Source organism: Mycobacterium sp., from assembly GCF_032162105.1.
Lineage (GTDB): Bacteria > Actinomycetota > Actinomycetes > Mycobacteriales > Mycobacteriaceae > Mycobacterium.
Genome location: NZ_JAVRPS010000098.1, coordinates 1 through 51366, shown reverse-complemented (window position 1 = coordinate 51366; position 51366 = coordinate 1). Strand labels below are relative to the sequence as shown.

Genomic DNA, 51366 nt, shown 5'->3' with positions numbered 1-51366 from the left:
TGAGCATTCCTCGGGTGGCGGCGGAGGCGGAGCGCCCGCGCCCGTCCAGACCGAGACGGTAGCGCCGGGCACGGTCACCAACACCGAGACGGACATTCAGACGACGGTTGCGACCTCGGTCGAAACCACCGTTGCGACGTCAGTCGAGACCTCGACGGTGACCGTCATGCCGACGCATCAGCAGAATCGGGATTTCGGCCCTGGTACGACCGGGCAACACGGGTGACGAACTGGTAGACGCCGTCCTCGTCGGGTGCCAGCGGGCCTGGCCTGGCGTGCGGTGAGCTCAGTCCGCGCTGCACGGACTCGCACGCCGCCCAGTCCTGCTTGTTCGTCAGATCCCAGAAGTCCACGGCGTAGGAGGGATCGAAATCTGGTTGGGCGGCAACGTCTTTCGGGAATGCCCAGCCGCATTCCACGTGTGTCCGGTCGACCGCCAGCGGCGTCATGAGATGGGTCATCACGTAGTCGGGGTGCAGGCTGACGAGCAGGTTGGGATAGCCGACCAGGTACATCACGCTGCGCAGCTCGTGCTCGGAGAGGCCCTTGATGGCCACGCCGCCGCTCTTGCCCGTCAGTGACATGGTCTCGGCGCTGTCGATGATCGACATCCAGCCGCCCATCCAGGAACCGGCGAGCTCGAGGTTCTCCCCGCTGGTCGGCGGGCTGATCCGGGACAGTTCGGGGTGAATCGTCGAGCAGTGATAGCACTCCTGGTAGTTCTCGGCGATCACCTTCCAGTTGGTGGCGAGCTCGTAGGAGTGCCTGGCGACGATCGTCAGGTCCTCGGGACGGTAGGGGCCCACCACCTCTTCGAGTCCGGCGACGTGGTCGGTGAAGTCGGCGTCCTCTCCGCTCGGGTCGGCGAACAGCCAGCCGTGCCAGTTGACCAGCCGCAGTTCGGCCAGCCCGAACTCATCCGGCTCGAACCCGTCGACGTCGGAGAAGCCGGGGGCGTTGCGCACCCGACCGTCGAGGCGGTACGACCAGGAGTGGTAGGGGCAGACGATGGTGCGGCGCTTGGCCGTGGCGCCACACCCCAGCAGCTCGTGGCCGCGGTGTCGGCAGGTGTTCGCGAATGCCCGGATCACGCCGTCGTCGCCGTGCACCAACAGCACCCCGTCGGCGCCGTTGCCCACAGCGCGCTGCATGCCGACGCCGTCGAGATCGCCCGCGTGTCCGACGCAGATCCAGCCCGAGAAGATGTTGCGCCGTTCCCATTCGAACACCGCGGGGTCGACGTAGGCTGCCCGCGGCAGCATGCGTGACCGGCCGAACGGCGCGAGCGCAGCGGCGAGGTCGTCGGCGGGAACCGGCGCCGGACCGTGCTGTTTGAACATACAGTCAGGCTACTGCGCCGAGTCGGATTGGTCTACAGGGGGAGCGTGACGACATGACCACCTTCTTGCTGGTACCCGGTGGGGGTTCCGATCCGTCGTACTGGCGGTTCCTGGTGGCCGAGTTGGCCGACCGCGGACACCGGGGTATCGCTGTTGACCTGCCCTGCGACGACGATTCGGCCGACCTGGATGCCTACGCCGATGCCGTCGCCACGCAGCATCGCGACGACGGCGAGCGGCCGATCGTGGTTGCCCATTCCTTCGGTGGTTTCACCGGACCGCTCGCCTGCACGCGGGTCGATGCGTCCGCACTGATCTACGTCTCGGCGATGATCCCCCGCCCGGGCGAACGGCCGGGCGACTGGTGGAGTGCCACCGGGTGCGGTGCTGCACAGCGCACCGCGGCAGCGGCGGGCGGATACGACCCCGACGACATGGACGCACTGTTCTACAACGGAGTCGACGCGGCGGTGATCGGTGAGGAAGTCGAACGCGCTCAGTCGGATACGCCGTCGGAGAAGCCGTGGCCCGCGGCCGCCCTCCCCGTGCTCCCTACCCGATTCGTGCTCTTCCGTGACGACCGCTTCTTCCCTGAGGAGTTCATGCGCGGGGTCGTCGCCGACCGACTCGGGATCGAACCCGAGGTCACCCCCGGCGGGCACATGGCCATGCTGTCGCATCCGGCCGAGCTTGCCGACCGACTCGTCGCCGCGGCCGCACCTGGCTGAGGCCCCATCGCTAGGAAGGTTGTTCATGGACAGGCAAGCGATTCGACACGTTCTCGACCGGTACTACGCGGCGTTGAACGGCCACGACCGAGACCGTCTAGCGGGAGTCGTCGCCGGGGATGTGGTGTTCGACGACGACATGGTGCCGGACATCGTCTTTCACGGTGCCGACGAGTTTCTCGGTGTGTTCGACGGGATGTGGTACGCGTTCCCCGATCTGCGACTCGAGGTCCTGCGTGGTCCGTTCTTCGTCGTCGTCGTCGACGACGACGACGACGACGGCGCCGCGCAATGCGCCGTCCATGGGCGACTGACGGGCACGCTCGCCAACGCGGTGCCCGACTGGGGCTTCACCCGCGTCGGCGCAACGCTGAACCAGGAGTACATGGCCGTGTATGAGGTTGCCGGCGACCGCATGTCGTACATCCGGGCCTGTCTGAACCCCGCGATCCTGGCAAGCCAGGTCGGGTCAGCGAACTAGGCCTCCCCGGCGAAGGCGGCGATGCCGCGGCTGGTCGCTTCGTCGTTTCGGGTCATCCGGCGGAACACGAGATAGCCGATGACCACTGCGGCGAACGCGGCCAGCAGCAGCAGGGTGGCCAGTGCGTTGAGTGCCGGGGTGGGTGCGGCGCGCGCGGTGTTGTAGATCTTCACCGATACCGGTTCCGTCGCGGACCCGTTGGAGAGATAGCGGACCAACACGAAGTCATCGATCACGTCGGCGAAGACCAGCACGGTGCTGGCGAAGATCGCTGGCATCAGCATCGGGAGCGTGATCCGCCGCAGCGCGCCAAGCTGTGAGGCGCCGAGATCCATTGCCGCCTCTTCGTATTGCGGTCCGATGGTGGCCAGCCGCGCGCGCACCAGCACCGCCGGGTAGGCCACCTGATACGTCACCAGACCGACTACCTGTGCGGAGGTGCCCAGCCCGAAGGGCAGCGCCAGCGATGTCACGACGAACAGCAACGCGACGGCGAGCAGCACCTCCGGGATGACGAACGAGATCAGCATCAGCACGTTCGCACCCGAGGGCAGGCGACCCCGCCACCGGTCGATCCCGATCGCGAACAACACTCCGAGGGGGACGGCGATCAGGGTGGCGATCAGTCCGAGCTTGAGCGTCTGCAGGAGCGCGGTGTGCAGCGAGGCGTCGTGCCAGACCGACTTCGTCTGATCGCCCCAGTACCAGCGAAACGAGAAGCCCTGCCAATTGGTTCGGGAGCGGCCGTCGTTGAAGGAGAACATGATTGCGATGAGCACCGGCAGCAGTGACCACACCAGGTAGGCGATCGTGATGCCGGCCAGCACTCGGGGTCGTCGCCATGGATCGCGGTACCAACCGATCGGGCCGCGCACGGCAGCCATTCCGGAGGGCAGGAGCGTAGCGACCCGGGGATTGGTTTCGGCCGTCATGTTCGAACCTCGTCGCCGCGCAGCGTGACCCGGACGTAGTAGACCATCGGCAGCACCGTGGCGATCAGCACCAACATGACGAACGCCCCCGCCTGCCCGGTCTGGCCGGGGGCCTGCACGCTGTCGTTGATGAGGTTTCCGACCATCGCCGTCTTGGGCGATGCGGACAGCAGATCGTTGGTGAAGTAGTCGCCGAGCATCGGCAGGCAGGTAAGCAGGACGGCGGCGAGAATGGTCGGCCTGCACATCGGCAGCGTCACCCGAAGGAACGACGACACCCGGTTGGCGCCGAGGTCTCTGGAGGCCTCCAGCATCGATTGGGAGAGCCGGTCCAGCCCTGCGTACAACGGCAGGATCATGTAAGGGACGTAGCCGTAAGCCAGACCCAGGACCACGACGACCGGCTGACCGGTCAGCCAGTCCACGTTGACGTCGAACAGGCCGCCGAATCGCAGGATCCGGTTGAGCAGGCCGTCGTTCTGAAGAAGGTTGACCCAGGCCAGCATTCGCATCATGTAGCTGATCCAGAACGGTGCGATCAACAGCGCGATGAGCAGGCCCTTGTGCCTACCGGCCAGCCGGGATACGTAGTAGGCCACCGGGAACGCGATGCACAGGCACAGAATGCTCGCCGCCGCGACGTAGACGACCGTGCGTACCAGCGCCGGGAAGTAGACGCCATCGGGGCCGATGCGCGTGAGCACGTAGGTGAACTGGGTGGGGTCCCACTGCAACGGATTCCACACCGGAACCGCGGTACGGAACACCGGGTCCCGCTGACCGAACACGATCGCCAGCACCACGTAGAGCGGCGCGAGGAAGAACAGCGCCAGCCAGCCGATACCCGGTGCGGCCAGTACGGTCCACAGTCGGTTGGTGGGTTGGCGCGACCGCAACACCGTGGTCAGGACCCGCCGGCGTTGAACGCGTTCCAGACGTTGTGCCAGGCGGCGTCGTTGTCCGCGTCGAGTTCCAGTGTCCGGTAGCCTGCGTCGAAGTACTCCGGTTTGACGATCGCGGACCGCAGGTTCTCGGGGATGAACTCCTCGGCCACCAGCGAATCCGCGGTGATGGAGTTCTGCGGCGGCTGGTATCCGATCGCCGAGAAGTTCTCCTTGGCGACCGCGGGGTCGAGCATGTGGTTGAGGAACAGGTGGGCCAGCACCGGGTTCTTCCCGCCCTTGAGCGTGACCAGCATGTCGTTGTCCACCAGGCCCTTGCCGTCCTCGGGGAACCAGTACCGCAGGATCTCGGTCCCGACACCCTCGGGAAGGTAGTTCTGCGCGTTGATGATGTCGCCCGACCACATCTGGGACAGCCCGATCTGCCCGGCGGGCATGTCGCTGTACATCGTGATGGTGACCTTGGGCGACGTTGCCTTCACCAGAGCGGAGAGCTGGTCGCCGACCATCTTCAGGTCGGCCTCCGACGACGTATTGACATCGGTGATGCCCTGCTTCAGCAGCACCATCGCCATCGCGGTGTGGAAGTCGTCGATGATCGCGGTCTTGTCCTTGTAGGCCGGATCCCACAGCGTGGCATAGGGATTGCTCAGTTTACCGATGTCGGCCGGCACTTGGTCGGTGCGCCAACCCATTCCCGTGGTGTAGATGGTGTACGGCACGGTGTACTGCCAGCCCTGGTCGTACCAGGGGTCGGTGAAGGTCGGCCACACGTTGGAGATGTTGGGGATGTAGCTGTGGTTGAGCGGGCGCACCAGGTCACCGGTCACCAGCCGGCTGATCTCGGTGTAGTTGGCGTTGTAGATGTCGAAGTCGACCCCGCTGCGCAGCTTGGTGATCGCCTCGTCGCCGTCGTTGAACGTCGACACCTCGACCTTGATGCCGTGCTTGTCCTCGAAGGCCTTGATGGCCTGCGGGCTGAGGTAGTCGGCGTAGTTGTAGATCTTGAGCGTCGCGCCCTTCTCGGGCGGGAGGTTGTCGCCGATGGGTTTGTTGTCGTCCGCGATCGGCCACTTGACCGGACTGTCCGGCTTCGCGATCGTCAGGCTGGGACCCGACGATGTCGGTCCGGGCTTCGAGCAAGCCGCCAGGAAGGCCCCGAGCGTGGGTGCGGCGGCGGCGAGAATCGCGGCGCGCTGAAGGAACTCTCGACGGTTCGGGCCGGGTCTGTTGGGCACTGGCATCTGGGCCTCCCCGGAAGGTTCGCGTCTTGTCGGTGTTAGGACTATCACATAGACTGAATGCTCAGTCAACCGCTGACGAACGCTTGCGCGAGGAAAATTCAACCGCTGGAGAGTGGAGGTTTCACCGTGTCCTCAACGGTGATCGAGAGTCCCGTGTCCGACGCGGTCGGCCAGTTGATCGCCGACGAGGAGCAGGTGTTCCTTCGGCGTCAGCCCCGCAGTACCGAACTGATCGCGCTTGCCCGCGAGCACCTCGCAGGAGGCGCGACCTCCAACTGGCAGATCGCCGAGCCGCAGGCCGTCTGGATGAGTCACGGCGCAGGCTCCAAGGTGTACGACGTCGACGGTACGGAGTACGTCGACATGCACGGCGGCTACGGCGCTTCCATTGCGGGACATGCCCATCCGGCGATCGTGGCCGCCGTCAGCGACCGGGTCCGGCGTGGCACCCACTTCGCCCAGCCCACGGAGGACGCCATCTGGATCGCCGCTGAGCTGTCCCGCCGGTTCGACCTGCCGCTGTGGCGGTTCGCCAACTCCGGCACCGAGGCCACCATGGACGCCGTCCATCTGGCCCGCGCGCTGACCGGGCGCGACCTCATCATCAAGGTCGAGGGCTGCTACCACGGACACCACGACTCGGTGCAGGTGTCGGTACTGCCGGACGTCGACGAGATCGGGCCCCGCGACCATCCCATCGGCGTGCCGGGTAACTCTGGCATTCCCGCCGCGATCCGCGACCTGGTGGTCGTCGTGCCGTTCAACGACGTCGACGCCGTGGCCCGTGCGCTCGCCGAACACCGCGGTCAGGTGGCCGCGATGATCCTCGAGCCCGTGATGATGAACGCCGGCATCATCCTGCCCGACGGCGGCTATCTGGCCGCCATCCGCGACCTCGTCCACCGGGTCGGCGCCCTGCTGATCTTCGACGAAGTGAAGACGGGCTTCACCACCGGGCCCGGTGGTGTCACCGCATCGTCGGGCGTGGCGCCCGACATGGTATGTCTGGCAAAGGCTTTGGGTGGCGGCATCTCGGTCGCCGCGATCGGCGGCACGACGGACGTGATGTCGGCGATCTCCGACGGCCGCTACGAGCAGGTCGGCACGTTCAACGGCAACCCGCTGGCGATGGCGGCCACCCGAGCCACCCTGGCCGAGGTGCTCACCCCCGAGTCCTACCGTCGACTCGACGCCAACGGCGCCCGCCTTCGCTCCGCGCTGGAGGGCGTCATCGCCGAACACGGGTACGAGTGGCACGTCGTCTCGATCGGCGCCAAGGGCTGCGTGACGTTCAGGCGGGACAGGGTGCGTGAGTTCCGCGACTTCCTTCAGATCGACGCCAGGTTGGGCCACCTGCACTGGCTCGTGCAGCACAACGGTGGGGTATTCCTCCCGCCATGGGGGAAGGTGGAGCAATGGCTGTTGTCCGTACAGCACGACCGCGACGACGTCGACCGGTTCGCGGCCAACTTCGCCCGCTTCGCGGCCGCGGTGGCGAACTGAACGGCCGCCCGTGACCGGCGGGGAGATCCGGCTGGTCGAGCTGGTCAAGTCCTTCGACGGGGTGCCCGCGGTGACGGGCATCGACCTCGACATCCCCGCTGGGCAGTTCTACTCGCTGCTTGGCGCATCGGGATGCGGGAAGACGACCACGCTGCGCATGATTGCCGGGTTCGAGAAGCCGGACTCCGGACGCATCGAACTCGACGGCCGTGACGTCGCGGGCGATCCGCCGCACCGCCGCCCGGTGAACACCGTCTTCCAGACCTATGCGCTGTTTCCGTTCATGACGGTCTGGGACAACGTCGCGTTCGGACTGAGGTATCAGAAGACGTCGCGGGACGAGACCAAGCGCCGGGTTGGTGAGGCACTCGACCTGATGCAGATGGGCAAGTTCGCCAAGCGCCGCCCGGCTCAGCTGTCGGGCGGCCAGCAGCAGCGAGTCGCGCTGGCCAGGGCCCTGGTATTGCGGCCGCGCGTGTTGCTGCTCGACGAACCGCTCGGTGCGTTGGATGCCAAGCTGCGCAAGCAGTTACAGCTCGAACTGCGCGCCGTCCAACGCGAGGTGGGCATCACGTTCGTCTACGTGACCCACGATCAAGAGGAAGCGCTCACCATGAGCGACCGGATCGCCGTGCTCGCCGAGGGCCGCGTCGAACAGGTCGGCCCTCCGCAGGAGATATACTCGGCGCCTGCCACCACGTTCGTGGCCGGTTTCCTGGGGGCGGCCAACATCTTCGACGCCGACGTGCTCGAACTGTCCGGATCGTCGGCGGTGTGTTCGGCGATGGACACCCGCCTCGGCGCGGCGGTCGACGAGTCAGCGCGCACGGGTCCCGCGGCCATCGTGATCAGGCCGGAGCGGATCACGTTGCAGGACGCGGGTACACCGGTGAGCAACGGGCACAACGCGATCGGTGGCACGGTGTCCGCAGTGGTCTACCTCGGCTCATACACCCAGGTACACGTCGACGTCGGCGCTCCGTCCGCGTTGATCGTCGAGGTGCCCAACACGTGGGGGCCGGGCTCGGTGGCCCATCAGCCGGGTGCGGCCGTCACTTGTGTCTGCACACACGACGCGGTGCGAGTGCTGCACCGCAGCAGTGCGCAGCCGGTCACCGACCCCGTGGTCGAGAACGCGCTCGTCGTTTCGTCGTCGACGGAAGGTTGAGTTCGCGTTCGGCGAACCGCATCGCGATCTTGTAGGCCACGTCGGAGTCGACTTCGGGATCGGCCAGCGCCACCTGTATCGACAGGCCGTCGAGCAGCGCGCTGAACTCCAGCGCGAACAACCGGGCGTCGACCTCGACGTCGAGTTCGTCCGACGCCTCCGCCGACTTGATGGCGTCCACGATCATGCGGCGCCAGCGGGCGTCCAGTTCGACCCTGCCCGCCTTCACCTCGTCATGCCGGAAGGCTTGGGCCCACAGGTCGAACCATAATCCCCACGCGCCGGGAATCTCGTTGTCCGTCTGGGGAACACACGTCCACTTGATCAGCAGCGACAGTCGCTCGCGCAGCGAGGTGACCTCGGCGAGCATCTTCTCGGCGGCCTCGTAGAACGACTCCTCCGAGTGGCGCAGCGCGTCGACCAGCAGCCGGTCCCTGGTGCCGAAGTAGTAGATGACCAGAGCCGAGCTCACTCCCGCACGCTTCGCCACGTCGGCGATGCGCGTCTCGCCGAAGCCGCGCTCGCAGATCAGCTCGGCTGCGGCGCGCAGCATCTCGGTACGGCGGGCCTCGTTGTTCTCGGTCGCGGGCGCGGGGTCGGCCATGTCGTCTGCGTTTCTCCCTCGTGCTGGCAGCGGTGCTACTTGTCTATAGCCTAACACTTGATTAGATTGAACAGTCAGTCAGGATGGGCGAGAAGCCCGGGTGAGAGAGGTCCCTCCATGTCGAATTCGTATGACGCGATCGTGATCGGCGGCGGCCACAATGGATTGGTCTCGGCGGCGTATCTGGCCCGGTCGGGCGCCAAGACCCTGGTGCTGGAGTCGCGGGGCAGCCTCGGCGGCGCGGCCACCACCGAGTCCCCGTGGGAGGACGCGCCCCATCTTCGCGTGACCCGGCTGTCCTATGTGATGAGCCTGATGCCGGCCACCATCGTCCGCGAGCTCGGCCTGGAGCGACACGGCTACAAGGTGCACCCGATGGGCCCGTCCTACCAGGCCTTTCCGGAGGGCGGCTCGCTGATCATCTACGAGGACGACCCGGCGCGCACCCACGAGCAGCTCGCCAAGTTCTCGAAGAAGGACGCGGACGCGTTGCCCGAGTACTACGCCTGGATCGAGGGAATCGCCGAGGTGATGGGCCCGCTGCTCACCCAGGTGCCTCCGAACATCGGCTCGAAGCGGCCGTCGGACCTGCTCGACCTTGCCAAGCTGGCCTGGCCGCTGCGCAGCAGCATCACTCCACGCCTGACCGCGGACATCACGCGGCTGCTGACCATGAGCATCGCCGATCTGCTCGACGACTGGTTCGAATCACCGCAAGTCAAAGGTCTGATGGCGGTCAACGGCATCATCGGCACCTGGGCCGGACCGTGCGAACCCGGCACTGCATACGTGATGGCCCACCACTCGATCGGTGACGTCGGAGACGGCCAGCTCGGCAGCTGGGGGTATCCGGAGGGTGGCATGGGTGGCGTGTCGGAGGCCATCGCGAAGTCCGCGCGCAGCTTCGGCGCCGAGATCCGCACCAACGCCAAGGTTTCCCGTGTGCTGACGCGTGGTGGTCAGGTCCGCGGGGTCGTCCTCGAGAATGGCGAAGAGATCACGGCCCCATCGGTGGTCACCACGTTGCACCCGAAGATCGCGTTCCTCGACCACCTTTCGCATGATGAACTCCCCGAGGATTTCGTTGGCGACATCGAGCACTGGAAGACGCGCAGCGGTGTGGTGAAAATCAACGTCGCACTGTCCGAGCTGCCCAGTTTCACCGCCAACCCGAGTTCCGGAATGGCCGAACACCTCACCGGCTCGATTGAGATGGCGCCGACGATGGAGTACCTCGAGGCAGCCTTCCAGGAGGCCCGAGTCGGCAAGCCCGCTACGCTGCCGTTCAGCGACGGGGTCATCCCAACGACCTTGGACAAGACGCTGAATCCCGATGGCACGCACATCATGTCGCTGTTCACCCAGTGGTGCCCCGCAGATTGGGCGAACGCGCCGCACACCGAGGAGCTCGACGCCTACGCCGACCGGGTCATCGACACCTACGACCAGGTGGCGCCCGGCTTCAAGGCGTCGATCACGCACCGCGACGTCGTCGGACCGCAAAAGATGGAGCAGGAGTACGGGCTGATCGGCGGCAACATCTTCCACGGGGAGCTCTCGCTGGAGCAGCTCTTCCACATGCGGCCTGCGCCGGGCTTCGCCGACTACCGCACCCCGATCGCCGGCCTCTACAACGGCAGCTCGGCCACCCACGCAGGCGGCGGCGTGTGCGGCATCCCCGGCTGGCAGGCCGCCAAGGCGGCACTGGCCGACAAGAAGAAGGCCGGTCGCCGCGGCCTCCGCGCGCTGGGCCGTCGGTCCTAGCCGATGGACGCCGCACGCCGGGCGGCGGTCGCCGCCATGCTCGGCGCACGTTCGGTGGCGGTGGTCGGCGCCAGCGCGAAGTCGAACAGCTTCGGTGAGCGGATGGTCATCGAAGCGCAACGCAGCTCGGCGCGAATGCATCTGGTGAATCCGCGTTACGACCGGATCGGCGAACTGCCCTGCGCGCCATCCCTGGCCGATCTGGACGAACCCATCGACCTGGTGCTGCTCGGCGTGCCCGACAGCGCGCTGATCGGCCAGCTGGAGGCGGCCGCCGACGCCGGGGTGCGGTCCGCCGTGCTCTTCGGTGCGGCGCACGGACTTCGCGACAAGGTCGCCGCCGTCGCGTCGGCAGGCGGTATGGCGGTGTGCGGCGCGGGCTGCATGGGGTTCGTCAACAACGTTCTCGGCGTGCGTGCATTGGGCTACCTGGAACCCGATCCGCTGCCGTCCGGCGGAGTCAGCCTCGTCACCCATTCCGGATCGGCCTTCTCGACGCTGCTGCGCTCCCGGCGCGGGTTCGGGTACCGGCTCGCGGTGTCGTCGGGCCAGGAACTCGTCACCGACACTGCCGATTACGTCGACTACGCGCTCGACGACCCGGGTACCAGGCTGGTGGCGCTCTTGATGGAGACTCCACGGGCAGCGCCCCGGCTGCGACGGGTGCTGCTTCGTGCCACCGAACGCAATGTGCCCGTGGTGATCCTGCCCGTCGGCGGGTCACCGACCGGTCGCGCCATGGTCGAAGCGCACTCCGGTGCGCTGGCCGGTGCGGACGCCGGCTGGCATGCGTTCTGCGACGCGGTCGGCGCCATCCGGGTGCGCGACCTTGCCGAGTTCGCCGACACGATCGAGCTGTTCTCGACCGGACGGCGCGCGAAGCGCGGGACGAAGGGTATCGCGACGGTTCACGACTCGGGTGCCGAACGCGCGCTCACCGCCGACCTGGCCCATGCGCTTGGCGTGGACTTCGCGGCACTGTCCGACCCCACGGTGCAGGCCGTCGAGGGATTGCTCGACGATGGCCTGTTCGCCACCAACCCGCTGGATGTCTGGGGTACCGGCGCTGATCCCCGTGGGCTGTTCCGAGCCTGCTTGCGGGTGATCGCCGACGACCCCTCGGTGGCCGTCACCGCGCTGGCGGTCGACCTGGTCACCGAGTTCGACGGTGACACCGCCTACGCGGATGCGGCACTGGACGTCGCGACCGATACGAACGCTCCGCTCGCCGTGCTGACCTCGATCCCGTCAGCCATCGACCGGGCCACCGCGGAGCGGTTGCGCGACAACGGCATTGCGGTGCTCGAGGGCGTGAGCAGTGGGCTGGCGGCGCTCGGCCACCTGGCCGCGTGGCCGCTGCCCACCGACCATTCCGACCCCGCTGCCGATCAGGCTCGACGCGACCGCTGGCTGCGCCGACTGGCCGATGGGGATCCGAGCGCGGCCTTCGATCTGCTGGCCGACTACGGCGTCCCGGTGGCGCGGTCGCGTGCCGCGGGGTCGCTGGAGGAGGCGGTGGCGGCCGGTCGCGAGATCGGCTATCCCGTCGCGATGAAGACGCTGGGCGCCGAGCACAAGAGCGACGTGGGGGGCGTCGCGCTCGGGATCGCCGATGAAGATTCGCTGCGCGCGGAGTACACGGAGATGACGCAGCGGCTGGGACCCGCCGTCACCGTGCAACCGATGATCGCCGAAGGGGTCGAGATCTCCGTCGGCGTGGTGCGAGACCCGGCCTTTGGTCCGCTGCTGGTGGTCGCGGCGGGCGGCACGTTGGTCGAACTGCTGGACGACCGGGCGGTGGCCCTTCCACCGCTGTCGCGAGCGGGCGCGATGCGACTACTCGACGGGATGCGCATCCGGGCGCTGTTGGCCGGGTGGCGCGGCGGCGCGCCGGCCGATCTGACCGCGTTGGCCGACGTGATCGTCGCGTTCTCCACCATGGCAACCGAACTCGGCGACGGCATCGACGCTCTCGAGGCGAATCCGGTGATCGCGTCAGCCGACGGCGTGGTCGCCGTCGATGCGCTGCTGGTAGTGCGCGGCAGGGTCGGCGAGTAAGGGCGCGAACGCCAACTCGGCGGCGCCGATCATCAGCGTCTCTGATCCCAGGCTGGCCGGCACGACTCGCACCAGATCGTGGGGTGCGCGCAGACTGTGCCGCCTGACCGCGTCGTTGAGCGCGTCGCCTGCCAGCGAGGGAAAGACCCGGAGAAATCCGCCGAGCACGATCAGATTGGGATTCAGCATGTTGACCGCGTTGCCGAGCGCGATGCCGAGATACTGTGCTTGGCGGTCAAGGGTTTTCGCAACCACACTGAATTCGTTGTCGTAGGTCTGGGCCTGGCTGACCTGCGTCTCGAGGCAGCCGATCAACCCGCAGTGACAGGTGTCCATGCCACCCACGTAGGTATGGCCGAGTTCACCGGCGTAACCGGCCGCACCGTCGAGGAGTTCACCGGCGACCACCACCCCGGCACCGATGCCGCCCGCGCCGCCGTTGACGTAGATCATGTGCTCGGCGTTCGCATGGCGACCGAAGATGTGCTCGGCGACCGCGCCGAGGTTGGCGTCGTTGGCCGCGAACGTCGGTAGTTGGGTTGCTGCGCTGAGCATTTGACCGATCTCGGCGTTCTGCCAATCCAGGTGGGTCGCCAGCCGGACCATGGAACCGGCCGCGTGCACCAGACCGGGAACGGCGACGCCGATCGCGACGACGCCACGGTCGGGCGGGAGCTGCCGCCGCATCTGCTGAATCGTCTCGGCCGCAAGGTTTACGGTCTGCTCCACGGTCGGGACGCCGGTGGTGGTGCGCCTGGTCACCTCGAGAACCGACCCGCCCAGGCTCACCAAACCGATTGTTACGGAATCGATGTCGGGGTTCACCGCGACGGCCAGCCTACGGCCCAGTGGTCGCACCACCAGACTCGGGCGGCCGACCTGGGTGGATGCCGTGGGTTGCGCCTCCTCGACCAGACCGTGTTCGACCAACTCTTCGACGAGGGCCTTGACCGTCGATCGCGACAGCCCCGTTCGGCGGGTCAGCTCCGCGCGGCTCATGGCGCGCTGGCGGTGGACGAGGGTGAGCACACCGGACAGGTTGCGCCGGCGGACGTCGTCCGTGCTGGTTCCGATCCTCGCGGTGCGATCCACGCCTCTCCTCCCTTGACAGTGGCGTGGGGCACATCATATGTTCGGCTCCTGAACAAATCTACCCTTCAGGGAGGCGGAGATGTCCGTTCTCGAGTCCGGCATTCCGGCCGCTGACGACTTGGTCCCGCCCGCCATTTCGACTACAAGCCCAGCCGCACCGAGGACGTTGCGGGCGTGTGGGTCTCGGCCGCGGCGTTTCGCGCCGATCCCGAGGTTGCCGACGCCATGGCGGCCACACGGGTCGACGAGCTGCGGCGTCCGACCCTCGACCCGGGTGAGACCTACCGGGACCTGCTGGCCGATCGGTCCGCGTACGAGGATTTCAATGCCGAATCCTCTTTCGGTGCAAAGGGATTCGGTTTCGTGCGGCTGAACCAGCTGGCTCTCGAGCATCTCTTGGGCGCTCGCTGACCCCTATTCATGGCCTAGACGTGATGTGCGTCACGCTATATGTTGTCCGAAACAACAAATCGGGAAGGTTGGGAGCGATCTCCATGAAGCGACTGGGATCTCTTGTGTTCGCCGTGATCATCGGAGCGGGGCTGGCCCTGTCCGGGTGTAGCAGCGACAAAGGCAGCGGTGGCGGGGGCGGGGGTAACCAGCCGCAGGGCAAGATCGGGGTGATCCTGCCCGACACGAAGTCGTCGGTCCGATGGGAGTCCAAGGACCGGCCTGCGCTCGAGGAGGCCTTCAAGGCCGCGGGCGTGCAGTACACGATCCAGAACGCCGAGGGTTCGGCGGACACCATGGCGACCATCGCCGACGGCATGATCGCCGACGGGGTGACCGTGCTGGCCATCGTGAACCTCGACTCCGACAGCGGCGCCGCCATTCAGCAGAAGGCGGCCAGCCAGGGCGTCAAGACCATCGACTACGACCGGCTCACCCTCGGTGGTGGGGCCGATGTCTACATCTCGTTCGACAACACCAAGGTCGGCGAACTCCAGGGCCAGGGCCTGGTCGACTGCCTGGCCGGGAAACCCGCGAACGTGGTGTTCCTCAACGGTTCTCCTACCGACAACAACGCCACCCTGTTCACCAGCGGTGCACACTCGGCGATCGACAAGACCCCGAGCATCAAGGTCGTCGGTGAGCAGGCGGTGCCGGATTGGGACAACGACAAGGCGGTCACCATCTTCGAGCAGATGTACACCGCGGCCGACGGGAAGATCGACGGCGTCTACGCCGCGAACGACGGGCTTGCCGGATCGGTCATCTCGATCCTGGAGAAGAACAAGCGCGCCGGGCAGGTGCCGGTCACGGGTCAGGATGCCACCGTCGAGGGTCTGCAGAACGTCCTTGCCGGAACGCAGTGCGTGACCGTCTACAAGTCCGCGAAGGAGGAAGCCGGCGCGCTCGCCAAGGCGGCAATCGCGCTAGTGAAGGGCGAGTCCGTGAGCACCGACGCCACCTCGCGCGACGACAAGGGCAACCGGGACGTTCCGTCGGTGCTCCTGATCCCGAAGTCGATCACGAAGGACAACGTCGACGTCGTCTTCAAGGACGGCGGTCAGGCCAAGGACGAGGTGTGCACCGGCCAGTTCGCGGCGATGTGCACCGCAGCGGGGCTCTGACCGGCCGATGACCGCAGAGGTGGTCCCCGAGATCGCGCCCATCCTCGAACTCCAGGGAGTCAACAAGAGCTTCGGCGTCGTGCACGTTCTGCACGACGTGGACTTCCAGGTCTATCCCGGCGAGGTGACCGCGTTGGTGGGCGACAACGGCGCCGGCAAGTCGACGTTGGTGAAGGCGATCGCGGGGATCCATCCGATCGACAGCGGTACCTACCTGTTCGAGGGCAAGCCGGTCTCGGTGCACGGGCCCAACGACGTTGCCGCCCTTGGTGTCGAGGTCGTCTACCAGGACCTCGCGTTGTGCGACAACCTCGACATCGTCTCCAACATGTTCCTCGGCCGTGAGCTCAAACACCGCGGTGTGCTCGATGAGGCCCGGATGGAGACGATGGCCAGGGAGGCCCTGGCGTCGCTGTCGGTACGGACGGTGAAGTCCGTGCGCCAAGCCGTCTCCAGCCTGTCCGGCGGCCAGCGCCAGACCGTCGCGATCGCCAAGTGTGTGCTGTGGAACTCCAGGGTGGTCCTGCTCGACGAGCCAACGGCCGCACTGGGAGTGGCGCAGACCCGGCAGGTGATCGATCTGGTGCGCCGGCTGGCCGATCAGGGTCTTGGCGTGGTGCTGATCTCGCACAACATGGTCGATGTGTTCGAGGTGGCCGACCGGATCTGCGCGTTGTACCTCGGCCGGGTGGCGGCCGAGGTGAAGGCGTCCGAGGTCACCCACGGTCAGGTGGTCGAGCTGATCACCGCCGGTCGCTCCGGCAGCCTCGGCCTTGCGCCGGCCGAAGCCGCCCAATCGATGTGAAGGACCGCGAAATGGCCCCCGTCAAAACCGAACTCGCCGATTCGGACTTTGCGGCCGATACCCACTCCGACGAGACGTTCCGCGATGCCGCGCGCGGCTACCTCCAGCGGGTGCGCGGCGGTGACATGGGGTCGCTGCCCGCGGTTCTCGGTCTCGTCGTGCTCTTCGTCGTGTTCGGGCTGGCGAACGAGCGGTTCATGTCGGCGCTCAACCTGGCCAACCTGGTGACGCAGGCCGGCTCGATCTGCGTGCTCGCGATGGGGCTGGTCTTCGTTCTGTTGCTCGGCGACATCGACCTGTCCGCCGGCGTCGCCGGCGGCGTCTCGGCTTGCGCGATGGCACTCGCCATCACCAGTCACGGTTGGCCGTGGTGGGCTGCGGTGCTGGCCGGGGTGGTCTGCGGAGCGCTGATCGGGCTGGCGATCGGACTGCTGAGGGCGAAGCTGGGCATCCCGTCATTCGTGGTGACTCTTGCGTTCTTCCTTGGGTTGCAAGGGGTTACGCTCAAGCTCATCGGTGAGGGCGGGTCGGTCCGGGTGGATGATCCGGTGATCCGGGGCATCACCATCGACAACCTCCCCGTGACGGCGGGCTGGGCCTGCGCGCTTTTGGTCGTCGTCGGATACGCCGGTCTGGAGCTGTACCGGCACCGCAGCAAGGTCGCGGCAGGGCTGCACCATGCACCGTTCGGGGTGGTGGTCGCCCGCATCGTCGGCGTCGCCGCGGTGACCCTCGGGGTCACCTACCTGCTGAGCCTGAACCGCAGCGTCAACCCGAACATCGAGATCCGCGGCATCCCCTACGTTCTGCCGATGGTCGGGGTGCTGCTCATCGTGTTGACGTTCGTGCTGACTCGCACCTCATATGGCAGGCACATCTACGCCGTTGGTGGCAACGCGGAGGCAGCACGGCGCGCGGGCGTCAACGTCGACCGAATCCGGATGTCGGTCTTCGTGGTGTGTTCGTCGCTGGCCGCACTGAGCGGGATCATCGCAGCGTCATACGGCGGCAAGGTGTCCGCGTCCTCGGGCGCGGGCAACGTCCTGCTGTATGCGGTCGGCGCCGCGGTGATCGGCGGCACCAGCCTGTTCGGCGGCAAGGGCCGAGCGCTCGACGCGGTGATCGGTGGCGTAGTGGTCGCGACCATCGCCAACGGCCTCGGTCTGCTGAATCAGTCGTCCTACATCAACTTCCTGGTCACCGGTGGCGTTCTGCTTCTCGCCGCCAGCGTGGACGCGATTTCTCGACGACGGCGGTCTGCCACCGGATTGAGCTAGAAGATCGAGTAGGCCTTCCGCACGGTTTCGTGCAGCTCCCAGGTGCCGGTCCAGCCCTTCGGGAACACCGCCATGTCGCCGACCCCGATCTGCGCCGGTTCACCGCCATCGGGCGTCACGGTCATTCGGCCTGCGACGAGGTAGATGACCTCGTTGGTCTCCAGCGTCCACCGTGACGGACCGGGAGCGCACTGCCAGATGCCCGCCGAGGACCCGCCGTCCACCCACAGCTCGACCCCGTGGGTGGCCATCTCCTCGCCGGTCGCTTCGTCCAGCGGGCCCCAGTCCTCCAGCTCGGCGTCGGCGGCCTTGGCGATGATCGGGGTGAGTACCGCATGGGTCACGAGTTGATCCTCTCGTTGGTGACGCTCTCCGGGAAGGGGAGCGAGATCGGTTCGGGTGCAACGCGACTGTTGCCGTCGGCGTCGAAGCGGTCCAGGCCGAGGTCGGTCAGGTCCAGCCAGGCGCACGCACCCGTCGTGGTCAGGTCGGCGGCCACCTGGGCCACCGCCGGGCCCCACATCATGCCGTGTCCGGCGGCGCTGGCCACCACCGTGCCCTCGACCGGTCCGTCGTCGGTGAGCAACGGCCCCAGGATCGGCAGGTGATCGGGGGTGTAGTCGATCGTCGCGGCCCAGGACCGTCGCAGTCCGAGGCCCGCGACGGCGGGGAACAGGTGCTCGATCCGGTCCCGCGCCTTGAGGTAGTACTCGTCGTCGAAGTCGACGGCTACCCCCGGCGGCTCGTCGGGGTTGCTCATGCCCCACAGCACACCGCCGGATTCGCCTGGCCGCCAATAGATTCCGGAGGTCACATCGAACACCATCGGCAGTTCGTAGATGTCGAGGTCGGGCGGGGCGGCGGTCACCACGACCTGGTGGCGGGTGCCGCCGGCCGGGATGCGGGCGCCGGCGCGGTTGCCCACGTCGGCGAGTTGCGGCCCCCCGGTGAGCACCACCCGGTCGGCGTCGATCGGGCCCGCCGACGTGTCGACGCCGACCACGCGGCCGCCCCGGGTGCGCAGGCCGGTGAAGGCACAACGCTCCCGAACGTCGATGCCGTGTGCGGTGAGGGCAGCGGTGTAGGCCAACACGTTTCGCGGGGCGTCGATGTAGCCGTCGCCCGCAGCGAACGAGGCGCCCATCGTGACGCCCTGCGCCAGGCCGGTGTGCCGTGCGTCGAGGTCGTCGCCACTGAGCCACTCGACGTCGAGGCCGAGCTCGCGCTGCAGGGCGATGCGGTCGTGGGCCTGTTGCACTTCGGCCGGGGTGAAGCACGGCATCAGATATCCCTGCGCTCTGAAGCCGCAGTCGAGCGGGAAGCGCTCACCGCTGGCGGCGTAGAACTCCTGGGAACGCAGGCCCAATCGGATGGCGGTCTCGGTGCCGCCCTGTGCGCGCACCATGCCCGCGGCGCGGCTGCTGGCCCCGTCGCCGAGCGTGCTCGCTTCGAGCAGGACGACGTTGCGCACGCCGCCTTCGGCGAGCAGAACGGCCGTCCAGGCACCGACCGTGCCCCCGCCGACCACCACCACGTCGGCCTTGGTGGAACTGGTCATAGTACGAGACCGTGACATAGACTGAACGCTCAGTCAAGAGGTCGGCGAGGATCGAGGTGCCCGGATGTACGGACTGACGGCGGACGATCGGCGTATCCAGGAGGCGGCGCGCGGATTCGTCGACTCGGTGATCCCGCTCGAGGTCGAGGTCGAGATGGCAGGCGGCGTGTTGACCAAGGAGGTTGCCGCCGAACACCACGCCAGGGCAATCGAATTGGGCCTCTACGCCACCAACATGCCGACCTCGGTCGGGGGTCCGGGGTGCACGGCGTTGCAGCAGGTCCTGGTGCAGGAGCAGTGCGGCAGGGCGACCAACGGGCTGGCCTGGGCGATGCACACGCCGCCGCAGTGGTGGGCCGACGTGGCGACCGACTATCAGCGCGAGCGGTGGCTGCTGCCCGCCGTACGCGGCGAGAAGCACGAGGCGTACGCCATCACCGAGGAGTTCGCCGGATCCGACGTCTCGGCGCTGCAGGCGACCGCCCGCCGGGACGGCGACGAATACGTGATCGACGGCGTCAAGTGGCACGTCACGTCGTACAACCTTGCCGACTACCTGTTCGTCCAGGCCAGATTGGTGGGTGGCGAGTACGACGGCGAGCACGTCCTGCTCGTCGTGGACCTGCCCTGGCCCGGTATGGAAGTCGTTCGCACGCCGCACTATTCGCATCACATTGCCGACGAGCACCCGATCGTGGCGTTCAACGGCGTGCGGGTTCCTGTGCAGAACCTGGTGGGCGCCGAGGGCGAGGGCATGACCTTCACCCAGGACTGGTTCCGGTTCGAGCGGTTGATGGTGGCGGCGCGCTGCGTCGGTGCCGCCCAACGCCTGATCGGCGAGGTCACCTCGTTCGCCAGGGAGCGGGTGGTCGACGGCAGGCCGCTCGGCGAGCATCAGTTGGTGGCGGGCATGCTCGCCGACAGCGCCACCGAACTGTTCGCCGCCCGCACGATGCTCTACGAGGTGGCGCGCTCGATCGACGCGGGCACCGACCGCAAGACCCTGCACGCGCAGGCGTCGATGGCCAAGCTGTACTGCTCCGAGATGGCCGGCCGGGTCGCCGACCGCGCCGTGCAGATCTTCGGCGGCCGCGGCTACATGAGGGAGAACGTGGCCGAGCGGATGTATCGCGAGCTCCGCGTCGAACGGATCTGGGAGGGCGCCAGCGAGATCCAGCGAATCATCGTGGCCCGCCAGTTGATGAACCGCGGTCCGGCGGCGGTGCTGGAGGGCGCCTAGATCTGTCGGCCGCCTCCAGCACGGCCGAACGTACGGTGCGCTGGTCCGGCAACCGGGTGCGATTCACCCACCCGTTGTTGGCCAGGGGCGTCTACGCCGACGCGGCCCTGGCGCGGCGCCGCGCAATGCATCGGCGATTGGCCGAGGTCGTCGAGGAACCCGAGCCTGCGGCCAGGCACCTGGCCCTGGCCGCGACCGTCGGTGACCACGCCACGCTGCATTCGCTCGATGAGGCCGCCGAGATGGCCCGCATGCGAGAAGCGCCCGCCGCCGCGGCCGAACTGGTCGAGCTGGCAGTGGGCCTGGGCGGTGACACCCCGCAGCGCCGGATCCGCTCGGCAAGCCATCATCTCGACGCCGGGGATCTCGGGCAGGCCCACGACGAGATTGCTGTCAGGCTTGATGTTTGGGTTGCCTCGGACGCGTCGGACGAGCAACGGGGTGCCTCGACCAGAGCTGCCATGTGCCAGCGGCCGCCGATTGAGCGATTTCCTGGACGCGCCGCTCCGACTTGACCCAGCCGCGCACCTCCTCAGTGCCCATCGCGGTTCCGGCGCGGTTGATCACTATCACCCACGGCAACCCGAGCCAATGCGCAATCAGCCAGAAAGGCCATACGGCAAATAGAATCAACCCAAGGTCGCTGGTGCCATCCATCCAAGAAGGCAGCCCAAAAAACCATTAACGACTCACCGACCACTGCACGCCATCCGGGTCAGTAACCTTTGCCATGCTGCCCTCGCCTACATCGATTTTCTACCGCAAGATGCGGTGGTCGCATGAAGCTTGCGCCGGACGCCTTGAAGGATTCTTGGTAAGCCGGAACAACGGTGCGGAGCGGCCACCCCTGGCGCCGCGGTCATCCACCGGCGACGGGGTTGGTGCGTCGGTCGGGAGGTGGTTGCTTCAAGCCGGAAGACCGCATGAGGACCGGCAACACGATGGCCACGAGAAGCAGCGCCGGGACGTCTCCCCGGAGGTGTCCCATGTGATGGTGGCCGCCGCCGAAGGATTGCACCGCCATTATTGCTGCGTGCACGACGCTCGAGCAGACGGCGAACCAGATCAGGCTGATGTTGGCCTCAGGACGTCGCGCCGCGTTCCAGAGGAAGAGGCCCAACGTCACGTACAGGCCAACGATCATCATGAAGTAGTCGGACTGGTAAGGAGCGCCGGGATGCCAAGCCCACCCAGACGGCCACACCACGGCGAGCGGATAGAGAAGGATCATCACCGCGCCGAACACGACGAGCGCGATCTGGAGAAGTCTGTAGCTGTGTGATGATGCCATTGCGCGCTCCAATAGGTACGGGCTCCGCGGGTCCACTTCTAGGAGCTCCGAGGCGATTCGTGCAACGAAAGTACGCGGTGCTGCCCCGACTCGGGCGCAATTCAACGTTCAACGGCGTTCGGGTTTCGGTACGTGCCAGTGGCGCCCTCCCGCCCTTGACGTGGAGTCTCCCAGCCGGTCCATTGGTTCGGCCAACACAGTCCTTGTAGCGGTGGTCAACGTCCCCGACGAACGAACACATCGACTACCTGGACACATTCACCGCCGATCACGACGCGATCGCACCACCGCTCTGAATCCCGCATTGGGAATACGTCTGCGGGGTAACGTCTTTGGCTAGCGCCGGGACTCCAGCACTCGCGCGCTCTCACGTGCGGCGGCCTCATTGCGGACGCCGACGCGCGAGCCGGCCAGCTTGGCTCGTACGTGCTCGTCCACGGTGACCGGGGCGTACAGCGCCGGGCGGTCGCCGTCGATGCACGATTCGAGCGGGCCAATCACCGCGTCGGCGTTGGCGTCGTGGAAGAACGCCGCAGACCGGCGGCGCTGGATGGTGCCGTCGACGACCGGCGGCTTGACCCGGTGCAGCGTCGACATCCAGCGCTCGTTGGTCAGACGTGCGGTGAGATCCCCCAGGTTGATCAGCAGCGCACCGTCTTCGGGGCTGACGTCGTGCCAGATCCCGCCGCTGCCAAGGACCTGAAGGCCACGCACCTGGTCGGCCCACAGGACGGTGACGACGCCGTAGTCGGTGTGCTCGCCCATTCCGGTCAAGTCGCCGTCGAGGCGGACGTGGGTGCCTTCGGGCAGCGCGTAGTTGTTCATCCGCAGCACGTTGATCGAGTGGTCGGTCAGGTCGCTGAAGAAATCGCTCGGGAGCCTGAGCGCGTCGGCGAAGATCGTCGTCATGGTGATCGCGACGCGTTCCGCCTCGGCGAAGTAGGCGCTCACCTCGTCCTCGAAACCGTCGATGGCTGGCCAGGTGTTCGGCGCATAGTGGTGCGCGACGTCGGCGGGCACGTCGGGGTAGTCGTGGACGGACCGGCCGACGTTGTAGGCCTCGAAGAAGTCGTTCATCCGGCTGGCCGATTCGACGCCGAGGCTCAGGCTCAGCGACTCCGAGTTCGGTGGCGTGTAACCGCGGTTCTCCGATGCCGGCCGGCGCCACGACTTCTTGTCATCCATCGGCAGGGCGAAGAACGCATCCATCGCCTCGGCCAGACCCGAGCTGACGGTCGGATCGATGCCGTGGCCGTGGATCTGGATGAAACCCACTTCTCGGCACGCGATGTCGATGGCTGCGGCCACAGCAGCCAGTTCGTCAGGGGTGCCGCCGGTGACATACGGACTGATGTCGACGGCGGGTACGCAAAACTCGCTCATGGGCATTCCTCTCGGGCGAAAACGGAGCACTCCTGTCCCGGAGGTGTCCGTTTCCCTGCCTGAGCGGCCTGACGTGTCATGTTGAACTCGGGTAGCCCGATGTTAACAAGCACGTCGAGGAGTCGCAGAGTCTGTTCGGAAGGTATTGCGGCGTAACCTGATTCAGTTAGCAGGGGTCGCCGGGAGGTGTGTAGTACGGCACGCCCTCTACCGTGTAGCACGGTATCTCGCCGGGAATGTACGGGTCGGTGGCCGCCGCGATGGCCACGCCGGTCGCGACGTCACCGACGACGTTGGTGCAGCCACCCACCCCGACATGTCGTCCGTGTGCGCCCGCGCAAATGTCGGCGTTCGCCGCCGGTATGACGACGAACGGCGCAACCGCCATCATCGTCATCAACAGCGCTGCTGTCAGCTTCTTCATCACGCACTTCCTCTTGCTAGGCCGGCCCGCCGTCATTGTCGCCCCCGGTGGTGCTCCCGGTGGGTGAATCGGCGTTTGTCTTCGTCGACTCGCCAGTTGGCTGCGCCTCCGCCGTTCTGGCGCGCCAGCCCAGCAGCCGCATGCCGTGGTAGACGAGCAGTGCGGCGATCGAGCCCAGCGCGATCCCGGTGAACGTCAATGACCCTGCCTGCCAGGTGAAGTCGGCGATGCCGATGATCAGGGCGATGGCCGCGGTCATCTGGTTGATGGGCAGGCTGAAGTCGACGTGATTGGTCAGCCAGATGCGCACGCCGAGCACGCCCACCAGGCCGTACAACACGATCGTGGCGCCGCCGAGGACGCCCGGTGGGATCGCGGAGATCGTCGCCCCGACCTTTGGGCACAGCGACAACCCGATGGCCACCGCCGCGGCGACCCAGTACGCGGCGGTGGAGTACACCCGAGTGGCAGCCATGACGCCGATGTTCTCGGCATAGGTGGTGGTGGCCGAACCGCCGCCGAACCCAGCCAGTGTCGTCGCCACCCCATCGGCGGCCAGCGCGCGGCCTATGAGCGGATCGGTGTCGGTGCCGGTCATCTGGCCGACCGACTTGACGTGCCCGATGTTCTCGGCGATCAGCGCAATGACGGCAGGCAGGAACAACGGCAGCACCGACCACGTGACCGTCGGCGCCTGGAACTCCGGCAGGCCGATCCAGGGTGCCGCCCCGATCGCCGAGGTGTCGACGTCACCGAGGACCAGCGCCAACAGATAACCGAGGACGACGGCCACGAAGATCGCCAGCCGCCCGATGATGCCGCGGAAGTACGCCAGGGCCGCGACGAGCAGAACGAGGGTGACGACGCCGACCAGCGGGCCCTTCTCGAAGTTGGTCTTCGCGGCGGGCGCCAGGTTGAAGCCGATCAGCGCGACGATGGCTCCGGTCACGATGGGCGGAAGGATCACGTCCAGCCAATGCGTGCCGACCAGGTGCACGACGGCCCCGATGATGATCAGCAGCACGCCGACGGCCACCAAACCGCCCAGCGCGCTTCCGGCTCCGTTCGACGCCACCGCCGCCGTCACCGGAGCGATGACCGAGAAGCTCGACCCGAGGTAGCTCGGCAGCCGGTTGCCGGTGATGATCAGGAACAGCACCGTGCCGATGCCCGAGAACAGCAGCGTCGTGGTGGGCGGGAACCCGGTCAGCACCGGCACCAGGAACGTGGCGCCGAACATGGCGACGACGTGCTGGGCGCCGATGCCGATGGTGCGTGGCCAGCTCAGCCGTTCATCCGGTGCGACCACCGCAGCGTCGGACGGGACGGGCTTCCAGGTCAGTGAGATCACAGAATCGAACTGAACACCATGTGCGGCTAACCCGCCAGCCGTGGGCGATGAAGCGCGTACGCGGCGGCGCCGATCACCACGACAGCGGCACCGGCCAGCACCGACGAGACCGGCAACGAGAACGCCAACACGACGCAGCCCACCAGGCCGGCCACCGGAATCGCCTTGCCGCGCAGGGTCATCGCCGAGGCGTTGGCGATGGCGTAGTACACCAGCACCGCGAACGACGAGAAGCCGATGGCGCCGCGCACGTCGACCACCGCGGCGAGCACGGCCACCACGACGCCGACCGCGAGCTCGGCGCGGTGCGGACTGTTGAACCGGGGATGCACCGCCGCGAGTCGATGGGGGAGGTACCGATCGCGCGCCATCGCCAGCGTGGTGCGAGACACGCCGAGGATGAGCGCCAGCAGTGAACCGAGCGCGGCCACGGCGGCGCCGACCCGGACGACCGGTTCGAACCCGGGGTACCCGGCCGCGGACACCGCCTCGGCCAGTGGTGCGGTTGCCGCAGCCAGCGTCGTGCTACCCAGTTCGGCCAGCACGGTGACCGCGACCGCCGAGTACACCAACAGGGCCAGGCCCAGCGAGAGGCGGATGGCGCGGGGAATGGTGCGGGCGGGGTCGCGCACCTCCTCGCCGAGGGTGGCGATGCGTGCGTAACCGGCGAACGCGAAGAACAACAGTCCGGCAGCCTGCAGCACGCCACCGGGGCTGACGTCGGCGCCGAACGCCAGGTGGGAGGGGTCCAGGTCGCCGCCGCCGAGAACGACGACCACGACCGCGGCCAGGACGGCAAGCACCACGGCCACGATGACGCGGGTGAGAAGCGCTGACTTCTGCACGCCGACGACGTTGACCGCCGTCAGCGCCACCACGGCCCCGACCGCGACGGCGTGCGCGTACTCGGGCCAGGCATAGACCCCGACGGTCAGCGCCATCGCCGCGCACGATGCGGTCTTGCCCACCACGAAGCTCCAGCCTGCGGTATAGCCCCAGAACGGCCCGAGCCGTTCCCGTCCGTACACGTACGTGCCGCCGGACTGCGGGTAGAGCGCCGCCAGCCGTGCCGACGACGTGGCATTGCAGTAGGCGACGATCGCCGCGACGGCCAGCCCGGCGAGCAGGCCGGTCCCTGCCGCTGCGGCCGCCGGGCCCAGTGCGACGAAGATGCCCGCACCCACCATCGAGCCCAGCCCGATGGTGACGGCGTCCACCGTGCCGAGCCTGCGTTCCAGCGCTGGCATGGTCTCTCCGGTCAGGTCGGATACGGCGACGTCAGTCGGGTCACCTCGGGTTTGACGAAGACGTCGCCGAGGGTGACGGTGCGCAGGTTGCGTGCGTGGATGAGGTCGATCATCTGGTGGTAGACGTTCGTGACGGGCGGGTGGTTGAGGTGGCCGATCACGATGGACTGTGGGAGGCAGTACTTCTCGGCATTGGCGATGATATCGCTAGGGGTGAGGATCGCGTCGTCCCCGAGAGTGCCGTTCCACAGCGTGGCCACGGTGTACCCGAGATCGGCGGCAACGGACGTGACGGCGTCGTTGTAGGCGCCGTACGGCGGCCGGTAGTACGGCGTCGCATCGACGCCGAAGGTGTCCTTGAGGAATTGGTCGGTGTGCCGCAGTTCGTCGGCCACCGCCGCGCCCGTCATCTTGGTCAGGTCGTGGTGCAGCCAGGTGTGATTGCCCAGCTGGATCTGGCCGGACTCAACCAATGGCAGGAGCAGGTCCCGGTTCTCGGTCCACGACTGAAAGACCCCGGTCACGAACATGGTGAGGCGAATTCCGCTGTCCTTGGCGAGCTGGGCGTACGCACGCACCACCTCGGTGTCGACACCGTCGTCGAGCGTGATGGCCAGTAGATCGCCGTCACCCGGCAGGGAGCTGAGCACCCCGCCGCCGGGAAGGAGCACCCGCGCGGCGGGCGGTGGTGGCGGCGCGAGGGCAGGCCAGGCCGGCGCGGCGGGCGGTGGCGGCGGTGCAACAGCGGGCTGTGCTGCCTGGCTCGCGCCTCCGATGCCGCATCGTGCCGCTCCGATCACCGTCGCCGAGGCGACGAGGCCGAGCAGGACGCGTCGACGAGACAACGATCTAGCCTCATGAGTAACTCTGGCCACACCTGACACGTGATGCAGATTAGCTGGCGAACGTCCCGAAATCGGGGACGTGCGCGCACGCTGGTGGTCCGTCTGCGTATTGACGTGTCGGCTGCCGCCCGCGCTTCGCCTGCACTCACGGTCGTGAATTGCCCGATTCCACAGCCCCCAGCGCAGTCGTAGTCCAGCCCGCATCGATCACCACACCGCGGCGACCCACTGCCGGATCAATTCGCAGACAGGCCACTGTGCGCGCGCTACCGGTTGCGAACGGCGTTGCCGGCCAGATAGGCGCCGTAGCCGATCAGGCCGAGGGCGGTTTCGATGCCGCCGTTGGTGTAGACGTGCCTGCGGGTGTCACGCGGGAAGACTTATCAGGCAATCTGATAGTCGCTCAGGGGAAATTCGGAAGCTTCCCTGATGGCGGTCTCGGTCGACGTCGGCCGCAGCAGGGTGGGCTCGCCCGCGGGGTTGAAGTAGTAGGACCGCGCGCTCGCGCAATTGCCGATCGTGAACAGCGAGTCGCCGAGCAGTTCGGTCATCCGGTCCAGGTAGCGGGTGTTGGCGTCCTCGGTCACCTCGAACGTCGTGGCGCCGCGCCGCTTCACTTCGGTGAGGAGTCGGTCCATCAGCCGCATCTGGTATTCCATGGTGTTGAAGAAGTTCAGACCGAGGAACGCGTACGGGCTGGCAAGGCTCAGGTAGTTCGGGAAGTACGGCATCGAGACACCCTGGTAGGCCTGGAAACGCGTGTCGCGCCACCACTTTCCGAGATTGCGCCCGTCCCGCCCGACGACCTCGATCGCGGGGAAGTTGGCTTCCCACAGGTCGAAGCCGGTGGCCAGGACCAAGGTGTCGATGACGTTCTTGGTGCCGTCGGAGGCGACGATCCCGTCCGCCTCGATGCGTTCGATGCCGCTGTCCTGCAGGTGCACGTGCGGTTTGGTGAACGCACGGTAGTAGCCGTTGGAGAAGGTGGGCCGCTTGCAGCCGAAGTCATAGTCCGGCGTCAGCCTGCGACGCAGCTCCTTGTCCCGGATCGACGCGAACCGGTGCATCTTGGACAGGTCCGACGCGGCGACGTTGAGCCGGTGGAAGTGCCGGTGGTGGATCACCGCGGTGTTGATCATGACTTCGTAGATCGAGTCGGTCAGCCAGCGGATGGCGCGCTGGGTCAAAGGAACCCGGGCGAACAGCCGCTTGGCGCGTTCGCCGAAGTGCAGGTCGATCTTGGGCACCACCCAGATCGGGGTGCGCTGGTAGACGGTGAGGTCGGCGACCTTCTTGGCGAGCTGCGGGATGAGCTGCACGGCGGTGGCACCGGTGCCGATGACGGCCACCCGGCGGCCCTCGAGCGGGTAGTCGTCCTCCCAGTCGGTGGTGTGGATGACCTTGCCCGCGAAGCTCTCGATGCCCGGGATCTCGGGCACCTTCGGCTGGGACAGGAAGCCCGTTGCCGTGATCAGGTAGCGCGCGGTGAGCGTCTCACCACCGGCCAGGGCGACCCGCCAGACGTCGGCCTCTTCGTCCCAACGGGCGCCCTCGACGACGGTGCTGAACCGCATGTGCCTGCGCACGTCGTACTTGTCGGCGACGTCGTCGGCGTACTGCTTGATCTCCGGGCCTGGCGTGAACAGCCGCGACCAGTTCGGGTTCGGCTCGAAGAAGTAGGAGTAGGTGGTGGTGGGCACGTCGACGGCGAGCCCCGGATAGTGGTTGACGTACCAGGTACCGCCGAGGTCGTCTTCGCGTTCCAGGATGACGAAGTCGTCGAAGCCCAGCCGCTTGAGCTGAATGGCCGCGCCGATCCCTGCAAACCCGGCCCCCACGATGACCGCGTCGAATCGCTCCGAAGTCATGAGTAGACGGTACCAGGGGTATCGGGTAGGTGCCGCTTAGCCCTTCAGCGAGCCTGCCCGCTTGGGCTCCAGGGTCGCGATGCACGTGACCGCGCGGTCGCCCTGATCCCAGGTCTCCTGCGTCGGGTACAGCACGAATACTCCCACCGAGTCGTCCGCCATTGCCTCCGGCGAGAACGACTGGAGCTCCTCGGGGCACTTGTTCTGCCACTCGTCGATGGCAGACGCGCCCGGATAGTCGCCGTCGGGCATCGTCAGCACCGTGTACACCTCGCCGCCGTGCGGCTGGTTGCAGTCGACGGTGGGAACCGTCAGCACCCGGGTGCTGGTCGGCACCTCGGTGATGCAGTCGCCGGCCTTCAGATCGGTGGCGATGACGTTGTCCTTGGCCATGATCGCAATCGCCACGACCGCCGCGGCGACTCCCGCGAACAGGAAGACACCGACGACGACCAGCGTGATGATCAAGCCCTTGCGTGACTTCTTCGGGGGCGCCGCGTAGGGCTGCGCGTACGGGTCGCCGTAGGGCGCCTGCTGGTACGGCATCGGCGGGGGTGGTGGCGGCCCCGGCTGCTGATAGGGCTGCTGGTAAGGCTGTTGATGGGGCTGCTGGTAGGGCTGCCCCTGGGGCTGGTTCGGATCTCCGGGCGGCCAGGTCACCACCGGAAGATAGCAGGACTGAGCGCCGCGTCGACGGCCAGCGAAGGAACGTCCAACTTCTTCGAGCCCAGATCGTGGCGGGCGCCCGTGACCTCCACGATCGCGGTGGGGGCGGGGATCAGCGCGGCGGCAGGCCGCAACTCGTCGAGAGTGCCGAACGGGTCGGCGGTGCCGTGCGTGAACACCGTCGGCGCCGAGATGCGCGGCAGGTGCTCGGTTCGGGCGCGCTCGGGCTTGCCGGGCGGGTGCAGCGGGTAGGAGAACAGCGTCAGCACGTCGACGGTGACGCCGTCGTCGGCGACCGCCATCGAGGTCTGCCGTCCGCCGTAGGAGTGGCCGCCGGCGAGCACCGGGCCGTCGGTCAAGCTGCGGACGAGTTCCACCGCCTCGGCGATGCCCGCGCGATCGCCTGCCGCCGAACCCGACGGCGGCCCCTTCGGCCTGCGCCGCCGGTACGGCAGGTCGTAGCGCACCGCGAGGAACCCGCGGCGGGCCCACTCGTCGCACAGCCGGATCAGCAGCGGGGATTCCCGGTTGCCGCCCGCGCCGTGGGTAAGCACGACGGCGCCGACCGGATGGCCGTCGGGTTCGTGCGCGATCCCCGCGATGGCGTCAAGATCCATCCGACTCGGCCAACCGGAAGAGCGCGGAGACGGGGCCGTGACCATGGCCCAACGGGTAAGCGGCGCGCAGACATTCGGTGACCCACTGCTTGGCGAACTGCACCGCATCTGGCACCGAATACCCGTGCGCCAGCGCGCACGCCGTCGCGGCGGCCAACGTGTCACCCGCGCCGTGATCGTCACCGGTGTCGATGCGCTCGGCGTCGAACTCGTAGAAGTCGGTGCCGTCGAATAAGAGGTCGGCGCTGTGCGACGACGACCGCAGGTGGCCGCCCTTGACCAGCGCCCACCGCGGCCCCAGCGCGTGCAGGGCCATGGCCGCGTCGCGCTGGCTGGCGGCATCGATGACCTCCATTCCCGTGATCAGCCGCACCTCGTCCAGGTTCGGCGTCACCAGGGTGGCGATCGGAAACAGTTCGGTCCGAAGGGCATTCAGCGCCGACGGGTGCAACAGCGGGTCACCGTGCATCGAGGCGCACACCGGGTCGACCACCAGCGGCGCGTCGGTATTCAGGCCGCGCCAGGTCTCGGCGACGGCGGTGATGATCTCCGACGAGGCGAGCATCCCGGTCTTGGCGGCCTGGATGCCGATGTCTTCGACCACCGCCTCGATCTGACCGGTGATGACGTCCAGCGGGATCTCGTGAAAGCCCTTGACCCCGACAGAGTTCTGCACGGTCACCGCGGCGACCGCGACGCAGCCGTGCACGCCGAGCATCGCGAACGTGCGCAGGTCGGCCTGGATGCCTGCGCCGCCTCCGGAGTCGGTGCCCGCGATCGTCATCACGCGGGTCGGGGTCTGGCCAGGTGGGGTCAGCGGAAGGTACTTCACGAACTCAAGGGTAGATATACGCGGTTGCCGTGATCGGCGAACTCCCGGGATTTCTCGGCCATGCCCTGTGCGATCTCATCGGAGTAGGTGTCTCGGATGTCCTGGCTGATGCGCATCGAGCAGAACTTCGGGCCGCACATCGAGCAGAAGTGCGCCGTCTTGGCCGGCGTCGCGGGCAACGTCTCGTCGTGGAACTCACGGGCGGTGTCGGGGTCCAACGACAGCGCGAACTGGTCGAGCCAGCGAAACTCGAAGCGCGCCTTCGACAATGCGTCGTCACGCCGCTGGGCGTGCGGGTGGCCCTTGGCCAGGTCCGCGGAGTGGGCGGCGATCTTGTAGGCGATCACCCCGACCTTGACGTCGTTGCGGTCCGGCAGGCCGAGGTGCTCCTTGGGCGTGACGTAGCACAGCATCGCGGTGCCGGCCTGCGCGATGATGGCCGCGCCGATCGCCGAGGTGACGTGGTCGTAGGCCGGCGCGATGTCGGTGGCCAGCGGCCCGAGGGTGTAGAACGGCGCCTCCTCGCAGAGCTCCTCCTCGAGGCGAACGTTCTCGACGATCTTGTGCATGGGCACGTGGCCAGGACCCTCGATCATCACCTGCACGCCATGGGATTTCGCGATCTTGGTCAGCTCGCCCAGCGTGCGCAGCTCGGCGAACTGCGCCTCGTCGTTGGCGTCGGCGATCGACCCTGGCCGCAGGCCGTCGCCCAGTGAGAACGTCACGTCGTAGCGGGCCAGGATCTCGCATAGCTCGGCGAAGTGGGTGTAGAGGAACGACTCGGTGTGGTGGGCCAGGCACCACGCCGCCATGATCGAGCCGCCGCGGCTGACGATGCCGGTGACCCGGTTGACCGTCAGCGGGATGTAGCGCAGCAGCACCCCTGCGTGCACCGTCATGTAGTCCACGCCCTGCTCACACTGCTCGATCACGGTGTCGCGGTAGACCTCCCAGGTCAGCGCGGTTGGGTCACCGTTGACCTTCTCCAATGCCTGATACATCGGCACCGTGCCGACCGGGACGGGCGAGTTGCGCAGGATCCACTCCCGGGTCAGGTGGATGTCGCGGCCGGTGGACAAATCCATGATGGTGTCGGCACCCCATCGGGTGGCCCACACCATCTTGTCCACCTCCTCGGCGACCGACGAGGTGACGGCCGAGTTGCCGATGTTGGCGTTGACCTTCACCGCGAAGGCCTTGCCGATCACCATGGGCTCGCACTCGGGATGGTTGTGGTTGGCCGGGATCACCGCCCGGCCGCGGGCCACCTCGTCGCGCACCAGCTCGCCGGGCACCCCCTCGCGTTCGGCGATGAATGCCATCTCGGCGGTGACTTCGCCGGTGCGGGCACGCTGTAGCTGGGTGCCGCGGTCGCGCCGGACGCCGGGACGCGGTGGTAGGCCTGCGGTGAGATCGATCACGGCCGCCTGGTCGGTGTACGGGCCCGAGGTGTCGTACAGATCGAGGTGCTCGCCGTTGGTCTGGTGGACCCTGCGGAACGGCACGCGCCCCCCACCTGCCTCGGGTGCGAGCTCGCGGTAGACCTTCACACTGCCCGTGATCGGGCCCGTTGTAACGGAAGGGCTGATCGCGGGGGCTTCGGAACGGTCGCTGAACATAGCCATCTAGACATCTCCCTACGCCGGCATTACCCGGTCAGGTTCATACGGTCGACGGCCGCAGCCGTCCTCTCAGCGCACTCGGTGTGCGCTCCCGCGCGGACGCCTCACAACGTACCGCACTGGGTTCTGAGGAGCAGCTGCAGGAATCCGAATTGCCTCGCGATGTTTTGTATAGCTAACATATGTGTTTTGGGCGCAGGCGCGCGATTCAATTATTTCGATACGTAGAACGAAGCTGATGACGACTGAGATTGAGAAGACCGCACCCGGGGATGCGGCCGCCGACGAGACCGCAAGCCGCCGCAAACGGATGGACCGCGACCACCCTCATTACAAGTGGGTGGTGCTGTCCAACACGACGCTGGGCACGCTTCTGGCGACCATCAACGCGTCGATCGTGCTCATCTCGCTGCCCGCCATCTTCCGTGGCATCGGCCTGAATCCCCTGGCGCCCGGCAATGTGAGCTATCTGCTGTGGATGCTGATGGGCTACCTCGTCGTGACCGCCGTGCTGGTCGTCCCGTTCGGCCGCCTCGGCGACATGTTCGGCCGGGTGAAGATCTACAACCTCGGTTTCGTGGTGTTCACCCTCGCCGCCGTCGCGCTGTCATTCGACCCGTTCCACCTCGGCGGCGGTGCCCTGTGGCTGATCGGCTGGCGCGTGATCCAGGGTGTCGGCGGCGCGATGCTGATGGCCTCGTCGTCGGCGATCTTGACCGACGCGTTCCCCGCCAACCAGCGCGGCATGGCGCTTGGCGTCAACATGGTGTCCGCCGTCGCTGGGTCGTTCCTTGGCCTGCTGATCGGTGGGGTTCTTTCGGAGATCCACTGGCAGGCGATCTTCTGGGTTGGAGTGCCCATCGGCATCCTCGGCACCATCTGGAGCATCCGGTCGCTGAAGGAACTCGGCGTCCGCACGCCCGGCCGGCTCGACTGGCCGGGCACCCTGACCTTCGGTCTCGGACTGACGGTGCTGCTCGCCGGCATCACCTACGGCATTCAGCCGTACGGTGACTCCACCACCGGGTGGACAAGCCCGTATGTCCTCGGCGCAATCCTCTTCGGCCTGCTGTCGCTGGTGGCGTTCTGCTTCATCGAACTGCACGTCGACTCGCCGATGGTCGACATCAGGCTGTTCCGATCCGCCTCGTTCGGCATGGGCAACCTGGCTGGGCTGATGTCCTCGATGGGTCGCGGCGGCCTGCAGTTCATGCTGATCATCTGGTTGCAGGGCATCTGGCTTCCGTTGCACGGGTACAGCTTCGAGTCCACGCCCCTGTGGGCGGGCATCTACCTGCTGCCGATCACGTTCGGCTTCCTGGTGGCCGGACCCCTCGCGGGTTCATTGTCCGACCGCTTCGGCGCGCGGCCGTTCACGGTCGGCGGCATGTTGCTGATGGCGGCGACCTTCGTTGCGCTGGTGATGATCCCGGTGAACTTCAACTACTGGGTATTCGCCATCCTGGTCTTCCTCAACGGCCTCGGCGGCGGCATCTTCACCGCACCCAACACCGCGGCGATCATGTCCAGCGTGCCCGCCGCCCAGCGCGGCGCGGCTTCGGGTGTGCGGGCGACGTTCTTCAACGCCGGCTCATCGCTGTCGATCGGGGTCTTCTTCTCGCTGATGATCATCGGGCTGGCCAACACCCTGCCGTCGGCGATGAGCAGTGGCCTGCAGGCGCAGGGCGTGTCGGAGTCGGTTGCGCACGACGTCGCCAACCTGCCTCCGGTCGGCAGCCTGTTCGCTGCGTTCCTCGGCTACAACCCGATCGCCGAATTGCTGGCCCCGTCCGGTGCATTGCAGGATCCCGGGGTGAACGCCGACGTGCTGACCGGAAAGACGTTCTTCCCGCAGCTGATCACCGAGCCGTTCCATTCCGGCCTGACCGTGGTGTTCATCGCAGCAGCGGTGATGATGCTGCTCGGCGCGGTGGCGTCCCTGTTCAACCCGGGCAAATACGGCACCGAGGTGGGCGCGGACAACGCAGCCTGATCGAGGTTGCGGTGGACCGGATGGGCATTGGCTGAGAGCATGCAGTGATGGCAGCGCGGGTGGTGAGCCGCCCCGCGGAGCAGCTGGCGGTCGGCGAGTTCCTTGCGACTGCCGCTCTCGAGCCCGCCGCGCTGGTGCTCGAGGGCGAGGCGGGCATCGGCAAGACCACCGTCTGGCTGGACGGCTTGGAGCGGGCGCGCGAGCTGGGCTTTCGCGTGCTGTCGACCAGAGTCGCGGAGGCGGAGTCCGTATTCGCCTACGCCGGCCTGGCTGCGCTGCTGGACGACGTGGAGTCGGACGCCTTCGATGCGTTGCCGACCCCGCAACGGCTCGCCATGGACCGTGTGCTGCTGCGGATCACCGACGACGGACCGATGACCGACCAGCGCGCCGTCGGCGCCAGCGTGGTGTCCGTCCTCGAACACCTCGCGCGCCGGTCCCCGGTTCTGGTGGCGATCGATGACGTGCAGTGGCTTGACCAACCCAGCATGCAGATCGTGTCCTCGGTGGCGCGACGCCTGCGCGGCCCGATCGGGGTGTTGGCCGCGGTGCGCACCGGTCCGGACAGTGTGAAGCTGGGGTCGTGGCTCGAGCTGCCACGACCGGATCGGCTGTCCCGGGTGTCGTTGCGCCCGCTGAGCCTCGGCGCCTTGCACATCGTGGTGTCGGAGCGCGTTGGGCGATCCTTCTCGCGGCCGAAGATGCTCCGGATCCACCAGGTGTCGGGCGGGAATCCGTTCTATGCCGTGGAGCTCGCCAGGGCCATCGACGACGGCTCGTGGGACGACCGAGGGTCGCTACCGGGCAGCCTCGCCGAACTCGTCCGCGCCCGGATCGGCGGCCTGGCCGTCGCAGCCCAGGCAGCGCTCCTGGCCGCAGCGTGTCTGGCCGATCCCACGGTGGAAGTCGTCGCGCGGGCGGTCGGGAGCGACACCGACGAGATCATCACGGCGCTCGAGGAAGCCGAGGAGAAGGGCATCGTCGGAATCGACGGGCACCGACTGCATTTCACCCATCCACTGCTGGGCAGGGGCGTGTACAGCGAGAGCACTCCGGCCGACCGCCGCCGAATGCACCGGCGACTCGCCGAGATCCTCGACGAACCCGAGCTCCGGGCCCGACATCTCGCCTTGGCCGCGGCCAGTGGGGACCCGCTGACGTTGAGATCGCTGGATTCGGCCGCCCACATGGCTCGCCTACGGGGCTCGCCTGCTGCCGCCGCCGAACTCCTCGAACTCGCCATCGGCCTCGGCGGTGACACGCCCGAGCGCCACATCCTTTCTGCGGCAAACTATTTCGAGGCCGGCGACCCGGAACAGGCCCGTAGTCATCTGCAAGGCGCCATCGATCGGCTCGACCCAGGCGCGCTGCGCGGGGAGGCGGTGAAGCTACTCGCGACCGTGCGGCTTTACGACGACAGCTTCCTGGAGGCCGCCGGGCTCCTCGAGCGCGCGATCAACGAGTGCGGCGATGATGAGGCCTCCTGCGTACAGATGGTCGTGATGCTGGGCTACGCCCTCCTCAACGGTGGCCGCACCGAGGATGCGGTGCGGCACTGTGACGATGCGGTGGCCAGCGCGACCCGGCTCGGGCGGGGAGACCTGGTCAGCCAGGCGCTGGGGATGCGGACCATGATGCGCTTCATCATCGGCGACGGGTTCGACGAGGAGAGCATGGCGCGCGCACGTCGGTTCGACGATCAGGCGGAGGGTCTTCCCCTCGCCACGCGCCCCCGGGTTCAGCACGCCCTGCTGTGCGCGTGGACGGAACAATTCGACGAGGCAAGTCGGGAGTTGGCCGCGATCCAACAGCGCTGCGCCGAACGTGGCGAGGAAAGCGAACTCGTCTTCCTAAGCTTCCACACCGCACTCGTAAACGTCTGGCTGGGCGACTTCCCCGGCGTCGCGTTGGTGTCGGAGGACCTGATGGACCGGGCAGTGCAGCTCGATGGGGACCTGCCCATGTTCATCGCGTTCACGGTCCGGGCGCTGTGCAACGCATACGCCGGACGTGTCGACGAGGTCCGTCGAGACACCGAGGACGCGCTCGCTGCCGCCCAGCGCTGCAGCTCACATCGACTCTCGGAGTGGACGGTCGCCAGTCTCGCCTTCCTCGAGACCTCATTGGGCAATTACGGGCAGGCGCTGACCACCATGGAGCCGCTGCTGGCCAACCTCGCGGCGGCACCGCACTCGACCGAGATCATCTCCGCATCCTTCGCCCCGGATGCCGTCGAGGCGATGGTCGCCGTCGGCCGACTCGACGCTGCCGAAGAGATCACCGCAATCCTCGAAGCCAACGGCGCACGGCTGGAACGAGTCTGGATGAAGGCAGTCGGCGCCCGCTGTCGAGGCATGCTGCTCGCTGCTCGCGGTGACGTCGAGGGCGCCGCCGCGGCGGTGACTCGGGCGATGGACGAGCACAGTCGGCTTGGGATGCCGTTCGAGCAGGCGCGCACCCAATTGCTGCTCGGGCAGATCCAGCGACGGCAACGGCGCCGGGATGCGTCGACGGCCACGCTGGGCTCGGCGCTGGCCGCGTTCGAGAAGATGGGCACGCCGTTGTGGGCCGATCGCGCTCGCGCCGAGCTTTCCCGGTCCGATACGGGCAGGCGCAGCAACGTCGGGCTGACCGCATCAGAACAACGCATCGCCGAACTCGCTGCGTCGGGGGTCACCAACCGGGACATGGCGGCGACCCTGTTCGTCAGTCCAAAAACGGTGGAGGCGAACCTGACTCGGATCTACCGCAAGCTCAACATTCACTCCCGCGCTGAACTCGGGCGAATCATGGGCCGGGGCGACTCATAGGGAAACACCCGATTCGGCGGAGCGGCGACACCCACGTCCACTCCGCGCTGAGGGCTTGCGCCACTCGCACCTTCGCGCCCTGGCCGCAGAGCGGATGGCTCAGTCCAGGTCGACCAGCACCGGTGCGTGGTCGCTCGGCGCCGGGGTGCCCTTCTTGCCGGGCTTGCGCTCGTCGCGCGCGATCTCGGCGTGGGTGACCCGGTCGGCCAGCGCGGGCGAGCCGAGGATGAAGTCGATGCGCATGCCCTGGCGCTTGGGGAACCGCAGCTGGGTGTAGTCCCAGTAGGTGAACGTGCCGGGACCCGGCGTGAACGGGCGGACCACGTCGGTGAACTGCTCCTCGATCGCCTGGAACGCCGCGCGCTCCGGTTCGGTGACGTGCGTGCTGCCGCGGAAGAACTCGACGTCCCATACGTCCTCGTCGGTGGGGGCGATGTTCCAGTCGCCGACGAGCGCGATGGGCATGGCCGGGTCCTCGGCCAGCCAACCGGCGGCAGTCCCTCGCAGTGCGGCAAGCCATTCCAGCTTGTAGGCGTAGTGCGGCGAGTCGACGGTGCGGCCGTTGGGAACGTAGAGGCTCCACACCCGCACCCCGTCGCACGTCGCGCCGAGTGCCCTGGCCTCGGACGCGTCGTCCCAGACGGGTTGGCCGTCGAAGCCGACTGCGACGTCGTCGATGCCGACGCGGGAGGCGATCGCCACGCCGTTCCACTGGCTGACCCCGCTGTGCACGACGTCATAGCCCAGCGCCGCGAACGGCATAGTCGGGAACTGGTCGTCGGAGCACTTGGTCTCCTGCATCGCCAGCACGTCGACGTCGGCGCGCTGCAACCAGTCGGTGACCCGGTCGACGCGGGCACGGATCGAATTCACGTTCCAGGTGGCCAGCCGCACGCGCTAGAGCGTACGGGCGTCGACGTAGCGGACGCGGTGCTGGGTGGTGAAGCCCATCGACTCGTACAACGCGATGGCAGGGGCATTGTCGGCGAGGACCTGCGCGTAGCCGCGGGTGGCGCCGCGGCCGGCCGCCCACGCCAGCAACTCCTCGCACAGAACGCGGGCGTGACCCGCGCGGCGCTGCGCCTCGACGACGTGCACCGCGGCCAGCCCGGCCCACCGGGTGCCGTCGGGTGCCGAGGTCACCGCCGCCCGGCCGACGGCGGCGTCGCCGCGGCTCGCGAACGTCACCTCGCCGTCGACGACCGCGGTCAACACGTCGAGGGGAACGTCGCGTTCGTAGGTCCGCAGCCACCGCTCGTCGGGGCGCGGCGCCATCGTCACCGTCGACGCGGTGGCAGGCGCCACCGCTATCAATTCCGTCGTCAACTCCGTTGTCATGACCACGTTCTCGCCGTCGACCGGCACACCCGGCGGCACCCGAAACAACCGATCCGGCGCCACCAGTAGCGGTGTCGCCGAGCGGGCGGCGTACCAGTCGACGATCGCAGGCAGGGCGCTCAAGTCGCCTCGGACCTCGAGCGGGACAGCTGAATTCGCCCGCCGGGTGCTGCCGTGGCCGTACCGCAGCAGCCAGCCGTCGATCCACTGCTGCTCGACGCCGGGCCAGGCCAGCGCCGCAGCGTACTCGAGGTTGCGGATGTCACCGGTCCGCACCGGCGCGGCGGTCAGGGCCTTGATCGAGACCACGTCCGCGGCGGTGACCTCCACCACGTCACCGCGTTTGGTGCGGACCAGGAGCGCCGGACCGGCCTCGAGCAGATGGCCGACGACGTCGGTCAGGGGCGGCACCGAACCGGCGGGCAGCCGGTAGCGCAGGCTGACCCTGGTGCCGACCGGCGGGAGGTCAAGCACTAGTGCCCGAAGGGATCGGGATCCTCGCCGGGCATCCAGGTCAACCCGGGCACGCCCCAGCCCTGTGCCTTGACGGCGCGCTTGGCGGCCCGCGCATGCCTGCCGATCAAGCCGTCGACGTAGAGGAACCCGTCGAGGTGGCCGGTCTCGTGCTGCAACATGCGCGCGAACAGCCCGCTGCCCTCCAGCGTGATCGGAGTGCCGTCGGCGTCCAGGCCGGTGACCCGCGCCCAGTCGGCCCGGCCCCTCGGGAAGGACTCACCGGGCACGGACAGGCAGCCCTCGTCGTCGTCGTCGGGATCGGGCATGGTCTCCGGAATGTCGGACGTCTCCAGCACTGGATTGACCACGACGCCGCGGCGGCGGCTGGTGCGGCCGCGTTCGTCGGCGCAGTCGTAGACGAACACCCGCTGCGATACGCCGATCTGGTTGGCGGCCAAGCCGACTCCGTGGGCGGCATCCATCGTGTCGTAGAGATCCTTGATGAGGTCGGACAGATCCGCCGGCAGCGAACCGTCCTCGCCGACGGGCACGGGACTGGTCACGGTGTGCAGGATGGGATCTCCCACGATGCGGATGGGTACGACGGCCACGGTGGGCAATCTTAAGTCAGCCGACTCGCGGGCAACGATCACGGCTCAACTCCCGCTGCCGTGATTGAATGTGCCCGAACCATCGGAATGTCTTGTGCATTGTCGGAGAGGGCCCAGGGAGCGAAATGGACGGCGCCATGGCGCGGACTGAGCGATCCGGGGACGATTCCGAGCTCGCCGACGGGTTGACCCGTCGCGAACACGACATCCTCTCCTTCGAACGACAATGGTGGAAGTACTCGGGTTCCAAGGAGGACGCCATCAAGGAGCTGTTCTCGATGTCGGCGACCCGGTACTACCAGGTACTCAATGCGCTGGTAGACCGGCCGGAGGCCCTGGCGGCCGACCCGATGCTGGTCAAGCGGTTGCGCCGAGTGCGCGCCAGCAGGCAGAAGGCGCGCGCCGCGCGCAGGCTGGGGTTCGAGGTCACCTGACCTTCCCGGCCCACGATCGCGTCTGGATACAGTGGTGCCGATGAATCAGCGAGAATCCTCCGGGTTGCCATTGCGCGCCATGGTCATGGTGTTGCTCTTCCTCGGGATCGTGTTCCTGCTGGTCGGGTTCCAGGCCATGGGGTCGGGCAACGACGAGGACGGCGGCTCGACGGCCGTCACCACGGTCACCGCTACCTCGACCCCCACCGCGTCGGCGACCGGTGAACCCGCAGCTGCCAAAGCCGACGTGCGGGTGTACAACATCTCCGAAGTGCCAGGTGCCGCGGAAAGCACCGCGACCCGGCTGCGCGACGCACAGTGGAATGTCACCGAGACCGGCAACCTCGTCTTGGAGGGCGTCACCGCAACGACGGTGTACTTCGGCGAGGCCCCCGGTGAGCACGAAGCCGCCGACGAAGTGGGCAAGCTCCTGGAGGCCCCGGTCGAGCCGCGGACACCGGAGCTCGCCGGGCAACCGCCAGGCGTGATCGTGGCGGTCACCGGCTAGGCTTTCGGGCATGCCGATCTCCGCCCCGCTTCGTCTACTCGCCGCCGCGGCGCTCGTCGTTCCGGTCGCGAGCGCGTGCAGTCCCAATGAGCCGGTCGCGACCCAGCCCGGTACCACGCCGCCCGTCTGGACCGGCTCCCCGCCGCCGTCGGGCACCCCCGGTGGAGGCGAGACCCAAGCGGGTCCCGCCGGCGAGAAGCTGACCGCCGACATCAAGTCGCCCGATGGCACCACCGTCGCCACGGCCGACTTCGCGTTCAGCGGTGGCTTCGCCACGATCACCGTGAAGACCACCGCACCCGGGCAGCTGGCCCCCGGCTTCCACGGCCTGCACATCCATGCCGCGGGCAAGTGTGAAGCCAACTCGGTGGCCCCGAGCGGCGGTGCGCCTGGTGACTTCAACTCGGCGGGCCCGCACTTCCAAGTGGCCGGTCACACCAGTCATCCCGCCAGTGGCGACCTGACTTCACTGCAGGTGCGTGGCGACGGCACGGCGATGCTGGTGACGACCACCGACGCGTTCACCGCAGCGGATCTCCTCGCCGGCGCCAAGACGGCGATCATCATCCACGAGAAGGCGGACAACTTCGCCAACATCCCGCCCGAGCGCTACCAGCAGATCAACGGCACCCCGCCGCCGGACGAGACCACCATGGCCACCGGCGATGCCGGCAAGCGGGTGGCGTGCGGTGTCATATCCGGCCCGTAGGGCACCGGCCGGACTGCGGCCGGATCACATCGCCTTCAACCGATCGCAGCGGCCGACCGTAGGCGTCGAGTGGGAGTTCGCGCTCGTCGACCCCGTCACGCGTGACCTCGCCAACGAGGCCGCGGGAGTGATCGCCGAGATCGGCGAAACCCCGCACGTGCACAAGGAATTGCTGCGCAACACCGTCGAAGTGGTGACCGGTATCTGCGACAACGCGGGTGCCGCGATCGACGACCTGCGTGGCACGCTCGGCATCGTCCGGCCCATCGTGCGCGAACGCGGGATGGAGTTGTTCTGCGCGGGCACTCACCCGTTCGCGGAGTGGGAGGCGGCCGAGCTCAGCGACGGGGCGCGCTACGCCGAGCTCATCAAGCGCACCCAGTGGTGGGGCCGCCAGATGTTGATCTGGGGTGTGCACGTCCACGTCGGGATCTCGTCGGCGAACAAGGTGATGCCCATCATCACCTCGCTGCTCAATCAGTATCCGCACCTGCTGGCGCTGTCGGCGTCGTCGCCGTTCTGGGACGGCGCGGACACCGGGTACGCCAGCAACCGCGCGCTGCTGTTCCAGCAGCTGCCGACCGCGGGGCTGCCGTTCCACTTCCAACGCTGGTCGCACTTCGAGCGCTTCGTGCATGACCAGAAGAAGACCGGCATCATCGACCACATGAACGAAATTCGTTGGGACATAAGGCCTTCCCCTCACCTGGGTACCATCGAGGTGCGGATCTTCGACGGGGTGTCCAATTTGGCCGAGCTCGGGTCGCTCGTCGCGTTGACCCACTGCCTGATCGTCGACCTGGATCGCCGGCTCGACGCGGGCGAGCAATTGCCCACCATGCCGCCGTGGCACGTGCAGGAGAACAAGTGGCGTGCAGCGCGCTACGGCCTGGACGCCGAGATCATCCTCGACGCCGACAGCAATGAGCGGCTGGTCACCGACGACCTGGACGAGCTGTTGAACCGGCTGGCACCGGTCGCCGATTCGCTGGGTTGCTCCGACGAACTGGCCGGGGTGTCGTCGATCTACCGTACCGGCGCGTCGTATCAGCGTCAGCGCCGCGTCGCCGAGGAACACGACGGCGACCTGCGTGCCGTCGTCGACGCGCTGATCGCCGAGCTGGTTCTGTAGATCCCGAAGGGGGCACCGTGACGACCAGGCCGATGTTCCCGCTGGAGTCGGTGCGGCTGCCCGGCGAGGGATTGCCGCTGCGCATCTTCGAGCCGCGCTACGGCGCGCTGGTCCGCGACTGCCTCAGCGGCGCACGGGAATTCGGGGTCGTGCTGATCGCCTCGGGCCGTGAGGTCGGCGGCGGCGACGCGCGGCTCGACGTCGGTTCGATGGCCCACATCGTGGAGTGCCAGGACCTCGGTAGCGGACGGTACCGCCTCGAATGCGAGATGCGCGAACGGATCCGGGTGATGTCGTGGCTCGACGACGACCCGTACCCGAAGGCGACCGTCGAGCCGTGGCCAGACGAGCCGGGGGCAACCGTCACCGGCGACGACATCGGCGTCGTCGAGGACCGGCTGATGGAGGTGTTCGAGCGGATCGCATCGTCGCAGGGTGCGCACCTGCCGCCGCGACACGAGCTGCTCGGCGAGCCGGAGCCCGGCGACGATGCGGGAAAGCGGCTGTACGCGTTGGCAGCTCGGGCGCCGATGGGTCAGGCGGACCGGTACTCGGTGCTCGCCGCCCCGACCGCCGCTGCGCGGCTGGACGTGTTGCGCGACGCCGTCGAGACGGTGGCCGCCATGGTCGAGTTCCAGCTCGCCGAGGGCGGTTCGGCGGACTAGCCGCCGGCCAGCCGTCGACCCTCGACGAACGCCGTGCGCATCGCGGCGTCCCCGCTGTCGCGGCCATAGCGATCCATCAAGGCACGCGCCGAGATCGAGGACACCTCCCATCCGCGGCGTGCCAGCCAGTCCGCGACGTCGGTGCGGTCCTCGATGAACCAGAGGTCGGCGACGTCGGGGGTGTCTTCGTCGGCCTCCCCGGCCTCGATCTTCAACCGGCGGATCTGCTCACGTCGTTGCGCGAGGTACCCGGGATCGAAGAAGTCGGAGCCGAATGCCTCGATCGCGAAGCGACTGTGCGGTGCGCTGAGCTGGTCGACCCGCGCGAACAGCTCATCCTGAGCAGTGTTGGGAAGATAGGGCAGCAGTCCCTCCGCCGACCACGCCGTCGGCGCGTCCGCGTCGAAACCCGCCTCCCGCAGCGCCTTCGGCCAGTCCTGACGTAGGTCGACGGGGACGGCGACGTAGCGGCTGGCCGGCCGCGCGTCGTTGACCCGTAGTGTCTCGGCCTTGAATGCCAGCACCTGCGGCTGGTCGATCTCGAAGACGGTGCTACCCGATGCCCACGGCAGCCGCCAGGCCCTGGCGTCCAACCCGGCAGCCAAGATGACCGCCTGCCCGATCCCGTCGGCGCCCGCCGTGGTGAAGAAGTCGTCGAACCACTTGGTGCGCGACGCGGCATAGGGCGAGATGTACCTGATGCGTTCGGCCGCCGCACCGCTTGGCGGTTGCCAGCCCGCGGCGATGGCGGCGTCCACGAACAACTGCGCGTACGGGTCGCTGAACAATGGACGGGCACTAATACTCTCGCTGGCCCTGGCGTAGGCCACACCCAGCGCCGTCGCCCCGACACTCTCGGTGATGTCCCAGGTGTCGTCGTCAGTTCTCGTCATGCTCCGCCATTTCGTCGCGTGTCAGCAGGTCGTCGTGGAAGCTCTGTTCCCGGTAGGCGAGTTGGCCAACCCGGTTCGCCACCACCGGTGCGGTGATCACGGTGAACAGGCCGGCCAGGATCACCATGCCCACGTCGGCGTTTCCGCGCAGCCGGATCGCCGCGCCGGCCAGCACCAGCAGCAGACCGAGCACCTGCGGCTTGGTGGCGGCGTGCATTCGCGACAACGTGTCGGGGAACCGGACCACGCCGATCGCCGCGGTCAGGGCCAGTGCCGATCCGCCGAGCACCAGCACGGCGGCCAGCACGTCGAGGACACCGCTGAAAGTCATTGGGGCGTCCCGTCGTCGCGGTCGGTGTCGCGGACCCTGAACCGGGCCACGCTGACGGAGCCGACGAAGCTGATGAGTGCCAGCGCGGTCAGGCTGTACGTCACCGTGGTGTCCAGGCTGTAGGCGGCCCAGGTGCCGATGGCGCACATCGTCACCGCGACGAAGGTGTCCAACGCCACCAACCGGTCCAGCGTGCCGGGGCCGGCGAGCAGCCGGAACATCGTGATGGCGGCGGCCGCAGTGAGGAGTACCGCGGCGACGATCCAGACGGTTGTCACGCGTCCTCCCTCTCCGGCGACGGCTGCCAGTCGGCCCGTCGCTCGAACGACGCGATCATCAGCCGCTCCACCTCGGCGACCTGGTGGTAGAACTGGCTGACCGAACGGTCGGAACCCGCGTCGATGACGTGGACGTAGATCATCCGGCGGGTTTGGTCGATCTCCAGCACGATCGAGCCGGGGATCAGGTTGATGACGTTGACCGCCAACGCCAGCACCAGATCCGACTTGAGCGCGAGGTGGGCCCGCAGCACCGCCGTGCGCGGTGGCGGCCCCGGCTTGATCGCCAGCCAGGCCACCTGCACCGACGACAGCACCAGGTAGTAGGCCACCTGGACGACCAGCCGCAGCAGGGACAGCGGATGCAGGCGGCCCTCGATGGGCACTGGGGGCAGGGGCAGCAGCAGGGTGATCACCAGCGCGATGACCAGGCCGCTCAGTGCGTTCGCCGCGGAGACGGTGCCCCACAACAACATCCACACCAGGATGAGCCAACACAGCACCCAGGCCCGTAATATCCACCGCCTCATCGGGTTTCCCCCAGTACTGCAGCGATGTACTGCCCGCGGTCGAGGACTTCGTCGGCGGCGCGCTCGGTGTAGGCGAAGATCGGGCCGGCCAGCACAGTCAGGGTCAGGCCCACTGCAATCAGCGCGCCGGTCGGCACCAGCATGCCCACCGGCATCCGGCCGACATCATCGCGATCGGCGTAGGCGATGTCTTCGGTGTCGTCGAGCAGCGCCGACGGCGAGGCAGCCGACAGATTGCCCTCTGGCGCGTCGGCGCGTGCGCGCCAGAACGCCTTCGTCCACACCCGGGCCATCACGTACAACGTCAGCAGGCTCGTCACCACGCTGGCCCCGACCAGGATCCAGGCCAGCACCGAGCCGTTCCGACTGCCCGCCTCCAACAGCGCCACCTTGCCGATGAACCCCGAGAAGGGCGGAATCCCACCGAGATTGAGCGCAGGCACGAAGAACACCAGCGCCAACAGCGGACTGGCGGCGGCCAGCCCGCCAAGCCGCTGCAGCGTCGACGCACCGGCCTGCCGTTCGATCAGGCCGACCACCAGGAACAGCGTCGTCTGCACCACGATGTGATGGGCCACGTAGTAGATGGCGCCAGCCATGCCGAGCGCGCTCGACAAGGAGATGCCGAACACCATGTAGCCGATGTGGCTTACCAGGGTGAACGACAGCAGCCGCTTGATGTCGCTCTGCGCGATGGCGCCGAGGATCCCGACGAGCATCGTCAGGAGCGCCGCCACCAGCAGGACCCGGTCCATCGCGCCACCAGGGAACAGCAGCGAATGCGCCCGGATGATCGCGTACACACCGACTTTGGTCAGCAGGCCGGCGAACACGGCGGTGACCGGTGCCGGCGCGGTGGGGTAGGAGTCGGGCAGCCACGTCGACAGCGGGAACACCGCGGCCTTGATGCCGAACGCGACGATCAGCACCGCGAACAGCGCGGCGCGGGTCCCGGCAGGAACGCCGCCGAGCCGCACCGACAGTTCCGCCATGTTCAGGGTGCCGGTCGCCGCGTAGATCAAGGCGATGCCGATCAGGAAGATCAGCGACGAGACCATCGACACCATGACGTAGGCGATCCCGGCGCGCACCCGTTCCGTGCTCGCGCCGATGGTCAGCAGCACGAAGCTCGCTGCGAGCAGCACCTCGAAACCGACGAAGAGGTTGAACAGGTCGCCCGCCAGGAATGCCGTGCAGACGCCCGCCGACAGCACCAGGTACGTGGGCAGGAAGATGGACACGGGTTGGTTGTCGTCGCCGTCCCGGATGCCCTGCCCGATGGCGTAGAAGACCACCGCCAGCAGCACGATCGCGGATACGAGCAGCATCATCGCGGACAGCCGATCCACCACCAGGGTGATGCCGAGCGGCCCCATGCCCGGCACGCTCTGGCCCCATCCGCCGACCTGCACCGCGATGGTGCCGTCGCGGTCGGCGAGATACAGCAGCGCCGCGCACACCGCCACCACGGCCGCCAGCGCCAGCAACGCGATGGTGCGCTGCAGCCGTGGCCTGCGGCCCGCGAACAACGTCGCCGCCGCGGCGAGGGTCGGGATCAGCACCGGCAGCGGGGTCAGCACCGCGCCCGTCATCGGGACCCCTCGTGGCCGGGCAGCGCGTCGAGTTCGTCGGGTGCGTCGGTGTCCCGGCGCACATCGGGTTCTGGGCGGTCCTCGTCGAGTGCGGTGGCCGACCGTTGAGAGACGCGGGTGTCCTCGGCGTCGTTACCGACCTCCTCGGCTCTCGACAGGCGGTACGACCGGTAGGTCAGCGCCAGCACGAACGCGGCGATGCCCATCGAGATGACGATCGCGGTCAGGATCATGCCCTGCGCAAGGGGATCGGCGGTGACCGTCTCACCGTCGCTGGTCCGCCCGCGGATCGGCGGATTGCCCGAAGGACCGCCGACGGTCAGGATCAGCAGATTGACGCCGTTGCCGACCAGCAACAGCCCCAACAACATTCGGGTGAGATTGCGGTCGAGCAGCAGGTACACCCCGGCACTGATGAGACCGCCGATCAGGAACAGGGGCGCGAGGTAGGTCGTCATCGGGCCACCGATGTAAGTTGAGCCATCTCGACGTCGACGTGAGCGCCGAGGCTGCGCAGCACGTCGAGTACCAGGCCCACCACGATGAGGTAGACGCCGAGGTCGAAGAACAGCGCGGTGACGAGCTTGACCGACCCTAGCACCGGAATGTCGAACTCCAGCACGGCCGATGACAGCACGGGGGCGCCGAGCAGCAGGGACGTCACGGCGGTGCCTGCCGACAGGGCCAGGCCCGCGCCGAGCACCTTGCCCGCGTCCAGCGGCAGCGCCTCGCCGAGTTCGTAGCGGCCGCCTGCCAGATAGCGCAGGACAAGGGCGAGCCCGGCGGTCAGACCCCCGGCGAAGCCTCCGCCGGGGGTGTTGTGGCCCGCGAAGAAGAAGTACGCCGACAGCACCATGATGACCGGGAAGATGAGCCGGGTCGCCACCTCGAGCACCAGCGACCGGTACCGGGGATCACGGTGCTCGCTGCCGCGCAGCCAGGTGATGTCGCCGACGGCGGGGCTCGTCGCTAGCACGGGAATCCGGCCGATGTCGGGCTGCCCGGCGTCGGCGACGCGGGGGGCCGAGCCAAAACGCCTGTGCCGGAACACCATCGAGGCCACACCCGTTGCAGCCACCAGAAGTACCGAGATCTCTCCCATGGTGTCCCAGGCGCGGATGTCGACGAGCAGCACGTTGACCGTGTTCGAGCCGTGCCCGCGGTAGTAGGCCGCATCGGGGAGCAGCTCGGCGATCGGCGTCGTGGTGCGTGCGGCCATCGCGAACGCTGCAAGCGCGGTGACGCTGGCGCCGACGGCCACCGCCAGCAGCGCGCGCGGCATCCGGTTTCGCCGCATGTTGGCCGCGTCCGCTTCGGCGGGAAGGGTGCGCAGCACCAGCACGAAGATGACCAAAGTCAGTGTCTCCACCAGGAACTGGGTGAGCGCCAGGTCGGGTGCGCCGTGGAACACGAAGATGACGCCGCAGCCGTAGCCGGTGACGCCGACCAACAGCACCGCGGCCAGCCGGTTGCGCAGCATGGTCGCGCTGAGCGCCGCGGCCAGGATGATCGTTCCGATCACGACCTGCAGCGGCGAGTCCCACAGGCGCAACTCCGGACGGTCGCGCGCCCCGAGCACCAGCATCGCGACGGGCACCAGAACGAGCGTCGACACGATGACGGACTGGGTAGCGGGTATCGAGCCGCGCTGTGTCAGCGCGGTGAGGCGCACCGCGAAGACGTCGGCACCGCGGATCACGGCGTCGTAGATGCGGTCGGCATTGCCCAGAGGCAGATACCCGACGCGGGCGCGGCGCAGCCGGTTGCGCGCGAAGAACGCGGCGGTGCCCGCGGCGAGCACCAGGATCGACAGCAGCAGGGGCAGGTTCACGCCGTGCCACAGCGCCAGGTGGTAGTCCGCGCCACCCGGCACGGTGTCGGCGTAGCCGTCGAGCACCTGATCGAGACCGGCAGGCCACACCCCGACCAGTAGGCCGGCGGCGGCCAGGATGGCCGGGGCGAGCAGGAATGTGATTGGCGGCCGGTGTATTTCGGTGACCCGCTGACTCGGTGCGGGCCGTCCCTTGCGGGCGAAGGCGCCGTAGAGGAAGCGCAGGCTGTAGATCGTGGTGAACACCGAGCCGAACACCACGCCGCCCAGCACGAACGGCGCGGCGGCACCGAGGGATGCGCTGTGGGCCAGTGTCTCGAAGTCGGCCTCCTTCGCCACGAACCCGAGGAACGGCGGCAGCGCGGCCATGCTGGCGGTCGCGGCGAGGGCGACGATGAACAACGGTTTGTAGCGCTCGCCCAGCCACGCCAACCGGCGAATGTCGCGGGTGCCGGTCGCGTGGTCGACGATGCCGACGACCATGAACAGTGCGGCCTTGAACATGGCGTGCGCACACAGCATCGCCAACCCGGCCAGCATCAGGTCGCCGCCCCCGGCGCCGACCATCAGGGTGATCAGACCGAGTTGGCTGACGGTGCCGAACGCCAGGATCAGCTTGAGGTCGTACTCGCGCACCGCCCGCCAGCCGGCCAGCAGCATGGTCACCAGGCCGAGGGTCACCACCATCGGGCGCCACGCGGGCGAGTCGGCGAACCCGGGCGTCATGCGGGCCACCAGGTACACCCCGGCCTTCACCATGGCCGCCGCGTGCAGGTACGCGCTGACCGGGGTCGGTGCGGCCATCGCGCCGGGCAGCCAGAAGTGCAGCGGGACGATCGCCGACTTGCTCAATGCGCCGATCAGCACCAGCGCCACACCGATCGACACGGCCAGGCCGGTCGGCGGATCGGCGACCAGTTCGGACAGCAGATACGTACCGCTCGTGGTGCCGAGGATGACGATGCCGACCAGCATTGCCAGCCCGCCGGCGGTGGTGACCAGCAGCGCCTGGGTGGCCGCCCGCCGGCTGGTGGCGCGCTCGGCGTAGTGGCCGACCAGCAGGAACGACAACACCGTTGTCAGTTCCCAGAACAGGTAGAGCACCAGCATGTTGTCGCTGACCACCAGGCCGAACATCGCGCCGGAGAAGGCGACGAGTTCGGCGGCGAAGCTGGGCAGGCGCTTCTCGGTGTGACCATCACGATGGTGGAAGTACTCGGCGCAGTAGAACAGCACCAGCGCGCCTATGCCGAGGACCAGCACGCTCATGATCGCGGCCAGCGCGTCGAACCGGAGCGCGATGTTCATCGACAGCTCCGGCACCCAGTCGAGGTGGACCGTCGCGTCGCCGCGGCCCGGCCAGTTCAGCGCTACCCAGACCAGCGAGCCGAGCGGCACCAGTGACAGTGGATAGAAGGCCTGCCGTCCCCAACGGTGCACGAGCACCGGCGCGAGCGCCGCTGCCGCGGCATGCGCAAGAAGAATGGCGAGCATGGCACTCCGAACCTCGGGGTGTCAGCCGTCGAGTTGTGGCTGGCTTTGTCTCAGGCCAGCTTACGGTCCGACGACAACGCGTCGTCGTCCAGTGACAGGCGGACGAGTTCGAGCCGCGACGAGAAGCCCAGCCTCGAAATGACCTTGCGCAAGTGGTAGTCGACCGTGCGCGGGCTGAGGAACAGCTGCGACGCGATGGTCTTGTTAGTCGAGCTTGCGGCGACCAGACGAGCGATTTGCAGCTCCTGCGGTGTCAGCTGGGTGAGCGTGCTGGCGTCGCGTTTGCGCGCCGTTTCGCCGGTGGCCAGCAGCTCCGCCCTGGCCTGCTCAGCCCATGGCGTCGCGCCGAGCCGTTTGAACATCTCCAGCGCGGTGCGCAGGTGCTTGCGCGCATCGGCCCGACGGCGTCGACGGCACAGCCGCGCACCGAACATCAGTGCCGTGCGGGCGGTGTCGAACGGTCGCCCACCTCGGGCGTGGAGCTACACCCAGGTCGTACTTGGCGGTGGGCTGACGGATCCACCGCGGCGCCAACAGTCCGGGTCCTCCTAGCACCGGCCGACCACGAACACCGCGGCACTCGGCCAGGGTCAGCTTGCCCCGCAGCGCGAAGACCCGGGCATTGGAGAGATGGACGCGGGAGTCCTCGTGCAGCTTCCCGGCGCCGCAGACCGTCCCCCCCAATGGTTCTAGGGCAGGTGTTCGGGGATGGACCCTGTTATCGCCAACTCGGAATGACGTAGCGACGCCCAGTCGTGGGCGATGCCCATCTTCTGCAGGATGAACTCGGTGATCTCGTCGCCGAAGTTACGCACCCGCGGCCCCCGCAGGTCTTCTGCTGCATCCGCGGACCGGGGCCAATCAGGCTCCGGTCGCCACCAATGACACTTCATCCACGTCCTGTCTCGCGCCACCCCTCACCTATTGGTGCCGGTGGGGTGGCCGCAGACAGGGAAGACGAGCGCATTCGCTGGCGTGTCGGCCGTGCGGCTGGCTGTTAGTCGGCCTGTGTACGGCCTATGCCATGGGCTTGGGGATGACCTGGGTCCTAGCGCGCAGTACCTCGGGGTCGAAGCCATCCGACAGGACGGTGTGCTGCACTCAGCCGAGCTAATTTGTTTGCAGCACAACATATTTCATGATCAGCGGGTTGACATGCCCTCGGGTTGCGCGCAAGGTAGGCGGATCCTATTGCAACGAAGCAACAGGGCAAGGAGCGTGAAATGACACAAGCAACAGGTCAGAAGAGCGGCGAGCGCGAGGACACCGGTCGAGATCAGGGCCGGGATCAGGACACTCGTGCGCTGAGGGAGTTGTCTGCCCGAGAGCACATCAGCCAGGAGGT

The 51366-nt window shown here is 67.7% G+C and carries 50 protein-coding genes and 1 riboswitch; of the genes, 19 read left to right on the top strand and 31 right to left on the bottom strand.

The annotated features are described in order from the left end of the window. Positions 1–164 precede the first annotated feature (164 nt). Positions 165–1340, bottom strand: coding sequence for an aromatic ring-hydroxylating oxygenase subunit alpha (locus QOC69_RS04945; RefSeq protein ID WP_526436964.1), 1176 nt, complete (start codon positions 1338–1340; stop codon positions 165–167). Positions 1341–1393: 53 nt separating this feature from the next. On the opposite strand from QOC69_RS04945, the gene QOC69_RS04940 reads away from it, so the two are divergent. Then, positions 1394–2068 carry an alpha/beta fold hydrolase gene (locus QOC69_RS04940; RefSeq protein ID WP_526436962.1) on the top strand — a complete coding sequence of 225 codons (675 nt, stop codon included), beginning with the start codon at positions 1394–1396 and terminating at the stop codon, positions 2066–2068. Positions 2069–2093: 25 nt separating this feature from the next. Continuing rightward, on the top strand, positions 2094–2549 hold the full coding sequence (locus QOC69_RS04935; protein ID WP_526436960.1) for a nuclear transport factor 2 family protein: 456 nt from the start codon (positions 2094–2096) through the stop codon (positions 2547–2549). Here the strand turns inward: QOC69_RS04935 and QOC69_RS04930 are convergent. The 3 genes from QOC69_RS04930 to QOC69_RS04920 are packed head-to-tail and all read right to left on the bottom strand — an operon-like array spanning position 2546 to position 5627. Next, entirely contained in the window at positions 2546–3481 is a 936-nt protein-coding gene (locus QOC69_RS04930; RefSeq protein ID WP_526436958.1) for an ABC transporter permease, read from the bottom strand. The two genes, QOC69_RS04935 and QOC69_RS04930, sit on opposite strands and share 4 nt — an antisense overlap. Beyond that, positions 3478–4380: an ABC transporter permease gene (locus QOC69_RS04925; RefSeq protein WP_526436955.1), complete on the bottom strand. Its 903-nt coding sequence runs from the start codon at positions 4378–4380 to the stop codon at positions 3478–3480. Before QOC69_RS04925 ends, QOC69_RS04930 begins: the two co-directional genes overlap by 4 nt. A 5-nt stretch (positions 4381–4385) precedes the next feature. After that, positions 4386–5627, bottom strand: a complete 1242-nt coding sequence (locus tag QOC69_RS04920; RefSeq protein ID WP_526436953.1) for a polyamine ABC transporter substrate-binding protein — start codon at positions 5625–5627, stop codon at positions 4386–4388. Between the two features lie 126 nt (positions 5628–5753). Here QOC69_RS04920 and QOC69_RS04915 point away from each other — a divergent pair, with 126 nt between their 5' ends. Next, positions 5754–7130, top strand: a complete 1377-nt coding sequence (locus QOC69_RS04915; protein WP_526436951.1) for an aspartate aminotransferase family protein — start codon at positions 5754–5756, stop codon at positions 7128–7130. Between the two features lie 10 nt (positions 7131–7140). Then, entirely contained in the window at positions 7141–8298 is a 1158-nt protein-coding gene (locus QOC69_RS04910; protein WP_526436949.1) for an ABC transporter ATP-binding protein, read from the top strand. On the opposite strand, the gene QOC69_RS04905 is transcribed toward QOC69_RS04910, so the two are convergent. Beyond that, complete coding sequence (locus QOC69_RS04905) at positions 8243–8902, bottom strand: TetR/AcrR family transcriptional regulator (protein WP_526436947.1); 660 nt, start codon at positions 8900–8902, stop codon at positions 8243–8245. The two genes, QOC69_RS04910 and QOC69_RS04905, sit on opposite strands and share 56 nt — an antisense overlap. A 117-nt stretch (positions 8903–9019) precedes the next feature. On the opposite strand from QOC69_RS04905, the gene QOC69_RS04900 reads away from it, so the two are divergent. After that, on the top strand, positions 9020–10666 hold the full coding sequence (locus QOC69_RS04900; protein ID WP_526436945.1) for a phytoene desaturase family protein: 1647 nt from the start codon (positions 9020–9022) through the stop codon (positions 10664–10666). A gap of 3 nt (positions 10667–10669) precedes the next feature. Next, a complete protein-coding gene (locus QOC69_RS04895; RefSeq protein ID WP_526436943.1) occupies positions 10670–12724 on the top strand; it encodes an acetate--CoA ligase family protein in 2055 nt (684 codons plus the stop codon). On the opposite strand, the gene QOC69_RS04890 is transcribed toward QOC69_RS04895, so the two are convergent. Further along, positions 12662–13816: an ROK family protein gene (locus QOC69_RS04890; RefSeq protein ID WP_526436941.1), complete on the bottom strand. Its 1155-nt coding sequence runs from the start codon at positions 13814–13816 to the stop codon at positions 12662–12664. The genes QOC69_RS04895 and QOC69_RS04890 overlap by 63 nt on opposite strands. 174 nt (positions 13817–13990) lie before the next feature. Between QOC69_RS04890 and QOC69_RS04885 the strand changes: the two genes are divergently transcribed. From QOC69_RS04885 to QOC69_RS04870, 4 genes are all read left to right on the top strand, one after another. Then, the gene (locus QOC69_RS04885) at positions 13991–14227 is read left to right on the top strand and encodes a hypothetical protein (RefSeq protein WP_526436939.1); all 237 of its coding nucleotides are present in this window, start codon (positions 13991–13993) and stop codon (positions 14225–14227) included. 83 nt (positions 14228–14310) lie between these two features. Beyond that, entirely contained in the window at positions 14311–15390 is a 1080-nt protein-coding gene (locus QOC69_RS04880; protein WP_526436937.1) for a sugar ABC transporter substrate-binding protein, read from the top strand. Between the two features lie 7 nt (positions 15391–15397). Continuing rightward, entirely contained in the window at positions 15398–16195 is a 798-nt protein-coding gene (locus QOC69_RS04875; protein WP_526436934.1) for an ATP-binding cassette domain-containing protein, read from the top strand. 11 nt (positions 16196–16206) lie between these two features. Next, a complete protein-coding gene (locus tag QOC69_RS04870) occupies positions 16207–17472 on the top strand; it encodes a sugar ABC transporter permease (RefSeq protein WP_526436932.1) in 1266 nt (421 codons plus the stop codon). Here the strand turns inward: QOC69_RS04870 and QOC69_RS04865 are convergent. Together QOC69_RS04865 and QOC69_RS04860 are read right to left on the bottom strand one after the other, a co-directional pair. Beyond that, the gene (locus QOC69_RS04865) at positions 17469–17816 is read right to left on the bottom strand and encodes a cupin domain-containing protein (protein WP_526436929.1); all 348 of its coding nucleotides are present in this window, start codon (positions 17814–17816) and stop codon (positions 17469–17471) included. The genes QOC69_RS04870 and QOC69_RS04865 overlap by 4 nt on opposite strands. Beyond that, positions 17813–19030 carry an NAD(P)/FAD-dependent oxidoreductase gene (locus QOC69_RS04860; protein ID WP_526436927.1) on the bottom strand — a complete coding sequence of 406 codons (1218 nt, stop codon included), beginning with the start codon at positions 19028–19030 and terminating at the stop codon, positions 17813–17815. Before QOC69_RS04860 ends, QOC69_RS04865 begins: the two co-directional genes overlap by 4 nt. A gap of 64 nt (positions 19031–19094) precedes the next feature. On the opposite strand from QOC69_RS04860, the gene QOC69_RS04855 reads away from it, so the two are divergent. Both QOC69_RS04855 and QOC69_RS04850 read left to right on the top strand, forming a co-directional pair. Continuing rightward, positions 19095–20270, top strand: a complete 1176-nt coding sequence (locus QOC69_RS04855) for an acyl-CoA dehydrogenase family protein (RefSeq protein WP_526436925.1) — start codon at positions 19095–19097, stop codon at positions 20268–20270. Between the two features lie 35 nt (positions 20271–20305). Then, a complete protein-coding gene (locus tag QOC69_RS04850) occupies positions 20306–20785 on the top strand; it encodes a hypothetical protein (protein WP_526436923.1) in 480 nt (159 codons plus the stop codon). Between the two features lie 344 nt (positions 20786–21129). Here the strand turns inward: QOC69_RS04850 and QOC69_RS04845 are convergent, their stop codons facing one another. The 11 genes from QOC69_RS04845 to thiC form a co-directional block, all read right to left on the bottom strand. After that, the gene (locus QOC69_RS04845; RefSeq protein ID WP_526436921.1) at positions 21130–21561 is read right to left on the bottom strand and encodes a DUF6632 domain-containing protein; all 432 of its coding nucleotides are present in this window, start codon (positions 21559–21561) and stop codon (positions 21130–21132) included. A 336-nt stretch (positions 21562–21897) separates the two neighbouring features. After that, positions 21898–22944, bottom strand: coding sequence for an isopenicillin N synthase family dioxygenase (locus QOC69_RS04840; RefSeq protein ID WP_526436919.1), 1047 nt, complete (start codon positions 22942–22944; stop codon positions 21898–21900). 166 nt (positions 22945–23110) lie between these two features. Next, entirely contained in the window at positions 23111–23368 is a 258-nt protein-coding gene (locus QOC69_RS04835; RefSeq protein WP_526436917.1) for a hypothetical protein, read from the bottom strand. 16 nt (positions 23369–23384) lie between these two features. Further along, on the bottom strand, positions 23385–24719 hold the full coding sequence (locus QOC69_RS04830) for a uracil-xanthine permease family protein (protein ID WP_526436915.1): 1335 nt from the start codon (positions 24717–24719) through the stop codon (positions 23385–23387). Between the two features lie 26 nt (positions 24720–24745). Continuing rightward, positions 24746–25966 carry an amino acid permease gene (locus tag QOC69_RS04825; protein WP_526436913.1) on the bottom strand — a complete coding sequence of 407 codons (1221 nt, stop codon included), beginning with the start codon at positions 25964–25966 and terminating at the stop codon, positions 24746–24748. 11 nt (positions 25967–25977) lie between these two features. Further along, a complete protein-coding gene (locus QOC69_RS04820) occupies positions 25978–26811 on the bottom strand; it encodes a polysaccharide deacetylase family protein (RefSeq protein WP_526436911.1) in 834 nt (277 codons plus the stop codon). A 383-nt stretch (positions 26812–27194) separates the two neighbouring features. Further along, positions 27195–28679 (bottom strand): flavin-containing monooxygenase, encoded by a 1485-nt coding sequence (locus tag QOC69_RS04815; protein ID WP_526436908.1) that lies wholly within the window; start codon positions 28677–28679, stop codon positions 27195–27197. Between the two features lie 36 nt (positions 28680–28715). Continuing rightward, positions 28716–29339 (bottom strand): septum formation family protein, encoded by a 624-nt coding sequence (locus tag QOC69_RS04810; RefSeq protein ID WP_526436906.1) that lies wholly within the window; start codon positions 29337–29339, stop codon positions 28716–28718. After that, positions 29336–29962: an alpha/beta hydrolase family protein gene (locus QOC69_RS04805; protein ID WP_526436904.1), complete on the bottom strand. Its 627-nt coding sequence runs from the start codon at positions 29960–29962 to the stop codon at positions 29336–29338. Before QOC69_RS04805 ends, QOC69_RS04810 begins: the two co-directional genes overlap by 4 nt. Next, positions 29952–30794 carry a bifunctional hydroxymethylpyrimidine kinase/phosphomethylpyrimidine kinase gene (gene thiD, locus QOC69_RS04800; RefSeq protein WP_526436902.1) on the bottom strand — a complete coding sequence of 281 codons (843 nt, stop codon included), beginning with the start codon at positions 30792–30794 and terminating at the stop codon, positions 29952–29954. Before thiD ends, QOC69_RS04805 begins: the two co-directional genes overlap by 11 nt. Further along, positions 30791–32413, bottom strand: a complete 1623-nt coding sequence (thiC, locus tag QOC69_RS04795; RefSeq protein ID WP_526436968.1) for a phosphomethylpyrimidine synthase ThiC — start codon at positions 32411–32413, stop codon at positions 30791–30793. Before thiC ends, thiD begins: the two co-directional genes overlap by 4 nt. After that, positions 32412–32521: riboswitch (TPP riboswitch) on the bottom strand. It overlaps the preceding gene by 2 nt. Positions 32522–32654: 133 nt before the next feature. Here thiC and QOC69_RS04790 point away from each other — a divergent pair. Beyond that, entirely contained in the window at positions 32655–34409 is a 1755-nt protein-coding gene (locus tag QOC69_RS04790; RefSeq protein ID WP_526436900.1) for an MFS transporter, read from the top strand. A gap of 47 nt (positions 34410–34456) precedes the next feature. Further along, complete coding sequence (locus QOC69_RS04785) at positions 34457–37219, top strand: LuxR C-terminal-related transcriptional regulator (RefSeq protein ID WP_526436898.1); 2763 nt, start codon at positions 34457–34459, stop codon at positions 37217–37219. Positions 37220–37318: 99 nt separating this feature from the next. Here the strand turns inward: QOC69_RS04785 and QOC69_RS04780 are convergent, their stop codons facing one another. Genes QOC69_RS04780 through QOC69_RS04770 form a run of 3 tightly spaced genes read right to left on the bottom strand, consistent with a single transcriptional unit; the run spans position 37319 to position 39624 of the window. After that, complete coding sequence (locus QOC69_RS04780) at positions 37319–38113, bottom strand: exodeoxyribonuclease III (protein WP_526436896.1); 795 nt, start codon at positions 38111–38113, stop codon at positions 37319–37321. Between the two features lie 3 nt (positions 38114–38116). Next, positions 38117–39031, bottom strand: a complete 915-nt coding sequence (locus tag QOC69_RS04775) for an N-acetylglutamate synthase, CG3035 family (protein WP_526436893.1) — start codon at positions 39029–39031, stop codon at positions 38117–38119. Then, entirely contained in the window at positions 39031–39624 is a 594-nt protein-coding gene (locus QOC69_RS04770) for a peptide deformylase (RefSeq protein WP_526436891.1), read from the bottom strand. Before QOC69_RS04770 ends, QOC69_RS04775 begins: the two co-directional genes overlap by 1 nt. A gap of 125 nt (positions 39625–39749) precedes the next feature. Here QOC69_RS04770 and napA point away from each other — a divergent pair, with 125 nt between their 5' ends. From napA to QOC69_RS04745, 5 genes are read left to right on the top strand one after another with little or no spacing between them, the layout of a single operon-like run. After that, a complete protein-coding gene (gene napA, locus QOC69_RS04765) occupies positions 39750–40058 on the top strand; it encodes a nucleoid-associated protein NapA (RefSeq protein ID WP_526436889.1) in 309 nt (102 codons plus the stop codon). 40 nt (positions 40059–40098) lie between these two features. Next, on the top strand, positions 40099–40566 hold the full coding sequence (locus QOC69_RS04760) for a LytR C-terminal domain-containing protein (RefSeq protein WP_526436887.1): 468 nt from the start codon (positions 40099–40101) through the stop codon (positions 40564–40566). 10 nt (positions 40567–40576) lie between these two features. Next, positions 40577–41275 (top strand): superoxide dismutase[Cu-Zn], encoded by a 699-nt coding sequence (gene sodC / locus QOC69_RS04755; protein WP_526436885.1) that lies wholly within the window; start codon positions 40577–40579, stop codon positions 41273–41275. Continuing rightward, on the top strand, positions 41232–42407 hold the full coding sequence (locus tag QOC69_RS04750; protein WP_526436883.1) for a glutamate--cysteine ligase: 1176 nt from the start codon (positions 41232–41234) through the stop codon (positions 42405–42407). The genes sodC and QOC69_RS04750 overlap by 44 nt, the downstream gene beginning before the upstream one ends. Positions 42408–42439: 32 nt before the next feature. Then, positions 42440–43072, top strand: coding sequence for an LON peptidase substrate-binding domain-containing protein (locus QOC69_RS04745; protein ID WP_526436966.1), 633 nt, complete (start codon positions 42440–42442; stop codon positions 43070–43072). Here the strand turns inward: QOC69_RS04745 and QOC69_RS04740 are convergent. The 9 genes from QOC69_RS04740 to QOC69_RS04700 form a co-directional block, all read right to left on the bottom strand. Further along, positions 43069–43965 carry an SAM-dependent methyltransferase gene (locus QOC69_RS04740; protein WP_526436881.1) on the bottom strand — a complete coding sequence of 299 codons (897 nt, stop codon included), beginning with the start codon at positions 43963–43965 and terminating at the stop codon, positions 43069–43071. The genes QOC69_RS04745 and QOC69_RS04740 overlap by 4 nt on opposite strands. Continuing rightward, positions 43952–44296 (bottom strand): monovalent cation/H(+) antiporter subunit G, encoded by a 345-nt coding sequence (gene mnhG, locus QOC69_RS04735; protein WP_526436879.1) that lies wholly within the window; start codon positions 44294–44296, stop codon positions 43952–43954. Before mnhG ends, QOC69_RS04740 begins: the two co-directional genes overlap by 14 nt. After that, positions 44293–44574, bottom strand: coding sequence for a monovalent cation/H+ antiporter complex subunit F (locus QOC69_RS04730; RefSeq protein ID WP_526436877.1), 282 nt, complete (start codon positions 44572–44574; stop codon positions 44293–44295). Before QOC69_RS04730 ends, mnhG begins: the two co-directional genes overlap by 4 nt. Beyond that, on the bottom strand, positions 44571–45104 hold the full coding sequence (locus QOC69_RS04725; protein ID WP_526436875.1) for a Na+/H+ antiporter subunit E: 534 nt from the start codon (positions 45102–45104) through the stop codon (positions 44571–44573). Before QOC69_RS04725 ends, QOC69_RS04730 begins: the two co-directional genes overlap by 4 nt. After that, entirely contained in the window at positions 45101–46696 is a 1596-nt protein-coding gene (locus tag QOC69_RS04720; protein ID WP_526436873.1) for a Na+/H+ antiporter subunit D, read from the bottom strand. The genes QOC69_RS04725 and QOC69_RS04720 overlap by 4 nt, the downstream gene beginning before the upstream one ends. After that, the gene (locus QOC69_RS04715; RefSeq protein ID WP_526436871.1) at positions 46693–47154 is read right to left on the bottom strand and encodes a Na(+)/H(+) antiporter subunit C; all 462 of its coding nucleotides are present in this window, start codon (positions 47152–47154) and stop codon (positions 46693–46695) included. The genes QOC69_RS04720 and QOC69_RS04715 overlap by 4 nt, the downstream gene beginning before the upstream one ends. Then, complete coding sequence (locus QOC69_RS04710) at positions 47151–50021, bottom strand: Na+/H+ antiporter subunit A (RefSeq protein ID WP_526436869.1); 2871 nt, start codon at positions 50019–50021, stop codon at positions 47151–47153. The genes QOC69_RS04715 and QOC69_RS04710 overlap by 4 nt, the downstream gene beginning before the upstream one ends. Positions 50022–50071: 50 nt before the next feature. Next, a complete protein-coding gene (locus QOC69_RS04705; RefSeq protein WP_526436867.1) occupies positions 50072–50455 on the bottom strand; it encodes a helix-turn-helix domain-containing protein in 384 nt (127 codons plus the stop codon). A gap of 255 nt (positions 50456–50710) precedes the next feature. Further along, on the bottom strand, positions 50711–50836 hold the full coding sequence (locus tag QOC69_RS04700; protein WP_526436865.1) for a hypothetical protein: 126 nt from the start codon (positions 50834–50836) through the stop codon (positions 50711–50713). Positions 50837–51366: the final 530 nt, after the last annotated feature.

Excerpts from the sequence above, each read along its gene's own strand:
- QOC69_RS04945 (WP_526436964.1), bottom strand. The coding sequence starts at position 1,340 with ATGTTCAAACAGCACGGTCCGGCGCCGGTTCCCGCCGACGACCTCGCC.
- QOC69_RS04940 (WP_526436962.1), top strand. The coding sequence starts at position 1,394 with ATGACCACCTTCTTGCTGGTACCCGGTGGGGGTTCCGATCCGTCGTAC.
- QOC69_RS04935 (WP_526436960.1), top strand. The coding sequence starts at position 2,094 with ATGGACAGGCAAGCGATTCGACACGTTCTCGACCGGTACTACGCGGCG.
- QOC69_RS04930 (WP_526436958.1), bottom strand. The coding sequence starts at position 3,481 with ATGACGGCCGAAACCAATCCCCGGGTCGCTACGCTCCTGCCCTCCGGA.
- QOC69_RS04920 (WP_526436953.1), bottom strand. The coding sequence starts at position 5,627 with ATGCCAGTGCCCAACAGACCCGGCCCGAACCGTCGAGAGTTCCTTCAG.
- QOC69_RS04905 (WP_526436947.1), bottom strand. The coding sequence starts at position 8,902 with ATGGCCGACCCCGCGCCCGCGACCGAGAACAACGAGGCCCGCCGTACC.
- QOC69_RS04900 (WP_526436945.1), top strand. The coding sequence starts at position 9,020 with ATGTCGAATTCGTATGACGCGATCGTGATCGGCGGCGGCCACAATGGA.
- QOC69_RS04895 (WP_526436943.1), top strand. The coding sequence starts at position 10,670 with ATGGACGCCGCACGCCGGGCGGCGGTCGCCGCCATGCTCGGCGCACGT.
- QOC69_RS04880 (WP_526436937.1), top strand. The coding sequence starts at position 14,311 with ATGAAGCGACTGGGATCTCTTGTGTTCGCCGTGATCATCGGAGCGGGG.
- QOC69_RS04875 (WP_526436934.1), top strand. The coding sequence starts at position 15,398 with ATGACCGCAGAGGTGGTCCCCGAGATCGCGCCCATCCTCGAACTCCAG.
- QOC69_RS04870 (WP_526436932.1), top strand. The coding sequence starts at position 16,207 with ATGGCCCCCGTCAAAACCGAACTCGCCGATTCGGACTTTGCGGCCGAT.
- QOC69_RS04860 (WP_526436927.1), bottom strand. The coding sequence starts at position 19,030 with ATGACCAGTTCCACCAAGGCCGACGTGGTGGTGGTCGGCGGGGGCACG.
- QOC69_RS04855 (WP_526436925.1), top strand. The coding sequence starts at position 19,095 with ATGTACGGACTGACGGCGGACGATCGGCGTATCCAGGAGGCGGCGCGC.
- QOC69_RS04845 (WP_526436921.1), bottom strand. The coding sequence starts at position 21,561 with ATGGCATCATCACACAGCTACAGACTTCTCCAGATCGCGCTCGTCGTG.
- QOC69_RS04840 (WP_526436919.1), bottom strand. The coding sequence starts at position 22,944 with ATGAGCGAGTTTTGCGTACCCGCCGTCGACATCAGTCCGTATGTCACC.
- QOC69_RS04835 (WP_526436917.1), bottom strand. The coding sequence starts at position 23,368 with ATGAAGAAGCTGACAGCAGCGCTGTTGATGACGATGATGGCGGTTGCG.
- QOC69_RS04825 (WP_526436913.1), bottom strand. The coding sequence starts at position 25,966 with ATGCCAGCGCTGGAACGCAGGCTCGGCACGGTGGACGCCGTCACCATC.
- QOC69_RS04815 (WP_526436908.1), bottom strand. The coding sequence starts at position 28,679 with ATGACTTCGGAGCGATTCGACGCGGTCATCGTGGGGGCCGGGTTTGCA.
- QOC69_RS04805 (WP_526436904.1), bottom strand. The coding sequence starts at position 29,962 with ATGGATCTTGACGCCATCGCGGGGATCGCGCACGAACCCGACGGCCAT.
- thiC (WP_526436968.1), bottom strand. The coding sequence starts at position 32,413 with ATGTTCAGCGACCGTTCCGAAGCCCCCGCGATCAGCCCTTCCGTTACA.
- QOC69_RS04790 (WP_526436900.1), top strand. The coding sequence starts at position 32,655 with ATGACGACTGAGATTGAGAAGACCGCACCCGGGGATGCGGCCGCCGAC.
- QOC69_RS04785 (WP_526436898.1), top strand. The coding sequence starts at position 34,457 with ATGGCAGCGCGGGTGGTGAGCCGCCCCGCGGAGCAGCTGGCGGTCGGC.
- napA (WP_526436889.1), top strand. The coding sequence starts at position 39,750 with ATGGACGGCGCCATGGCGCGGACTGAGCGATCCGGGGACGATTCCGAG.
- QOC69_RS04760 (WP_526436887.1), top strand. The coding sequence starts at position 40,099 with ATGAATCAGCGAGAATCCTCCGGGTTGCCATTGCGCGCCATGGTCATG.
- sodC (WP_526436885.1), top strand. The coding sequence starts at position 40,577 with ATGCCGATCTCCGCCCCGCTTCGTCTACTCGCCGCCGCGGCGCTCGTC.
- QOC69_RS04750 (WP_526436883.1), top strand. The coding sequence starts at position 41,232 with ATGCCGGCAAGCGGGTGGCGTGCGGTGTCATATCCGGCCCGTAGGGCA.
- QOC69_RS04745 (WP_526436966.1), top strand. The coding sequence starts at position 42,440 with ATGTTCCCGCTGGAGTCGGTGCGGCTGCCCGGCGAGGGATTGCCGCTG.
- QOC69_RS04740 (WP_526436881.1), bottom strand. The coding sequence starts at position 43,965 with ATGACGAGAACTGACGACGACACCTGGGACATCACCGAGAGTGTCGGG.
- mnhG (WP_526436879.1), bottom strand. The coding sequence starts at position 44,296 with ATGACTTTCAGCGGTGTCCTCGACGTGCTGGCCGCCGTGCTGGTGCTC.
- QOC69_RS04725 (WP_526436875.1), bottom strand. The coding sequence starts at position 45,104 with ATGAGGCGGTGGATATTACGGGCCTGGGTGCTGTGTTGGCTCATCCTG.
- QOC69_RS04720 (WP_526436873.1), bottom strand. The coding sequence starts at position 46,696 with ATGACGGGCGCGGTGCTGACCCCGCTGCCGGTGCTGATCCCGACCCTC.
- QOC69_RS04715 (WP_526436871.1), bottom strand. The coding sequence starts at position 47,154 with ATGACGACCTACCTCGCGCCCCTGTTCCTGATCGGCGGTCTCATCAGT.
- QOC69_RS04710 (WP_526436869.1), bottom strand. The coding sequence starts at position 50,021 with ATGCTCGCCATTCTTCTTGCGCATGCCGCGGCAGCGGCGCTCGCGCCG.
- QOC69_RS04705 (WP_526436867.1), bottom strand. The coding sequence starts at position 50,455 with ATGTTCGGTGCGCGGCTGTGCCGTCGACGCCGTCGGGCCGATGCGCGC.